Genomic DNA, 56,195 nt, shown 5'->3' on the forward strand with positions numbered 1-56,195 from the left:
CTAAAAGGGTTTCAGGCATATGGCACAAGGTGACAGCTTCTCTAGCTTTACGCCCAATGCGTCAGGTTTTGGTTGATGCTCCGCCAAAAAAGCAGCTAATCCGGGCTGAATATCCACAATGCGGGTTTTCAGCTTCCCTTTGGTGGTAGACTTCCTAAAAGTTAACGTTCCGCTTTTGATGTCCGTGGTGTTGAGTCCCAGCGCTTCGGACACTCGACAACCAGTGAATAAGCAGATGGCAAATAGAGCGCGATCGCGTGGGTTGGTCAATCCATCAGTAAATAACAGCCGTAATTCTTCCGGGGTTAAGATTTTCCCTTGTCCGTTTCCGTTGACCTTCATCGTGGGTTAGTATTACCTGATATCAAAAGCGAAATAAAAATTGGAGCAACGCCTAAACCCCCTGCTCGGGGTACAAGTATCATTGGAACAGAAAACCGGGTTAAGCTTAAAAGTCTTATTAAATGTCGGTGGAAGGATAATATTGCCGTTTGGCAGGCTTATACTTCCAATTTTTCTCGGCAATGTTATGCTTTTAATGCCTACAGTGCAAGTTAAGCCTAAATTACTGTTTGCCCTCATGTATAAAATACATCACAATTGTGACTAAAAGGTGTTAGTATTTTGGCGAACTTATGGTGCGATTTTTGGGTTTCGGCAAAGTTATCTTTCCATTTTGGAAAATTTCTTGGCGATCGCTTAACGGAAGAATGAGCATTACAGCCCAACAGGTGGCAAGATAATGGTTCCAGACGCGGCAATATTATCGTACCACCGACATTAAATAAGGATTTTGTTTAGGTTGTAGTAGCTCACTTTTGAAATCGCCAAGTAACCTCTTAACGTTTTTCTGGGAGCTTTTATTTGTATTAATAAGTAGCTCTGTGGATGTAAGTACCTGATACTTACATTGAAGGTAATCGTGTTTAGCACCCCGCTCTTAAATGCCACGTTCATACTAGCTGCTAAGGGTGGATAAGCCGATTACCCTGCTCCCGCACCATTCGTGAGAGGTTAAGGTTGAACACCATTTGTCAATAAGCAACACTACTTAAAATATTGCTGAAAATCGGGGTTGGAAACACAATTTTTGAGCAGGCGATTGCGCGGAGCGCAGTGCCCTTTGGGCAATCGCTTAATCTTGATACGCATGATTCATTATTGCCCCATAAGTTCAGTACAAGAGTTAACTTCATACCTGTGTTCCCCCTAACTTTTCAGCATAATTTCTAATTGACAAAAGTAAAATTATCTTAACCTCTCACCGATGCTGCCGCACTGCGCTGCGCGCGATCGCGGCAGCAGGGCGGCTCATAAAGGAGCATCGCATCTGCACGGGGTCTGCCCAGAAAGGGGTCAATTGGCGAGAATCCGGAAAATACAAGATAGAATTTGTAGCAAAACTGTGTTTACGGTATTCTTTCTTGCCTAGCTATGCCCCTAGACTACTCCGGTCAAAATCTCCGTGGGCGCTCCTTCAAAGGTCAAAACCTTGAGGGGGGTAATTTTAACGGTGCAGATATTAGAGGCGCTGATTTTAGCGATGCAAAACTGAGAGGGGCGAATTTTAGCCATACTAAAGCAGGATTACAAAAGCGGTGGGCGACGTTCTTAGTGCTTGTTTCGTGGTTGCTGTCAGCACTATCAGGATTTTTATCAGCTCTAGTTGGTTATTTCGCGGCGCAAATATTTGATGGCTCCAACTTAACGAATCAGATAATAGGTTTGACTGCCATCATTGCCGTTGCTATATTCTGTTTCATCACAATTCGCCAAGGAATACAAAGAGGTTTCGGAGCCTTCGCCTTCATCTTCGCCTTCGGCGGAGCTGTAGCCGGAGCCTTCGCGTTCGCCACAGCCGTAACCAGAACCGTACCCGGAGACTTCACCGGAGCCTTTATCGTAGCCGGAGGCGTAGCTGGTGCTGTAGCCGGAACTTTCGCCTTCACCGGAGCTTTCACCGTAGCCGGAACTTTCGCCTTCCTCGGAGCCGGAACTTTCGCCTTCACCGTAGTCGGAGCTTTCGTTGTAGCCGTCTTCATCGCCAAAGGCTTCGCGGGAGCCTTTGCCGTAGCCTTTGCCGTAGCCTTTGCCGTAGCTGTAACGTTACTTAGCATCTATATCAGTTGGCAAGCAACGAAGGGAGACGAAAAGCACGCTTTGATTCGGAACATCGCTGTTGCTTTTGCAGCTACTGGCGGTACAAGCTTTCACAACGCAGACTTAACTGATGCTAACTTTACAGAAGCCACGTTCAAAAGTACGGATTTTAGAAAAGCTACTCTTACTCGCACCTGCTTCTATAAAACCAAAAAACTTGACCGTGTAAGACCTGGAACAACTTACCTTCATAAAGCACTTGTGCGTCAAGTACTAGCTACAGGACAGGGACAGGACAAGAAGTTTGACCATGAAGACCTGCGCGGTGTCAACTTTAAAGGAGCTAACCTAGTAGATGCCAGTTTCGTAGGTGCAAACTTAAGTGAAGCTAACTTGCAAGATGCTGATTTATCCAGAGCAAAGCTAGTACAAACACAGTTAGACGGAACTGAGTTTACAGGTGCTACTCTCACCGGGGCATATATCGAAGATTGGGGAATCACTAGTGATACTAAATTTGATGGGGTGCGGTGCGAATACGTTTATATGCGATTACCTACAAAAGAAAACCCTGACCCCCTGCGTAAACCGGATAACAGGGAGGAGGTTTTTGTAGATGGGGAGTTTGGCGATTTTATCAAACCCATTGTTGACACACTCGACCTTTATCATAACCAAGGCGTTGACCCCCGTGCCATTGCCATTTCCTTTAAGCAGTTAGCGGAGAATCACCCAGCAGCCGGACTACGAATTGTGGGGATGGAGGTGCGAGGGGAAGATAAGTTTTTACTTCGTGCTAAAACTGCGCCAGATGCTGATAAATCTGAACTGAGTGCAGAATATTTTGAAATTTATAATCAACATAAAGCATTAGCACAGCAAGAGTTAAAAGCTCTTATAGAAGAAAAAGATAGCAGAATTTTTAGTTTAGAGAATATGGTAGTAACGGCGCTACAACGCCCCAGCTTTTATTCAAACACTCAAGTAGAAAAGGTACATAATATGCATCCGAATCAAGGTGGAATTAACCAAAACGTTAGTGATAGCCAAATTGATGGTGGATTGCAAGCAGTACAAGGTGATAACAATACACAAATTCAAAATCAAGGAGATACAACCATGACTGGCGATCGCACCATCAACACAGGTGGCGGTAACTACAACGAGCGCATTGAACGCGACTACATCCAAGGTAATTACTACGCTGCTGGACAACCACAAAGTCTTGCCCAAGCTGCTGCTGAGATTCAGCTATTACTAAAACAATTAGAGCAAACTTACCCTATTACTACAACATCACAACAAATGGTAGTAGCAGCAGAAGTCATAAACCGCATTGAAAGCAACCCAACTTTGAAAAAACGAGTAATAAGTGCTATCAAGGAAGGTGGTTTAGCTGCTTTTGAGAAAGCTATTGACAACCCAGCAGGTGCTTTCATTGTTGGTGCTATAAAAGGCTGGCAGGAAGTAGAGGCAGAAGATTAAGGGAATTAAATTAACAACCTCTAAGTGCAGAGTTTGCTAACCAGCAGGTTTAAAAATTAGTATTAGGCGAAAATATGGAAGAGCCGAACCCACCTGAGAAGCGCAATATTAATACTGGAGGAGGTAATTATAACGAACGGATTGAAGGCGACTATATTCAAGGTAATGTTTTTCAAAATATTTTTAATATTCTAGGTGGGCAGACAACAACACTTGTAGGCAACCCTGAACGACCAAAGAATGAACGGATACTACTAGCATCAGTCAAGGAAGAAGTTACAGCACGCTTAAGGCAATCTCTACACAATTCTGTACTGATTAACTTGGGAAAGGAATCACAACCTCAACAAGTGAAGCGCCTTTGGGATGCTGAAGTAAAAATTGGGTTAAAACCTCCCGAACCTATCCCTGATACTACCAGAATTATTGATGTTTTTGATTCCGAAGAAATTAAAGGCAAGTTGTTAATTTTGGGTGAGCCTGGGTCAGGCAAAACAACTACACAATTAGAACTGGCTCAAGCTTTGGTCAAACGTGCAGAAGAACAGCCTGATTATCCCGTTCCCGTTTTATTTAACTTGTCTTCATTTAACTTGTCTTCATTTAACTTGTCTTCATGGAAAGCGGAAGATGACCGCCAATCTTTAACGGATTGGTTACTGGCTGAACTCAAATCTAAATACGGTATCTCAAAAAAGCTTGGTCAAGAGTGGGTAAATAATCACCAATTACTACCATTGCTAGATGGTTTAGATGAACTTAAGCCAGAATGTCAAGAACTTTGTGTTCGTACAATTAATCAGTTTCTAGCAGGCGAAATTAGACCGCTTCATCTAGTCGTTTGTAGTCGGAGTGAAGAATATAGTAGCTGTGCTACTAAATTACAACTTAACGCTGCTATTTACCTACAGCCTTTAACCAATAACCAAATTCGTGATTATTTAACCAGTATTAAATATACAAAACTTTGGTCAACTATCAGTAAGGACTTAAATCTACTCTCTTTAGTTAAAACTCCTTTACTACTTAGCATTACTGTCTTAGCGTTTCAAGAAATATCTATTGAAGAGTGGCAGCATTTGACTTCTACAGCAGATCGTCTTCAGTATTTACTAAATGCCTATGTAGAACGGACGTTAACACGAGATATTAATAGTAGGGCATATCTTAAAAAGAAATCTCCTGATCCTGAACAAACCCGAATGTGGCTTGTTTGGTTAGCTAAACATATGCTACGAGAATCGAAAACAGAGTTTTTTCCTGAAAAGGTGGAGTCTTATTCGTTAACAACAATTATTAATTTGTTTCCTACTGAAAGTCCATCCAACAGCAATGGTCACCTTGTAGACATGATTTTTGAGATTCCATCCAGTATTGCAAGAGCGACTTTGGCTCTGTTTGGTATAGCAATTTTATGGGCGTTTTTGAGGCAGATTATAAGGCTAATTTGGTGTCTAATTTTTGTGCTAATTTTTGTGCTAATTTTTGGGCTGACTCGGGGACTGATTTTTGGACTATTGTGGGGGCTAATTTTTGAACTAATTGGTTACGATTGGCTTATAGCTTTCACCCAATTCCTCATCTTCTACTTCAACCGCCTCAGCTTCTACCTCAACGGTTACATTCCTTGGAACTACGCCCGTTTCCTCGACTACTGCACCGAACGCTTACTCCTTCAACGTGTAGGCAGCGGCTATCGCTTCATCCACAAAATGCTGCAAGACCACTTCGCTGCAACAAAAGCGTGAAAATTACACGCATCTTGCCAGAGAATAAAATGCTACTTCATATATCTAATTACAGAGGCTGAAGTAGCAATGAAATTAGGCAAGGCTTTGGCTAAAAACCCGATTACGAGCAAAGACTGCCAGACCAGTCTTGATGTCCTCGATTTGGTTGACACTTGTATTGTTCACCTACCCAGACAATTTCCCATTTATTTTGGTTGCGTTTCAATTCGATGCGATTTCGCATTCCAGCTACTGAATCATCACCCAAACCTATTATGGTATATACGATGACAGCAGTTTCTCTTGTAAGATACGCAACTGAAATGTCTTCAGACTTTCTTGCTTCTTCTTCTTCTGATTTGCTAAACAATTGTACAGCTATTGCTTTTGGAGTAGAAACTCTGATCCGGTTAGAAGAGATAAATTCTTGTACGTTAATTACTCGAAAATCGGCTCGTGGATTGCTCTGTTGGAGTGCTGCGTTTAATTTAGACCAAGTTTTCTCGCCGAAAATGCCGTCGGCTACTAATTGTTGTGATATTTGAAAATTGATGACAGCTTCCTTGGTTTTTGCCCCAAAAACACCGTCAACAATACCTGAATAAAAATTGAGTTTTTTCAAACCTTCTTGCAGCTTGGTGACTTCTGCACCTCTTGAACCTTCTTTAAGCACAACAGAAGTAGTGTTCATAATTTGTCCTTGTTTAGTTGCGTTTTATTATTTCGTCTTTGGTGTAAATACATACTTAATATCACCTTTGAATTTACCCATTCCGGACGCACAAGTATAAAAATTTCAGATTTTTCTCAAATGCTAGCTTGACAAACAAAGAGCCTTGGGTGCGATGGTACTTTTCCTCTCGTGGTAAAAGGGGTACAAGTATCATTGGAACAGAAAACCGGGTTATACCAATTTAATGTGAAGCTGCATAGAAAAGGGCTTCTAGGATAAAGTTATAAGAAGAGACAGACATCACCTGTTCAAGTGTAAGTTGGTCAAACAGTTCTTGGATGCGATCGCGTAAAGCTTGTAGCGAAGAGAAAAGTTCATTTTTGAGTGATTGTTTGAGGAACTGCCTTCATACGCTCAATTGGGTTGAGTTCAGGGGAGTGAGGTGGCGCTCGCAAGAGGAATCAAGTACTCATGCCAACGAATTGCTGAGGTCATATGAGCAGAAGCTTGGTCAATCTGTAAAATTGCATAATCCTGTCCTAACTGCTGGGATAGCCAGTCCAAGAACTGCTGAAAATAGTCCCCATTAAGTTGTGGATACTCGTGTAGGAAATGATCTCCACTCATTGGTTCAATGGCACCATAAATCCAAAAATTCTCCCGTCCCCATTTCACTTCTACTGTGGGTTTGACCCCAGGAGCGGTAATCACTTTGCCCGTCAAAGTTTTCATCCCCACTCTGGTTTCGTCTTGGCATAGGTAGCGAATGCGCTGCCCTCGTGCCAGCAGTGCCTCCAAGCTCAGTAGTACGGTACCGAGTTTTTTTTAAACCCTTGTACTGCTTCCTCATCCTGCTTGTAGCTCGTGGGACGTGGAACTAAGAGCTTCGCTCCCAATCGATATCTTACCCATCCATAGACCGTCCCATACTCTATCTTTTGTCCATGCTCCTTTTCTAACCACTCGACGATTGCACCGTAACTGCTAAACACGAGTGCCTGTTTCCAACTGCTGTTTGAGTGCCGCGATCGCCTCATCACTCATTTTCCTAATTGCCCCTGGTGCTTTTTTGATTTCTAATAAGCTTGACAGTCCTCCTAAACGGTATTTCTGCAACCATCTTGTGATCGTTGAGGTATCTCTGCCCAACCGTTTCCCTATTTCCTGTTGCTCGCTGACCTGACCACTTTTAAGCCACCATAACATCTGGAGTTTCTCCTTGTGGCTGACTGACCTGACTGTCTGTAGCCGTTTTTTCAATTCTTCTTCGCTCTGTGTGATCTCAATTTTGAATGGGCGGCTCATGGGTACTTAAACTCATCGAGGGGAGCTACTCCTCTATTCTATGCAGCTTCATATTAAATTGGTATTAAGCTTAAAAGTCTTATTAAATAAGGATTTTGTTTAGGTTGTAGTAGCTCACTTTTGAAATCGCCAAGTAACCTCTTAACGTTTTTCTGGGAGCTTTTATTTGTATTAATAAGTAGCTCTGTGGATGTAAGTACCTGATACTTACATTGAAGGTAATCGTGTTTAGCACCCCGCTCTTAAATGCCACGTTCATACTAGCTGCTAAGGGTGGATAAGCCGATTACCCTGCTCCCGCACCATTCGTGAGAGGTTAAGGTTGAACACCATTTGTCAATAAGCAACACTACTTAAAATATTGCTGAAAATCGGGGTTGGAAACACAATTTTTGAGCAGGCGATTGCGCGGAGCGCAGTGCCCTTTGGGCAATCGCTTAATCTTGATACGCATGATTCATTATTGCCCCATAAGTTCAGTACAAGAGTTAACTTCATACCTGTGTTCCCCCTAACTTTTCAGCATAATTTCTAATTGACAAAAGTAAAATTATCTTAACCTCTCACCGATGCTGCCGCACTGCGCTGCGCGCGATCGCGGCAGCAGGGCGGCTCATAAAGGAGCATCGCATCTGCACGGGGTCTGCCCAGAAAGGGGTCAATTGGCGAGAATCCGGAAAATACAAGATAGAATTTGTAGCCAACTCTGGTTACGGTCTTTTCCCTTGCCTAGCTATGCCACCAGACTACTCCGGTCAAAATCTCAGAGGGCGCTCCTTTAGAAATCAAGACTTGATAGGGGCGAAATTTAACGGTGCAGATATCCAAAGCGCTGATTTTAGCGGTGCAAAACTGAGAGGTGCAAACTTCAGTCATGCCAAAGCGGGATTGCAAAAGCGGTGGGCGGCGTTCTTAGTGGCTGTTTCTTGGATCTTGGCAGCGATGTCAGGATTCTTATCTGCTCATGTTGGTTACCAGATGGTGCTAATATTTAGAAGCTCTAGCTTAGATAATCAAATAATCAATTTAGCTAGTATAATTACAGTTATTTTCGTCTTTATTTTTACAATTTGTCAAGGAATACAGGCAGCTTTAGGAGCCGTAGCCTTCGCCGTAACCGGAACCGGAGTCTTCAGCGGAGCCTTCGCCGTAACCGGAGTCTTAGCCGGAGCCTTCGCCTTCGCTTTCGCCTTCGCCGGAGTCTTAGCCGGAGCCGGAGCCGGAGCCGTAGTCGGAGCCGTAGTCGGAGCCGTAGTATTATTAAGCATTTATATCAGTTGGTGTGCATTGAAGGGAGACCCAAAGCACGCTTTCATCCGCAACATTGCTGTTGCTTTTGCTGCTTTTAAAGGTACAAGTTTTCGCTCTTCTGATTTAACTGATGCTGATTTTACGGGAGCTACCCTTAAAAGCACAGACTTTAGAAAAGCTACTTTGACTCGTACTTGCTTCCACAAAACCAAGAAACTTGACCGTGTTCGCCCTGGTACAACTTACCTGCAAAAAGCCAAAGTGTGTCAAGTTCTGGTCACAGGTCAGGGGCAAGACAAGAATTTTGACCGTGAGGATTTGCGAGGAGTCAATTTTCAAGGAGCCAATTTGGTAGATGCAAGTTTTTTTGGTGCAGATTTAAGTGAAGCCAATTTACAAGACGCAGATTTATCCAGAGCAAAGTTAGTACAAACGCAGTTAGACAGAACCGATTTTACAGGTGCTACTCTCACCGGAGCCATCATAGAAGATTGGAATATTACAAGTCATACTAAATTCCACGGGGTGAGGTGTGAATATGTTTATATGCGCTTACCTACCAAAGATAATCTCGACCCACTTCGCAAACCCGATAACAATGAGGAGGTCTTTGCAGATGGCGAGTTTGGTGATTTTATCAAACCCATTGTTGACACCCTAGACCTTTACCACAACCAAGGTGTTGACCCAAGGGCGATCGCAATTTCATTCAAGCAATTAGCTGAGAATCATCCTGATGCTGAATTAGAAATTGTGGCTATGGAAAAACGGGGTAGAGATAAGTTTTTACTTCGTGCTAAAACTGCACCTGAGGTAGATAAATCCGAGTTAAGCGCTAGATATTTTGCTACATATAATCAGCTAAAAGGCTTGCCAGAACATGAAATTCAGTTAATTTTAGCAGAGAAAGATAATAGAATTCGCTCTTTAGAAAGTATGATAGTGACCGCGCTACAACAGCCTAGCTTTTATGCGGAAACTTATAATAACCAAGGAGATACTATGCCTAGAAAACAATCTAACTTTAATTTACAAGGCGCTCAATTCGGTGGTGGTCTTGTAGACGCTGAGACAGTAAATGCTCATCAAATAGGTGGTGATATTACCAACTACAACCAAGTTGCACGAACGGAAGATAACAATTCTCCTGTCAAAACAATTCTAATTTTGGCAGCAAATCCGAAAAATACCTCACCTTTGCGATTAGGTGAAGAGGTACGAGAAATTGATGCGGGATTGCAACGAGCCAAAAAACGGGAACTGTTTGACCTGAAACAACGCTGGGCTGTGCGTGTTCAAGAGGTTTACCAATCATTACTGGACTTCAAACCGCAAATTGTTCATTTTAGCGGTCATGGTTCAGGGGATGATGGTTTGGCACTGGAAGATGAAACCGGAAATGTGCGATTAGTGGATACCGTAGCTCTGGCTAATCTGTTTGAGTTATTTGCTTCTAACGTTGAGTGTGTTGTCCTCAATGCTTGTTACTCAGAAGTACAAGCAAATGCCATTGTTAAGCATATTCCATACGTAATTGGAATGAATAAGGAGATTGGTGATAAAGCTGCGATTAAATTTGCAACAGGCTTTTATAATGCACTGAGCGCTGGAGAATCCGTTGAATTTGCTTACAAGCTTGGATGCAGTGTTATTCAGCTAGAGGGAATTCCAGAACATTTAACTCCAGTACTGAAGAAGAAATAGTCTATTAAGAAATATAGTTTAAAGCCATCTCCTAAGTGGAGACATTTATAATACAAGACAACCAAGAACGCCCGATAGCCCTATGCCAGAGTCAGAAGACCCAAAAAAGGTTACTAACAATGACTTACGCAACGCCCAATTTGGTGGTGGGTTCATCAATGCTGACACGGTAAACGCCCAACGGATAGGGGGCGACATTTGGAATCTTTTTCTAGGGCAGCAGTTAGCACCAGTAGGGAATCCACAGCGCGAACATAACCAGCGATTACTGCTAGCAGATGTAAAACAGGAAGTTGCATCCCGATTGAAGCAGTCTCTACACAATGTTGTACTGATTAACTTGGGAAAGGAATCACAACCTCAACAAGTAAAACGACTTTGGGATGCGGAAGTAAAAATTGGGTTAAAGCCTCCCGAACCTATCCCTGATACTACCAGAATTATTGATGTTTTTGATTCCGTAGATGTTGCAGGCAAGTTGTTAATTTTGGGTGCGCCAGGGTCAGGCAAAACAACCACACAATTAGAACTGGCACAAGCTCTAGTCAAACGTGCAGAAGAACAGCCTGATTGTCCTGTTCCCGTTTTGTTCAACTTGTCCTCTTGGAAAGATGACCGACAATCTATAACTGATTGGTTGTTGGCAGAACTGAAATCTAAGTATGGTGTATCAAAAAAGCTTAGTAAAGAGTGGGTAAATAATCACCAGTTACTACCATTGCTTGACGGTTTGGATGAACTTGAGCCACAACGTCAAGAACTTTGTGTTTCTATAATTAATCAGTTTTTAGGAAGCGAGAATAGACCGCTTTATCTAGTTGTTTGTAGTCGGAGTGAGGAATATAGTAATTACTCCGCTCAACTGCAACTTAACGGAGCTATTTACTTACAGCCTTTAACTAATAATCAAATTTCTGATTATCTAACCACTATTAAATATACAAAAATTTGGTCAAGCATCAGTAGTGACTTAGACTTACTAGAGTTAGTTAAAACTCCCTTCTTGATCACTTTCCATGAAGTTATACAAGACGGAAACAACTTTTTTCACGCCTTCCAAATCCCTAGTAATAAATACTCTTTTTCTTCCTGAGTTAAGTTCTAATTGAAGCCCATAGCGTTTGGGTTGAGAACTATTTACTATAATTCCAACAATCGCTGCTAGAGCTATGAAGATTCCCCAAAATCTGAAATCAGGAATATTAGCTAGAAAAAGTCCTACTGCAAACCCTATTAAAATCAATTTAATTGGAACTACATTTCCATTCTTGGCTTCAGCTAAACCAAAACCAGTAATATTACGAAATTGATATATATTTGAACCAAATCTAACTGTCTTTTTGGTAATTTCTATAAAACTTGGTGGCTCTATAGTTGTATCACCATTATCTTGGAGTGCATTAGTTAATATGTTATTTGAAGACATATTTTTCCTATTGTCGTAATTCCTTGAGAGAAAAATAAGTACCCAGTTTTATTTATGCCTTGAGATAAAAATCAAAGTGAACTACTCACGGCACCCCCACGCTGTTAAGATACCCCAGTCGCCCGTGTAATGACATTTAGCGATATCACAACCAATCGGTAAAAATTGCCGGAACCATTTGATAACCTTTTTCACGAGCCAGGTAAATTCGATGCCTTCCATTCGTAATTCTGTATGGTTTACCAAACCGTTTATCTAAAGCAATTGGCTCTGAACTATTGAAAAGAGCTTCACTTAAACGATTTTGTAAATCATTGAGCTTTTTTTCACTCAACTTACTTCTATCTAGGTGTTCAATGTCAAGCAACACAACTGGATGTGTTTGTTCCATAGAGATATATATATGTCCTCCCAAAAACAAAATATAGGGAGATGCGGACAATTATTTACTTGACTTAAAGCCCTGATAACTTGTAGAGATAACACTATTAAGTCCTTACGCAATGCTACTATCAATGTTTTCTTTATTTAAGTGATTAATGTCACATAAATGTTTCCATATAATCACTTACAAAAAACCTCGCCCTTCCCTTCCCTACTCCTCAATCCCTCACACCACCTGTCCCCAATCCCCATAACCCCCCTCATCAAACCTGGACAAAATTGCCCAACCTTTGCGGTTTGGCGGGTTGATTAGATTGGCAAGAGATGGTTATTGTATAAAACACTGCCATGCCGCAAACCTAATTGAAGGTTTTCTAAGCGTGAACTTTGTCTAAGATTAACCCACCCCTTTTCTATACCCAATGTTCAGTATAGAAAGGGAATTTTATGCTGTCCACAGATGCCCATACTCCCAAGTGCGATCGCATTCAAGGCAATCCATTAAAAAGTGATGAAGCGATCGCCTACCACCTAACAAAACAACGAAGACATTGTATTTAAAAAATCTATGCTTCTGCTTAAAAACTAAGGGCTTTTTCTATGTAAGCGTCATGTGATTCGCGCGTGTTCAGTGTTTGGGAACTCAGATTATCAGGCTGAAGTCGCTTAACTCTCGCAAGCAATACCATCATTGTCCCGGTCGAACCTTGCCGCCCAGGGATTCTGAGCTACGCTAATATTTTGGATTCCTTGTGCTGCTAGTTCTTTGCAGCTTTTTGCATTCTGAGCAGAAGTTGCTGCCTGTGGTTTTGATGCTGGTTCGTTTTGATTGTTACGCCGGCGAATTGATTGCGCAACCTCGACAGCGGTGGACACCAGAGCAGCAATTAGAATTACTGGACACTCACCCAATCTTTACTGGTAAATGTCCTCATTGCGGCTATGAATTCCAGCGCGATTATACGGCTAGAATACACTGGGATTGTCCAGAATGCGGGTGGGCGGACGATACTGTTTCGTGCGATCGCTTAACTGATATCTTGCACCTATCCGTAGAAAACCGTACAAGCGAAAAAGATGCAAGGGTAAGCTACACGATTTTTTCTGGCTTTTCTTTCTAAATAAAGGACTTTTAGTTTCATACTGAGTAACGAAAATTTATCAAAAAATGTTGGTGCAAGATGTGAGTTAAGGCGGGTCTTCGACCACTGAATTTTTTATCTGGATCTCCCCTATTTATTGAGCTATACATCACCATTGAGTCGGAAATTATAGCAGGTAACGGTGAAGATATTAATTACTGCAATTATTTCTAGAATGTCAATGACCCCTCAAAAATACGAACAAACCCGTTCATGTGCAAAATGTGGTTATGAAGAAATGCGATTTCTCGATGAATTAACCGCAGCATTTGAACAAACACGCGCATGGAAAGAACCTTGTTCCAGATGCGGTTCCACAGATTTTAGTAGAGAAAGTAATGACCTTCCCTCACTCTCTCGCAAACAATTAGAAATTTGGGCGATTAATGATGAGCTTTCTTTCTCAGAACAAGACGAAGATTTGATTCTAGCTACTCCAACTAACTTAGAATTACTGTTAAAGTTTTTAGATTCTCCTAATAGCCATATTCGGCAAAGAAGAGTTTTAGCCTCCGCGCTCTATATACTTTGGTACGACGCTTATCCCCAAACGAGTGAAAACTATTTCCAAAAAAATGCCGAATTTGCCGAAAAAGTTGCAGAAGAAATTAGTAAACGTACCTCATTGCTTATTGAACTAGGAGCCTCAAATGCAGAAGAATTTGGCGAACCGATTTGGTATTTAAGTAACTATCTTAAAAAAGCATTTGAAAAATACAAAACCTAAACATAATAGTTATCTCAGGTTCCACCTGAGCAGGTTCGAGGTGCGATCGCTCTACCGAAACGGTTGCCCCCACCGTTCCCAGTTCTCCTTATTAAATGGCGACTTCCACTTTTGAATTAGCACTTGCTCCAACTCCTGCCAGGGTTTTCTGTCAGTGGGAGTTTCCCACCAAAAAGCGATATTAACAGCAGTAGGGATTCCATATTGGTAATGTAAGCTGTGATAGCTCTCGACGTAACCCTTACAATCGTGTATACTTTTCCACCGCTTGTTAGAGCGGCAAGTTTCTACCCTACTGACTGTCAAAAACCGCTTGCGTCCTTAGTACTTATGGCTGCACTCCATTCCAATCCGTACAAATAAGATGCCCATTTCTCAGTTCGCCTTTGATAACCCCCGTATTCGGTAAGACGTTAGCCAGTGCAAATTGACCCGATACGTTTTTGAATATTAAAGGTAGCATGGTAGATAAAATAGCACCGTGCGCTACAAATATCAGTACTTGAGGAATGCTTGAATACTGTTCGATTGTAGCTGTGACAAATGGGACGAAACGAGAGCGTAAATCGTTATAGCTTTCTCCATCTGGTGCTCTTCGGTCGTATTGTTCGTTTATCAACCAATCAGTTAATATTTGAAAGATTTCTTGAAGACCAGAAGAACTTGCTGAGGCTAATGTGCCGAAATTGACTTCAACAATTTCAGGAGCAAGTTGTATTGGAAGATTTTTAACAAATGATATCGCATCCGCAGTTTGAACCGTACGCAAGCGAGTGGAAGTAAAAATCGCCGAAACATCAATATCTTGAATTGACGAGGCAAGAGATTTTACCTGCTCAATACCTCTTAGTGTCAGAGGATAAGTAAAACCTTCATCAGGTGGTAACTCAGAGGGTAAGTCCTCTCTTGAGGATAAAACATTAACTTCACTCTCACCATGCCTAATGAACCAAACTTCAAACTTTCCTGCATCTTGAGCTTTGACTTTTGACAAAACAGCAGAAAGACCTGCAAATGCTGGTGCAGCGGCAATGGCTCTGATGATTGTACGTCGATTAATCTTCACTTTTAAAATTGCTTTTTGGTACATATTGAATAGCAATCAGACTACACCAGCATGATTAAGTACTTTTTAAAAAAATATTAACAATCAGCTTCTTCGCTAAAGATTAAATACTTTTGGGTAATTCAACCCATTTGTGGGGGAATTTTCTAATAAGCAAATACTTAGCCCTTTTCTTTTGTGAAAGGATGATACAGTGTAGAGCAATCACCATTGCCCTTATGGGTACTTTTTTACTTTCTTTAATAATTTAAGTCCCGCTAACAACCCTAGAGCGTCAGTAAATCTATGTCAGAAGCTCCTAAAAAACAATCTAACTTCAACTTACAAGGCGCTCAATTTGCTGGTGGTCTTGCTTGTACAAAAAATCTCTGAAAAAATTGCCCATTTATAAACTTTCAATTCAAAATATGGTTCAAATGCCCATGTTATGGTTCAAAACTTTTGTTTTAGTAGATATCTGAGTAAAAATAAAATATTTCATTGGACAAGCGATCGCCCAATAACAGAGCGATCGCCTACTCAAATCGTCGCTGAATAATAATGATAATCAAACTGAAAGGAGGGATACGAGCGACGCTCGTATCCCTCCTTTCATCCCCTAAATTATAATCATTATTATTAAAAAACTCGAAGATTAAAAGTGAAGCATAAACTGGAATACTCATTTCTGAAGCATATCATGAGTTAAAATCTCATTTTTTAGTTCAAATCACACATAGCCAGATGATGCAACCCGATTTAATTATCTTGACAAAAGACTTAACTAAAACCTACGGTCGAAAACCTGTTATCGACAGATTGAATTTAGCCGTACCACGCGGCTCAATTTGTGGTTTTCTCGGTCCCAATGGAGCAGGCAAAAGTACCACAATCAAGCTGTTACTGGGACTGGTAAAACCTTCAAGTGGTGACGGTACTATTCTCGGAAAAAGTATCATCACAGACAGCGTTAGTATTCGAGAACAAGTTGGCTTCCTCGCACAAGAGCCACGCTTCTATGGACATTTGAGCGCCCGCGAAACCCTACGTTTTGTTGCCTCGTTCTTTTTCAAAGGTTCCAAAGCTATAATCGAAAATCGAATTGACGAAATAATTCAGCTTGTGGGCTTAGATGGAAAAGCAGACCGTCCGGTGAGGAATTTCTCTGGAGGTGAGCGTCAGCGTCTCGGTATTGCTCAAGCTGCAATCAACTCCCCAGAGTTAATTATTCTCGATGAACCTGCGTCTGCTTTAGACCCATTGGGAAGACGCGATATGTTAAAAATTCTTGAAAGCTTTCGGGGACGAAGTACAGTTTTTTATTCGACCCATATTCTCGATGATGTACAAAGGGTGAGCGATAGCGTAGTAATTCTCAAACACGGTAGATTAATCGCTCAAGGTTCGATTCAAGAATTACTTGCAGGCGATCGCAGCCAATTCCACATCACAGTACGCGGTGACGGATCTCAGGTACGCGCGAACCTCATCAATGTACCTTGGATTAAAGCTATTACCACCGAAGAGGGATTTCCAGATATCAAGAATAATCTCACAACAAAGCTGCAAATCAATGTCACGAACCCGAATGCTGCTGAAAATGAACTTTTACGGCTCGTACTGGCAGATAGTCAAACTGTTGTCACAAGTTTTGGAAGGACATCATACGAACTTGAAGATGTCTTTGTGGATTTAATTGAGGGAGAAACTGAACATGAACCTTAAAACATCTGCAAGGAAGTCAGGATTACAACCCATAGAAAGCAGTTGGCTGCGCGGTTTTCGTCCCATTTATGAAAAAGAATTGGTGCGCTGGTTTGCAAAAAAGCGTTGGATATCTCACTTAGTCCTTTGGATTGGACTATCAGCAGTGCCAACAATTTCCCTTATTACAATGGGTGGTACAGCGTTGTCCGCAAATCAAGGTATTGGAATCTTATCATTATTTCTGTGGTTGGGTACTACACCAATGTCGATTGGAACTATTGTACTGAGTCAAGGTGCAATTATTGAAGAGAAATTAACTTCTACTTTACTTTGGATTTGTTCTAAACCCCTTTCCCGTCCAGCCTTTATCTTGGGAAAATTTGCAGCTTATGCAGTTTTTATTGCTTCAATAATGCTGGGTACACCAGCGCTCATCGTGTATGTTACTGCCGGAATCTTCGGACTACCTTCGCTGGTTTCATTGTTAAACTATCTCATCAGTGTTTTGATGATTTATTTGCTGTTGCTGTTTCTTCTGGCAGTGACTCTGATGCTGGGAACCTTCTTTAATAACATTGGCATCGTAACTGCGCTCGCGCTTTTGGTTTTTATTGGGGGAGCGAGTTTAAATACAAATCAGCAGTTAAGGCAAATTGAACCCGTAAGTTTCGCAGCCCTGCAACGCTATGCAGTTGAAGCTGTAGCAGGTCATATACCATCCCAAGCTTTGATTGCAATGGGTGTTACGTTTTTATTAACCGTCGGATGTCTGGCGCTCGCATCTTGGCAGATGGAGCGGCATGAATTCTAGTTTTCAAATATTGAAGGTGCAGAGCTTTTCTAGTTACAGCTATTTTCAGGTAAATAGACCACATTTGCCGTAGGGGCAGAGCATTGCAGTGTCCTTACAGTGACACCCCAAATCCCTAGCCGCAGCGCGAAGCAAAGCAGCCTGCTTAACGTAACACCACAGCCACCGATTAGTCATACTTGGACTACACCACGTCAACCGGTGATGCTGCTGGTATAGAAACTAGTGTAGAAACTCGTCTTGCCCAACTGGAAGCATTACTGGCAAATCGTAGTGAAGAAGGTATAGACCATAGTATAGAAACAAGACTTGGTAGCTTGGAAATCAAACTCTCAACAGTTACAGCAGCCACAACAGTAGTCACAAAGGAGCTCTTTCGGTACACAAGGGAGTTTTATCAAGTCCGGATAAATAGTGTTCGTGGCGCTGCCACTTGCTAGAACCAATGATAGCAGGCGTACGCTCGGACTCGCGCAGCAGCGAGCCTGATAAACTTTGCGTCTCTTGACGCAACCACGCTTTCTTGATGTAAGTACCCCATACTTACCGAGGCGGAGCTTTTTCCTTGGCTTTGACAATAGGGATGACCTTTGGCTGTTCGACCTGTTCAGATTCGTTGTTTCGTTCGTAGTAGACGTATGGGATAAACCCACCGACGAGCGCAAACGATCGCGCGAGCGATTCGTTAAGTGCCAGAATGCTTGAGCAGAACTTGTCAATCTACTGACAAGTAAGGAAGAGGAATGGAAGCGGCGGTGCGCCGTTCTCCGGATTCACTTCTGAACAATTGCAATATCAGAGAGACGCAAGTACAGACAATTTTGATAGCAATGTTGATATCACCCAAAATCTGAAAAAGGATTTTGCGGAACATACAGACACTGCAATTGGGCTATTTTAGTACATTTGCACGAGTTGAACTTTAGCAAACGAAAAAATTTTTCCAGGGGTAACATCGTCCATGAAAGCGATTCAGTACAACCGCTTTCATGGACAGTACATTAATCACCACACCAACTGGCATAAGCGTACCAGTTGTTCCGGTTGTTTTGTACAAAAAAATACACTTTTCACGTAGAAAGCAAAAATCTCAACCCAAGCCAATCCTTATAGTCAGTAAAATCTGTCTGTATGTTCAAAAGAAGAGGAATATGTGGTAGTAACGGTTGTCCTGTGTGTGGTAGTGTAGGACGTTAATGAAAAGCTGCATTGTCATTAACGTAGGGAGATGGATAGATTAAGTAAAAGTACTGAAAGTTCAATTGCCGATGTTGCCAGCCAGCTGCAAACCAGCAATGATTTTTTGGCGGAGTTGCAGCAGAAAGCGGCTACCACCCAGCGGGGGTATGCTGGCAATATACGGATATTTTTTGAGTATTTTTTGCAAAGGAAACCCACCGGACGGGACGTTGAGGAGTTTTGGGCGTTGGACTCTGAGGTGGCTAACGGGTTAATTATCAAGTTTAAGAATCATCTGGTGGCACAGGGTAGGAAGGGGGCAACGATTAACCGTTATTTGGCGGCGATTAAGTATTTAATTAAGGTGGGACGGAACTTGAAGCGCTGCCGATATCACTTTGATAGCGATCGCATCTCCTCTCTGAAAGTGACAAAATACAGAGATACGCGGGGTGTAGATGTCTCGGAGTACAACAAAGTTTTTGATGTCATTGATACCACCTGCGCTAAGGGGAAGCGGGATTATGCTTTATTTCTGCTGCTTTGGTCTAATGTCCTACGCAGGGGTGAGGTTGCAAAGTTAACAGTGGGAGATTTTGATTACCACGAAAATACGTTAACTGTTTATGGTAAGGGCAAGGGGAATGATGAAACTAGGATTGACTTAAACCCAGTGGTGGCGGAGGCGATTAGCGATTGGTTGGGCTGTCGTACAAATGTCAAACCAAGGGACCCGTTGTTCATTGCGCTGGACTTCCACAATTATGGTCATCAGCTGACGGGCGATGGTATCTATGCAATTGTGAGAAAAACCTGCGAACGCGCTGGCATCAAAAAGCGGATGACGCCCCATAAAATAAGGCATTCCGGTATTACGGATGCTCTTGATTTGGCGGAGGGTGATTACCGGAAGGTGCAGCACCTTAGCCGTCATGCTGACCCTAGGACAATTCTAGTTTATGAGGACAATAAAAATCAATACCAATTGGAGTTAACTAATAAATTGGCAGCTCGTGTTGGGAAAAGGCGGCAATCCTAATAATAATTAGCACTCTTTGTTTGGATTTGAGGATGAAGAGGACATAAGACAAGCGTTTTCGGTCTAAATTTCCGCTTTTGTCAGGGTTTCACCCAACCCCTGCTTGCGCACTATGCTCTGCGTCATCGCAGTCGAAGAGTGCTTAGTACGGATTTTGCAGCTTTTTTGCGTCGGTTATGCTCCCATCATCGTATAAGCAAATTTGATAATAGAGATAAGAAAAGATTCTAGAAAACCCCTTGCTTTTGTAAACGAGTGTAAAGTATTGTAAAGACAAGCAAAGGAAATTTGCTTAACATCATACATACCTAAACAACCGCAATCATAAAACCATGACAGCAACCTTACAACGTCGCGAAAGCGCCAATGTCTGGGGTCGCTTCTGCGAGTGGATCACCAGCACCGAAAACCGCTTATACATCGGTTGGTTCGGCGTCCTCATGATCCCCACCCTGCTTGCAGCAACCACCTGCTTCATCATCGCATTCGTAGCAGCACCTCCCGTTGACATCGATGGTATCCGTGAGCCTGTTGCAGGTTCATTGGTATACGGCAACAACATCATCTCTGGTGCAGTTGTTCCTTCTTCCAACGCTATTGGTTTGCACTTCTACCCCATCTGGGAAGCAGCTTCCTTAGATGAGTGGTTGTACAACGGTGGTCCATACCAGTTGGTAGTATTCCACTTCCTGATTGGCGTATTCTGCTACTTAGGTCGTGAGTGGGAACTGTCCTACCGCTTGGGTATGCGTCCTTGGATCTGCGTAGCATTCTCTGCTCCTGTAGCAGCAGCAACCGCAGTATTCTTGATTTACCCCATTGGTCAAGGTTCCTTCTCTGATGGTATGCCCTTGGGTATCTCTGGTACATTCAACTTCATGTTGGTGTTCCAAGCAGAGCACAACATCCTGATGCACCCCTTCCACCAACTTGGTGTAGCAGGTGTATTCGGTGGTAGCTTGTTCAGTGCAATGCACGGTTCTTTGGTAACCTCTTCCTTGGTTCGTGAAACAACCGAAACCGAATCTCAGAACTACGGTTACAAGTTCGGTCAAGAAGAAGAAACCTACAACATCGTTGCAGCACACGGCTACTTCGGTCGCTTGATCTTCCAATACGCTTCATTCAACAACAGCCGCAGCTTGCACTTCTTCCTGGCTGCATGGCCTGTGATTGGAATCTGGTTCACCGCACTGGGCGTAAGCACCATGGCGTTCAACCTCAACGGTTTCAACTTCAACTCCAGCGTGATTGATTCTCAAGGTCGTGTCATCGGCACTTGGGCGGACATCCTCAACCGCGCTAACCTGGGTATGGAAGTCATGCACGAGCGTAACGCTCACAACTTCCCTCTAGACTTGGCTGCAACTGAAGTTGCTCCTGTTGCTTTGAGCGCTCCTGCTATCAACGGCTAATAGCTAATATCTAACTCATCAAAAGCGCTCTCCAAAGATGGAGAGCGCTTTTTGCATGGCTCGGGGCGTGAGTAGGAGCGACCTGCAATTATAAGCGCGTTGAATTTTAGGCTAATCCCAAAGACCATCGTTGCTACTTTTGATGAGAAAGCATGGTTACAGAAGTTCGCCAGTGTAGCCAAAAGTCCAAGGAAATTGCCCAAAAATACTCTGGAAGGGTTTAACCTTTCCAGAGTATTTTTTAGCGTTATCACAGCAACTCGTCTGTACCCCACCCCACGTTAGAACACGAACTTCTGTGTTAAATTCCCTCACAAACGCTTTTGAGCATCTGTCGTAACCAACAATTTGCCAGATCCTGATCTGTAAGTTTGCTCCACAGCATTGAAATCATCCACGGTTGTGTTTGTACAGGAAGTTCAAAAATTTCTAATGTGCCTTGACATATAAACGGTGCTACCAATCGTGATGGAACAGCAGCAACCAAGTCACTCGACGAAATGATTGCTGGTAGCACTAGTAAATGAGGAGTCGTCAAAACAACTCGACGCTTTTGATTGTACTGAGCCAGCACCTTGTCGATTTCACCAAAGTCCTCGCGCCGTGGAAGCCCCTGGCTTTAGACATGGGGGTAAGGCGCAGGCGATTTCAATCGCCGTCAAAATTGCTTCAAAAAGTATAACTATATCCATCCTTTTTGTGAATTGCTGAACAATATTTGTGACTGATGCCTGAAATTCTTCCAGTCTTGGTAGCAATATCAAAACTACCTGCGGCACGACACAAAACACGCCCTAAATATTCGCCAACTTTCTTACCATTAGTGACCACAGCTTTAACAATATCTCCAGTATTAAAACCATAATGAATCTGTTTATTTGTACGGTGACGAGTAGGGAAACCGAATTTATCTGTACCAGCCATCTGTCTAGTACCATGACCATTTGCAGTTATCAACAAAAGCTTGATACCTTTAATTTTTAAAATCGGTGTTGATTTTCCAACACAAGCGGCATCTAACCAATGACTTTTCTCTAGGTTTTGATTATTGCGATTGAACTTTGTTAAACCTCCCGAACCTGTTTCTATAGGTAAGCCAGTTTCTTTTAATATGTTCAACAATGCGAATCTGGTTGTGTTTACTGCGGCTGCATCAGCTAGTGGTCTTTTTGCTTGTTTTAAGATTTTCTCTAATCTAGAAGGGTCTTTTTTTAAGAACTCTTTAATATTCTTAGTCCCTTTTTTTGTGTTGCATTTTTCGCAACTCAAGGTAAGATTTGTGATGGAATTACTGCCCCCTTTGGCTCTAGGGTGAATGTGTTCTACCTGTAGTGGCACGTCTTTGACACCACAATAAGCACATTGTCTACTCCACTTTTCTAATAGATATTCTCTGGTTTCATAACCAGCCAAAGTACCTTGTTGATACTCTTTTCCTTGAATTTCTGGATGACGCATCAACTGCATATCAAAGCGTACTAATTCCTGACTGATAGCTTCTATTGGCGCAAGTTGGCGTAATCTCTCAACCCAAGTTTTGATATTTTCAACACGACAATGCATACGCTTGGTGCTAACCATCCATCTGGACGTGTTCTATTTAAGAATCTTGGCGCACGGTAACGAGTTTTTCTAGCCCGTCTACCGCGTCGTAATTGTCGCCTAGAAGTTAAAGCATCTCTAATTGTAAAACCTCTATGTTTTAGTTCTGCTGCAAATACAACTTCCCCTGTAGTATCGTTGACTAATGCAATCCCTGTTACTTTTGCGCCAGGGTCAAGCTTTAATCGCAGTGGTGTAAGGAGTGAATCTGGACGTGATTCTTTGAGAATAATGGTGAACGGAAAGCGGCGATAGACTGCTGCTTTTTTGTTCCTTAATAATTGTCTTGCTTGTGCTGAGTGAATTGGGTCTAGTGGTCTTTTTTCGGTATCTAAAACAAATACTTTGCACATAAAGTGCCTCCGCAGCGGGTAAAGTTAGCTTCGATAATGTTAGAGATCGGTACTATGCGCTCCGACACTGGTTTAACCCTTTAAGCCTGTTTAATCGTTCGCTTCTAGAGCAGGGAACTAGCGGAAGCATTCCCTGGTAGGTCTTGAACTCTTGCCTCTAACGTAGCCATTTAAGGCTTAATCTGGTCAGATGTGGGCTTTTTTCAAGCCCCGCCCTTTAGGGCTGGGGTTTCTGACCTACTTCATCTTGTCTGATGGTGAAAAGAGCATGGAGAAGATTAGCAAAGGTTTCTGGTGTGATAGTATCCTGAGTGATGATGGGATGTCCACGGCGACAGATGCCGACAAATTGGTGCTAATATTCTCGTTAATGCCTATTCTCCAGGTTGGATGAAAACCGATATGGGAGGCGAGAATGCACCATTTACCGCAGAAGAAGGAGCTGAAACCGCTGTCTATTTAGCAACGCTTCCAGATGGGGGAGCGCAAGGACTATTTTTTGCAGAGATGCGGAAGTTTGGTGGGCCGATTCAATTACAGTGGTAGGTTTTTATGGAAAATTCAGCAATGTTACCCCCTATTTACGCGGATACGCCGATAGAATTGGCTCCTGCCAAAATCATTACCTCATTTGCTCACAATACTTTCTTAGAAAATTTAGCGATCGCTCCAGATGGCACAATATTTGTGACCAATCATGAGGTCGGCAAGATTGTTCGCATTACTCCAGATGGCAATCAGCAGATCCATGCCAGTGTTGAAGGTAAAGTCAGCGGTCTGGCTTTAACTAGCAATGGCGGTTTGGTAGCAACTGGATGGAATGCTAATTCTATATCAGTAGTCTCATTAATTACCGCAGATGGCAAAGTAGAAACGTTGCTAACACTGCCAGATGCAATATTTCTCAATGGGATTACGCCACTTTCTCACACTCAGTATTTAGCAGCGGATTCTTACCGAGGTGCAATTTGGTTGATTGATATTGCCCAACGCCATAGCTCAATTTGGCTAGAACATTCTTTACTGGCTCGTAGCAATGCGGAAAACGTCATTCCTGCTGCTAATGGTTTGAAGCGTTTTGGTAACTCACTCTACGTTTCAAATACGGAAAAGATGTTGTTGTTACGGATTCCTATTGACCTTACAAATGAACCCAGTGAGCCAGAAATCTTTGTGGAGCAAACCAATATTGATGACTTTGCATTTGACGTGGAAGGCAACCTTTACGGAGCAACGCACATTTATAACAGCGTTGTGAAGATTACACCAGATGGCAATACAACTATTATTACTCAAGCCGAACAAGGTGTAATTGGCAGTACAGCAGTTGCTTTTGGTCAAACAGAAAGCGATCGCACCGCCATCTATGTTGTGATGAATGGGGGAATGTTTTTACCGCCGCCTACGGGTATAGTTCCTGCTAACGTTGTTCGACTTGAAGTTGGGAAAGCTGGACATCCCTTAGTTTGAGAGTGATTCAACCATGTTTCCGTTACTAAAACTCAAATTGAATTTTTGATGATGACATAGATGATGCAAATGGGCGTAAATAGAAGGTTCGTGCAACCAGGGGCAATTTAGTATGATGTCACATTTCCTTAGGGTGGTCTTCTCGTGCAATCTGCATCTTTGCCATCAGCGCACTCGCTACCGGATTCGCCTCAGAGAGAGTATTTTGGTTTTTCCCCTCCACCATCTCCTTAGCACCATTGACAAACAGCACCTTCTAATGACGCTATTTACAAAAATATAAATAGTATAAATGATAAAAACTATATAAATAGTTTTAACTTTTTCTCTTATGGTACTTCATCCCTAGTATCTCCAGGACTTCGTCAGTTAAACTCTCTATTTCTGAGATAGCAGCCGAAGCCTTACTGCCGAAATTATGAACCGTCTGACCGAACACAGCTGACTGGCGATAAACTTGCCTTAGCTGTATCTGTTTCTTAGCAAGCTCAATCCCAAACTCCGGCAAGACTTCTAAACTTTCCTGTGCCAAGGTCGTTTTTGGTTGACACTGGTTCAAGACTAGCCTGGACTGCAAGGCGTCATTGAAGTCGCTAACATTTTGAATAACTTGGCGAATACCAACCGCAGCCCACATATCCAATGGAGAAGGAATGATAGGCACCAAAGCAAGGTCTGCAATTAGCAACGCACTTTGGGGAACAGGGGAATCTGCTGCTGGCGGACAGTCGATAACGATGCAATCATAATCATCAATAAATTTTTTGACTTCGCGGTGAACTTTGTTGGTGGCTGCGCTTAACCCGACAACGGAAGCAGGAAAAGGGGTTTCATCAAGAGCGGAAGCTGCCCAGCGTGTCGCTGTCCCTTGGGGGTCAGCATCAACCACCAGAACTTTGTTACCACGTCGGGCGATCGCCCCGGCAAGCTGCATACTAACAGTTGTCTTCCCTGAGCCACCTTTCTGGTTGACAACGGCAATAATTTTGGCTGTCATAGCGTTAACCGTATTTATGATTAAAACTATATAAACTGTTTGTACTGTTTATAGTTTTTATATAGTATGTCTGATAGTTGCTATTGTTGCATAAAGTTGCGGAACAAAAAAGTTGATAAACTATATATACAGTTATAATGATTTATATCGTTATAATAGTTTTGAGAGTTTATATAGTTTAAGCTGGGAATTTTTCTTTTTCACAACGAAAGGAGCTATGACGAAGAAGAGCATGAAATCAGCTTTGACAAGTTCGTTAAAAGCTGAAAATGAAGCTGTACGGAGCCGTTTTGAGAAAGCAGAAAGCTTGCTGGAAAGTAAGACGCAGCAAGCGTCTTTGAGCTTGCCAACAGACTCGGCGCAGCAGCAGTCACTCTCAGCACTGCAACCAGCCCACAAGGAGAAGGTAATTCGTGATAGTTTCACGCTACCCTCTTTTGATTATGAATTAATCGCCACAATTAGGCAGCGATGTTTGGGGTTGGCTGTCAACGCAACAAAAAGTGAGGTGATTCGAGCTGGACTGCATATACTCCAGTCGTTATCTGACGAAGAATTGGTACAAGCGATTGATAGCCTGGAAAAGGTGAAAACAGGCAGACCGTCAGGAAAGGTATAAAGGGTATAAATTTTATATACTGTTAAAACTATATAAACTGTTTTAGAGACAAAGAGCGAAACAAACAATAAACCGCTTTGGTTCACTGCTCCGCTCGCAGTCTGCGAGTGAATATACGCTCGCAGAACGTTTTGGGTGTTTTACCAACATTTGACCCATTCTTGGGAAAACACTCAAGGTTGGTGATGCCGCTCATAACTACCACGAGAAATTGATACTTTGAGCCATCAGGTCAACGTTTTGGCTCAATGCCAAAAAATCTCAACGTTACATCAATATATAATGCCATCACAAATTTGCCGAAGGGGATTTTCTTGAGTAAGATCGTTATTAGGATTTTTCAAATAATCGTGTAAATAATCGCAACTATACACTAGTAAATTATCTAGATCGAACGTCCACAAGGTTACTGTTCCATCGTAATTAGCAGAGGCAAGTGTTTTACTGTCTGGGCTAAAACTGAGACAATAGACATGCCCAGTAGTATATTCAGTTAATCTTTTTATTAACTGACCATCTAAGCTCCAAAGTTTGATTCCTGTACCAAGAGTAGCAGAAGCAATTGTTTTGCTGTCCGGGCTAAAACTAACGCTAGTGACACAACTGCCATGAGGGAGGGTGTGAAGTAGCTGACCATCCGAACTCCAGATATTGACCGTACTGTCCTCACTAGCAGAGGCAATGGTTTTGCCGTCTGGACTGAAACTAACGCTAGTGACAACAGCTTTATGCCGAGTTAATGTGTTAAGTAATTGACCATTCAACCTCCACAGTTTAATCGTGTTGTCATGACTGGCAGAAGCAATTGTTTCACCATCGGGACTGAAACTAACGCTAGTGACATTAGCTTTATGCCGAGTTAATGTGTTAAGTAATTGACCATTCAACCTCCACAGTTTAATCGTGTTGTCATGACTGGCAGAAGCAATTGTTTCACCATCGGGACTGAAACAGACACTATGCCCAGGGAGAGTATTAAGTAACTGATCATTCATTAAATTCCAAATTTTGACCAGGTTATCATTACCAGCAGAGGCAATTATATTGCTATCCTTGGGACTGAAACAGACACTATTAACCTGACCACTATGCCCAGGAAGAGTATTAAGTAACTGACCATCTCTTGTCCAGATTTTGATCGTGCCCCCTTGACTGGCATAGGCAATTATGTTACTGTTATTCGGATTAAAATTGACACTCGTGATTTTAAAACGCTGACCACTGCTATGCTTAAGGGTTTTTGGCTCACTGGTTTTCAGACTCCAAAGTTTAATGGTTGTGTCCCAACTAGCAGAGGCAATTTTGTTACCATCCGGGCTGAAACTAACACTATCAACAGTACTGCTATGCCCAGAGAGGGTAGTAAGTAACTGACCATTAGTACTCCACAGTTTAACTGTCCCGTCTTCACTACCAGCAGCAATTGTCTCGCTGTCAGGGCTGAAGCTGATGCTAGAGATAAGTGAAGTATGCCCACGCAGGATTTTTAATCTTTGACTATCACTACTCCACAGAATGACGGTCTTGTTATTCTTATCAGCAGAGGCAATTTTGCTGCCGTCAGGGCTGAAAGTGACGTACCACCCATCTATAGTACTATGACTTAGCTGGTCATCAATACTCCACAGAATGACGGAGTTTTTTATATTAGCAAAGGCAAGTGTTTTGCCATCTGGGCTGAAAGTGACGCTAATGACAGGATCTGTATTATTATGTTCAAGGTTTTGAATTAGCGAACCATCAGTACTCCACAGTTTAACTGTCCCGTCTTCACTACCAGAAGCAATTATGCTGCCGTCAGGGCTGAAACTGATGCTCCAGATATGAGTAGTGAGCTTCTTGAAGGTGTTAAGTAGCTCACCATCCGAACTCCACAGTTTTATTACATCACTAGCAGAGGCAATTTTGCTGCCGTCAGGGCTGAAAATGATGCTACTAATAATATCACTATCCCCTTCCAGGGTCTTAAGTAGCTTACCATCCTGACTCCACAATTTGATAGTTTTGTCATTGCTACCAGAGGCAATTATCTTGCCATCCGGGCTGAAACTGACAGTAGGGACATAACTATCATGTCCCATTAAGCGGTTGCACTCTTTTACTTGGTAAACTGCTTGCTGTAGAGCGACTAGCGCAGTCTGTCTCAAGAAAGTCTCTTCTGTCAAAGAGGCGTTTTGAAGTCGTTTGACTGCTTGTACACCATTAATCAAAGCTTCCAACTGTTTATTAGCTAGTAAGGAAGCTTCAGAAGCTTGAGTAAAAGCAGATATTGTTTGCTTTAGCTCTTCTCTTTTCTGGCGTTCGTGCTCTTGCTGACTTGCCTGAATAAACTCTAGAGCAAGAGACGATAGTTCCTCAGTGTTAATATCATCCTCTATCAACTTTTTAGCTTGTGCCAATTGTAACCCTTTAAAAAGGTAGTCTGTAGATTTACCTTCCTTTTCCCATTCTTCAGTAGCAGCTTGAATTTTCCTCTGGGTTTTCAATGCATCGCGGCTTTTATCTACCCATTCCCGCAAAACTGGCCAGTGGCGAATTAAAGCTTCATGAGCAATATCAACTACTGCTACTCGTCCAGATTTTCCGCTTTTTTCTGCTATCTCAGTAACAATGAGCTTTTTATCTGCCAATCGCTGAACAACTTGGTTAATAAGCTCCTCCGAATATTTTTTATTTACTAAATCCTGTTGACACACACGTCTACGAGTATCTTCCGTACCTTCTCCCAGTTGTGTTAGCGATACAAAAATATGTCGTACTGCTGACTTTTGCGTTTCATCAGAAAATGATTCGTAGACTTCAGTCGCACGTTGACGCAGCGTACCCGTTACACCACCAAGTTTGACATAATTATTGAGACGCAAGCAGTTGTCAGTGCGCTGCTTCCACATTTCGGTTAATGTGTACTCCAATAAAGGTAAATAACCAGGCGCATTTTTGACATCTTTTAGTATCTGTTCAACCAGTTCCGACTCAATCTCTAAATTTACCTGCGTTGCTGGCTGAACAACTACTTGTCTCAACTCTTCCTCTGTCATAGGTGTGACTGTCACTAGGCTTTGCTGTATTTCTTGTGCCAGTCCGCTATATTCTTGTTCTGTACATTTACCAAAGAAATCCGACCGCATTGTTAGCACCAAGCAAAGTTTATTGCTTATCTTTCGTACTGCACCTAACAAGCACTCAAAAAACTGCTGTCGTTCTTTGATGTCCTGGCACAAAGTAAAGGCTTCCTCAAATTGATCTACCACTAACACTACCTTTTCAGTGTCAGCATCTTTTATTAGGTTCTCTAAGGCAACTGCACCATTAGCAGCAATCAATTGTTTTATTTTTTCTACTTGAGCGTATCCGTCAATATATGATAATCCAGGATCGGTAAATGCCAATGCTAAACTTTGTAGGGGCTGTTCACCAGGTTTTAATATCCTGATTTGCCAATTGTTGCTACTGGATAACCGCTGTCCCAGTTTCAGCTGATAAAGTAATCCAGCCCTTACAACACTAGACTTACCGCTACCTGATGCCCCTAAAACGGCAAGAAAATTACTAGTACGTACTTTTTCTAATAATTGGTCAGTTAGCGCAGTACGTCCATAGAAATACTTTGCGTCTTCTTCCGTACAGTCAAAATAAGCTAATCCTTTGTAAGGACAAATAGCTTGTTCAGATTTAGCGGTAGAATCAAGAGTATTTAGTGTCCGCCTCCGGGTAAGATTAATTGGCTCACCTGAATAGCTATAGACTGGGCTTTGGGGGAAGCTATTCTCTTGCTGGCTGATAAAATTTATGAGGGCAGCGTTGGTCACCCATCGGTCTTGTTTAGGTTCTAGTCCTTCTAGCAAGACGTTCGTTAGAACGCTATACTTACTACCAATTCCTTCCTGTGCCACTTCATGTGCTCGTGAAGCAGCAATAAAACAGCGGTCGCGTCCTTTGCCCCTCTCTCCCGGATCTGCTTCATCAAGATTCAGTATTTCCCCACTGTAACAGCAATCTAAAATGATCATCTGCTGTCGTACTTCACTTTCTTGCAGCACTTGTCGCAACCATCGTAGTGGTAGCCCATACTTACCGTCTTCAGGGTTAACATTACTAGTCGCTAAAAAGCCTTCTACAATCCCCATGTCTTTACGTAGCCCATGTCCTGAAAAATACAACAGTGCTGTGTCGGGAATTTGGCGGCTTTTTGGCATAAAGAGTAGGGCTATTGCTTTTTCTAACACATTCAAATTGACTGGGGATTTTTTACCAACACGAGGGGTGTTATTTTCCATATCCTTGACCGCAGGTAGTCGCGTTACTTTAAATTCCCCGTATTGTTCTAGCCGTTGCGCGATCGCCTCAGCATCCTCTGCTGGTGCGTTAAGATTCATTGAGGCGAGGTTATAAGTATTAATTCCAACTACCAAAGCATCGCGACTCATTGCAGAAAGCCCTGTGAGAGTTGATCTGAGTTATTTTCTAACTTATAAAAAATTTTAATAAAATTAAATATAAAATTTTGTAGTAATCTAGGACCACCCCTTTCAAAGTGACTAAAAAATCTAGAAAATTATGCCCAATTTTCGACTTTTAACCTTCGCGCTCTTCGTGCCTTCGCGGTTAAAAAAGATTTTTTATATCACGAAAACGCGAAGAACACGAAGAAAATGCAAATCTTCGACTTGCACCTTGAAAGGGGTGGTTTTAGTCACAAGGCTCTGCTTTGTAATGCTCTTTTGGGAGGCAAAGCTTCCCGTCATCCTCTTAAGCGGAGCCTCGTTGATCGCATTCTATAGCAGAACCTGGGAATGAGGCAGTGCAAGGAAAACATTTTTCCCAAACTTGCTATGTACATAATGGTCAATTTGTAAAATGCGTAAGTTTTATAATCAATCCAATATTTTTAAGTAATTTCATTTTATGACTCAACTAACGCCAATCAGGATAGATGATGGTACTGTTATTTACATTGAATCCACCAACAATGTAACTGCACCACTAGTTAGTGAAGTTTCCGCAGAGGAAGAAGAAGCCCTGACTGATAAGGGATGGGATGCTGATGCTGCACGAAAGCAAGTAGCGCAAAATTTTCAGGCAATTGAAGGGACGATTCGAGCTTACACCATCTATTCATTAAATGCTTTTAAGAAAATTGCGATCACCAACCTCAATAAAGTCACCCTAGAGTTTGGTATAAAAATTGGTGGGGAAGCAGGCATTCCTTATGTGACAAAAGGTACGGCTGAAAGTAACCTTAAAATTACGGTAGAGTGTACATTCGCTAACCAAGTTGAAGTGGAAAAGGCAACTAAGTAGAGTCCAAAGACAATTGTGAGTATGGGTGATAGCGTATTACCCATACTTCGCATTGAGATTGCGCGGCATTGGTTTTACGCCTGACAGAAACAGCACACTTATTGAGCTTTAGCTAAAAGGCTTCCCTTGAAAGACTTTCAGCCAAGTGCTACAAAATCCCCGTTTTGGCAGGGTGCCCCTTTTTGGATTACCAATAAATAACCGAAAGCTGGGAAAACGATGAATATCTGGCATACTGGCAGTAACGCAACCCCTTATGGCGTCGAGTTTCACCGTATGTCTGCCCTGGATACCTTCTGGGATGCCCAATCATCAAAAGTTGGTAAAAGGGCTAATGTTAGGGTAGCTGCTATGAAGTGCCAACTTCCCCGAAAGTATTGTTGTAGATAACCCAAGTTGCGGGTTATCTGAGTTCGAGCGTTTCGCACTCTGAAATTGATGCGATCGCATCAATCAGACGGACTCCCTTGTTGAGCATCGCGAATGCCAATTTAGCGCTTGCGCTGAGTCCCGAAGGGGACACGCTGCGCGAACGCGCAAGCGTCACTTAGAGTTAGTTCCAATAAAGAGTTTTAACTGAAGTAAAAGTATTAAATCTAACTTATTAGAAAAATGCATGTGGTCGAGTAAAAGCAAAAATAAATGCTTCTACCTTCAGTAGAAACCCATCATAAGTGACCGCATGAATCGATTTGGGGAAAACACAAGTGATAGAACTAAACACAGTTTCTTTTGTTTTGTCGAGTACATTGTTTAATGTATTGATTCCATGCCTCATCTTTGCGTTTAGAGTTCTTCTTCCGCATCACTTTTAAAGCAATTTGACTTGTTTGTTGAAGGTCATCCTCCGTAGTATAATCAGTGTACGCAGAATCAGTATACACTTCACTCCCAGGCGGCAAATTTAATGGTAAAGCATGAGGGCGCACGTACATCAGAAGCACTACCAGGCATGAATACAAACTCACGCTCGTATACCATTTTTAGTCGTTAATAACTGAACTCGAACCCCGTAGAAATAGCGTTTTTTTGATGCTATGTAACCCCTGTAATCCTCTGATTTGACTAATTTCACATTGAAGATACGGATATTATCGCAGATTGGCACAGGTGCAGGAGTCTAAAAGATATTCCGTACAATCACTAATTTCCTTTAGTATCATTCCCATTTGATGAAACAAATCGTTCATCAGCATTGATATACCGTGCAATCGTCGATTAAAGCGTGACTTTTCCAACATACTTGGAATGAAATTATAGTCTTTCATATAGTTACAAGCAATACTCATGATTACCGTTAAAGAACATGGCAGCGATAATTACCGTTGTAATGATTTCTGCATTCACTAGCGCTCTCGACGACAATCTTCATGATGCCCAATCGCTTTCAGCAAATCGTCAATGATAGCATAGACAGCAATTGTTTCATTTAACATAATTCCCCTCCGTTTTTCTTCCTGGAGGGGATTTTATTATCTTTGCGCTCGCCTGAATCAATAACTAGCAACTTGGGTTAGATAGATTTGAGTCCTTTGAATTTCAGATCTGCTCTTAGAGTCAAAAAGTTCCGGTTTGTATTAGAGTCGGAACCTTGCGTCTAAAGAAGCTTAAGCTTCAGAGTAAAAAATCTGTTCCATTACCACAACTCGTGCGAAGTGCCGATTCTAAAAGTTGATTCGGAACTTTATTTGGGAAGTTGGCACTTGGTGACACCGACCCTAACACTACCCCTAAAACGGAAAAAAGTAAGCCTGTTGTCTCCAGGCGCAAGTCTCCGGATCAACGTAAATATGCAGAGGTATTGTCACAAAGACTCTTATCATTGGTATTTACATCAGTGCTATTTTTTTGTTCTTGCAATAGACGAATACAAGCCCGGTTAAACCAATGGTCAAGATTATTCAACTCTTCATTATTACCCCATAGCCTTACAGTTTTATCAAAACCTGTTGAAGCAATAGTTTTCTGATCTGGGCTAAAACTAACATCAGTAACGATACCATTATGTCCTTTAAGGATACTGACCAACTTTCCATCACTTTGTCGCCACAGTCTAACAGTTCCGTCAGCGCTAGCGGAGGCAATAGTATTACCATCAGAGCTAAAACTAACACCAAGAACCCTATTTTCATGACCTATAAGGGTTCTTGAATTGCCATCAAGCTTCCATAGTTTTACAGTTTTGTCAGCACTTGCAGAGGCAATAGTATTACCATCAGGGCTAAAACTGACACGAATAACTGAATCACTATGTCCACTGAAAGCAGCAATCGACTTGTTATATGGTTGCCACAACTTTACATCCTTACCACTAGCAAGGGCAATCATCTTACCGTCAGGACTAAAACTTACGTGATAAACTTCATTCGTATCTTTATAAGTAGCAATCAAACTCCCGTCAAGTCGCCGTAAGTACACACTCTTACCGCTAGCAGAGACTACGTGAGCATTGCGATTCATACTAACACCAGCAACTTCATTATCGTGCTTGATAGTTCTTATTAACTTAGCAATAGAGCGGCTCAATTGCCAAATTTTTACAGTTTTGTCAGAACTGGCAGAAGCTAGTATCTGACTGTTTTTTGGGTCAAAGCTAACACCAATAACCCAATCTTTATGATCGGTGAGGGTAGTTATTAAGCTGCCATCACGCCGCCAAAGTTTTCCAGTGTTATCCCTACCTGAAGAAGCTATTATATGATTGTTGGAACTGAAATCGACATCAATAACTTCCTTGTTATGCTTTTGATTTTGTCCCGTCTCGTTGTAACTTAAAACTATTTGTCGTAAGTTGGCTACAGTCTGAATTTTACTATCTTGCTCCGTTAAACCCAACTGTTCGGCTTTTTTTAATTGTCCTGCTGCTTTTAAACTTTTGATTAAAGCTGCTAATTGGAGGGAACGAGCATTTTTGCGATTTAAAGCAAAAGCATCTGCAGCTTCTCTATTTGCATATGCCGCTCCTTGATTTAGCGTTTGAAGTTGAGCATTTGCGTATAGTTTGTTGGCTTCTTTCCATTGAGTAAAAGCAAAAATAGCTATTCCACTTACCAAGATTGTTGCCAGCATAGCAACTCTGGTCGTCATTTGAGCAGCTTTACGTCTTCTTTCTGACGCCTCTGCTAATTTTTGTGCGGTTTCTAATTCCAGTTGTCTTCGTTCTTCCTCTTCCTTGTGCAAGCGATCGCTCAAATCAATCCCCTGTTGGATAAAGTCTTGCTCGGTTTGGGTTAAGTCATTTCGTCGTTGTTGCAGCCATTCTCGAGCCACAGCTAGTGGCGCACCTCGCAACAAAGCCCCTGGATCTTCTTTTGTCTGATTCCATTGGTGTATTGCTGCTCTAAGTTGCTCTTGCCAAGCACGAAACTGACGGTTGTCCTTCATCCATGTCTTTAAAGTTTCCCATTCTCGAATCAGCGCTTCATGGACAACTTCTACTGTTTCCTCACAAGATTGCTCGTTACGTCCCGTTACAACCAAACGAGCTTCGTATCCTGCTAAATAACTAACTAATCCCCAATTGTTTTCCCCAACTTCTGCACGAGTAGCAATTCGCCTGGTATCCTCCGTTCCTTCCCCCGGACGTACCAATTGCAGAAAAATATATTGTGCTTGCTTTTGCTGTTCTTCATTAAGTTTATGATTGTATATGTGTTCGGCATGATTCGCTAATGCCTTTTTGACTCCTCCAATCTCATCGTATGCGGAGTGAGTCAGCATACGGTTTTGCTGCAATGACCACAATCGCGTCAGAGCAAATTCCAGTAATGGTAAATTACCAGGCTCTTGACCGACATCATCTAGAATGCGTTGAGTGAGTTTTGCTTCTAGTTGCACTTCTGATTTTTGTGCTGGTTGCTCGATTGCTGTTTGTAATTCCTCCCGACTCATAGAACTTAGCAACTGAGGTGCAAACTGCTGTAAGACATCTGAGAACGGACGGTACGACAAGACGTGACCGTAAAAATCAGCCCGCAAAGTGAAAACCAGCGTAAAATTTTTGGTGGTGTTTGGCTCTGCTACAGCCGCTTTGGTAATCGCTTCTAACAACACATTAGCAAAGTGTTCCTGTTCGTGTTTATTCTGGCAAAGGGTATAGAGTTCTTCAAACTGGTCTGCTATTAATAAAAAATGTTTGTCAAAATTACGTTCTGTAATGCGAGAGATGACTTGCTCTAACGCGACCCTACCCTGTTGTATATCGCTTGCCAATCCAGCAGCTTCTCTGAGTTGCCCGGTTACACCAAGTTCTGGTTCTAATAAACGCACCAAAGCAGAGGCTAGCTGGTAAAATGGCTGATTGCCGGGACGAAAAGTTTCAATTAACCAACTTCCTTGTTCTCGTAATTTGGGAACGAGTCCGGCAAATATCACAGAAGATTTACCACTTCCACTAGGACCGATAACTGCTACTAAAGGTTGTTTGTGAACTGCCTCAAATAATCCATTAACAAAAGTCTCCCGTCCAAAAAAGAAGGGTGCATCTTCTTCTCCAAAAGCAGCCAATCCCTGGTAAGGGTTGGGAGGAATTACTTTTGTAAGGAACGCTGGCGGGACACTCAGTAAATCCTTCTTTAGTAGAACCGGAGTCTGCTCCTCCATGTAATTCTTCATTTGAGAGCAACCCAGCTTGTAGGCAGGTTCTACCTCGTATCCAGATGCGATCGCATCATAAAATGCTACAGCGAATGCTTGAGCTGCTTTATCTCCAACAGCCGTATTCATACCAATTACATAATTTACGTATTGGCGAATTGCTTGTGCTTGCTCATCTGAGTAACAAGCATTAAGCACGACGCACTCTACTCCCTTGGGGGCAAATATCTCAAACTGACTGGCGAGGACATCTGCGCTCACCAGTGCGGGCTGCCCCACTTCATCTTCTAAAACAATACCATCTTCCCCCGCACCGTGCCCGCTAAAATGAACGATTTGAGGCTGATGATCGAGTATTGCCCTGTAAAAGTCCCGTTGGCGTACTGCCCACTTCTGCTCTAGCTTAAATTGCTCTCGTTTATTAGCTCGTCTTAATCCCTCATCTATCTCCCGGACTTCCTCATCCAGTCTGAGTCGTGAAGTACTGCTGGGATTTGCTGCCAGAATCAGAATTGTTTGAACACGTGTATCGTTACTCATATAGGACTCCGATTTGATTTTTGAAAAGATACTGAGACTGAAAAGCCCGTTTTAACAACGCTTTATCTGAAATCCTGTTCAGAAATCAGACAGGATTCCTATAGCACCCTAAGAAGTTCGATGAATTGCGTGTTGACAACGAAAACAGAGTATTAAGTTACGATTTGGTTATCTCAAGAAAAGATTTTTATATTTTTTTATAAGGGAAACCAAAGTTAACTTATGCAGTCATCTACTTACTTATCGAGCTTGTCACAATAACGACATAGTATGTAACACAATGGTGGCGTTAAAAATCAATAGTTATAGGTTGCAAACTTTCACTTTTGAGCCACAACGTGGAATGGGTGGCTGAAAGTATTCATTTTTGTGTGAGTACACATTTGGCAAAATGGCATTTCAAAAATTTGAATGACCATTAAAGTGATGCAATACCATTCTGCGAGAACAGAGCTTTGCACATAGACTGTGCTAAAAGTAACCCCCAGCAATACACTGGGGGTTTTGTTTTTGAGGCGCACTCCCCTACGGCTTAATCTTCCGCTTTAAAAGCGTACTTCTGCGTGGCGTGGTACCTTCTACAAAGGAATAGCGGGACTTAAACATTTTTGAGGCATGAAAAAGCCTCGAACCCTTACAGAGCAAGGAAAATACATCAAAGGCTCAAAAATGCTTGAAACCCAGATAGATCAAGAAACTAGGCAAACCGATGTCAAAGCCTCTCTGTATATACATTTGAGTGTTTTTTCTGGTAACTTTTTGTCTAAGTCCCAATAGTCGCATCTGGAGCAATACCACTGCTGCCTACCTTTACGTGTACCATTGCGGCAAGCCAAAGTACTACAGGTTGAGCATCGTTGATTGGTCATTCGTTTTGTTTTTCCAGTTCCTTAATAAATAGGTCAATTGCCTTCGCGGCTGCGGATTGTCCCCCAAGTTTCAATTTGTTGAGGACAAGCGATCGCACTCTTCGCAGTGCCAGAATGCGATCGCACTTTCTGATAATTTGGATGTACTAGTTTTGGTTTAGGTTGCCTAGCGCGGGCTTCTAAATTAGTTAACTGTTGACGCAACTCGTCATTTTCTCTTTGCAGTCTGCTAACTTCAATTATTAGTTGGTCATGCCCAGTAGATTCTGCCTTATCTACCGGGCTTGTAATTTTCCCGGAAATTCCTCAATATAAAGTTGCTGTTGCATAACCACATCAATAAACACCAAGTCTTTTAGGTTTACTGAGCCAATTGTTGTCCAATACTCTGCTCTTAGTTTTTGTACCCGTTCTGTGTATTTTTCAGTTGTGTGCAATGTTTTTTTTGCGCGTCAGATTCAACTTTTGGATAATTCTGCCCATTGTGGAGCGGCTAACTTTGATACCTGTTTGCTCCTCTAATCGGGAGCACAACTCCACCAAAATTGCATCATTATCTTCTTGCACCAAAGCCACTATCAATGCCATCTATTCATTGTTGAGTTTAGCCGTATTAGCCCCACCGTGTGCCTTCGGCTCAACTGTCCCGCTAATTCGATATCGCTTCACTAGCTTCTGGATAAACGTTAAACTCACACGCTCATCTTTCTCCCAGATTTCTTTGAGAACCTTCTTGATTTTTATACGCATCAATCACTTTTTTGCGAAGGTCAGTGGAGTATGCTTTCATCCCATGATGTACTTGAAGATTGACTTTCACTATTTTCCCACATCTTGTATTTCACTCAAACGAGAACCGCTATATAGTTACTTGTTAAAGTTATATAAAAGACGATTTTTAGTTGACTATTGACGTTGGCTATACAGTTAATTACATTAGTTAGATAAGTTTATAACTACCATGAAATCCTTTGAAAACTTCCAAGGGCATCGACAAATATGCAAAGTGCAGCATAGGGAAAAAGCAAAACTAAATATATGTTTGAAATCATCCTAACTATCTATATCAACGTTTACAAGATGAACGATAATGGAATATCAACTTAGAAATTACCAGCAAGACTTAATCAACAAAGTGTTTGCGGCATGGGCAGAAGGTAGCCGCCGTGTCATGGCGCAGTTAAGCACAGGAGGCGGCAAGACGATTATCTTTGCACATATCGCCCGTAGCTTCTTGGAACAAGGAGAAGGTGCGCTAGTGGTGGCACACAGACAAGAGTTAATAATTCAAGCCAAGGAGAAGCTGGAGGCGATCGCTTCTTTAGAGTGTGGTGTGATCAAAGCTGGCTATCCTACTGAGTATCACAAAGACATTCAAGTTGCCAGCATTCAATCGCTCAACCGTCGAAAAAATCGTCCAAATATCGGTTTACTAATACTTGACGAGAGCCACCACGCCAGTAGTAAATCTTACGCTGACCTCATAGAATACTACCCAGATGCTTACATCTTGGGGGTAACTGCCACACCATGTCGCACTGATGGTCAGGGTTTCAAGTGGCTTTTTGACAAGCTTGTAACGGGCATTTCTACCAGAGAATTGATTGACTTGGGGCATCTGTGCAAGTTCCGCTTGTACGGAGCTAAAGCCATTTCAACCGGAGGAATAAGCAAGACAGGTGGTGATTTTAACCAGGCACAGCTAGAAGATCGAGCAATGGCGCTCATTGGCGATGTTGTACCCGTGTGGGAGAAATACGCCAAAGGCAAGCAAACTATCGTGTTCGCGGTATCTGTGGCGCACTCAAAAGAGATGGTCAAACTATTTTGTAGAGATGGGTACAAGGCAGAACATATTGATGGAACGACTCCGGACAGCGATCGCTCCTGCATCATCGAGCGCTTTAAAAACCGGGAGACAACCGTCTTGAGCAACGTAGGCGTGTTTACAGAAGGTTTTGACGTTCCAGGTATAGAGGCTGTGCAATGTGTGCGTCCCACTATGTCTCTTAGCCTGTGGTTGCAGATGGTCGGGCGTGGGTTGCGTCCGGCAGACGGTAAAGACCATTGCATCATCATTGATCACAGTGATAATTGGCACTCTCATGGGTTGCCAGATGAGTCGAGAGAATGGAGTCTTGACCCTGTGTCGTTACGCCCGACGAGATATACACAACAATGTCCTAATTGCAGTCATGTCTTCACACCGCTGTCTCACGAGCAAGCAAAGCCCATCAAGAAGTTTCTAGATGCCAAGGGAGCAATTCGTACCGTGCATCTGTCCACCTGCCCCAGCTGTCGGTTTAATTTTGAGTGGGAGCAGGGTCAAGGTGGTGAAGGGGGCGATCGCATTGCCAAACGTGACCACGGTGAAATCATTGCCATAGACCTCGATTGCACACAGGAGGGACTAGACGCCATCTACGCAGCTGTAGAGATACAAGAATCTACTGGTAAGAAAGCAGGGTGGGTATACTTCCACATTCTTAAGCAAGAGATAGCACCACATCTGAGTCTGGGTGATTGGCGGTATCTTGCCAAGCACTTAGGATACAAGGAAAGCTGGGCATATAAAGCACTGCAAGAAGCAAAAGCGGTGCACTTGAGCTTGCCTGTATAAGCGCCGAACTCCGAACATTAGCTAAAGCGCCAGTCTCCCTAGTGATGCCAACGCCTGACTCTACCTTGGCTATTCGCTCCGAATGGTTAGCCAGAACACTCTTAACCGCACCAGGGCTAACCTCACCCAAGTACTGTTCCAAAGCCTCACGGACACATCCGCTTCTTTTTTTCCAGTAGCAGATGCTATTTGCTTAATCTGCTCACATCATTCCTGAGGAACCCGACACCGGACCATAGGCGACTGTGACATCGCTGCTCACCCTGCTATCAACTGCACATCAAAGATAGCTGTCATCGGTGATATCAGCGATATCATAAGCAGGCAGGAATTATCAATATCGGCTGAAATGGCGCTTTTGCGTGGAGGGTCAAAAAGTGATTGATAAGTTGAGGATTGGGTTCACGAAAGAATGAGGAGCGTGGGAAGATTAACTGTCGGGTTTGTATCCTATAATTCCGACAGCTTAAGCTGATATTATCTACACGTATACACCTTAACGTGTATACACTCTAATATGTATTTTTCTCAACATGAAGACAGTTGCTATTGTCTCAAGAAAAGGAGGCGCTGGGAAAACGACCCTAGCTGTACACTTAGCCGTTGCTGCCTCTATTAAGGGTAAAGAGGTCGCTATTATCGACCTCGACCCACAAGCAAGCGCCGCAGGTTGGGGTGACAGTCGCACGACTGAAACTCCCGCCGTCGTCTCAGCACAAGCTGCCAGACTTCCAAAAGTGCTAGAAACTGCTGCCAACGCTGGTGCGGACCTAGCCATTATTGATACAGCACCGCATTCAGAGACAGCCGCCCTAGCTGCTATCCGTGCTGCTGACCTGATTTTGATTCCCTGTCGTCCAGCAATTCTCGACCTACGCGCTATTAGTGACACGATTGATTTAGTTAACTTGGCGAAGAAAACAGCAACGGTTGTTTTAAACGCTGTTCCTCCTCGCGGGTCTTTGGCTGATGAAGCAGTTGAGGCGATCGCCTCTTATGGCGTAACAGTTGCTCCGATAAAAGTGGGACAACGCGCTGCTTTCGTTCATTCATTAACTACAGGATTGACTGCACAGGAGTACGAACCAGAAGGGAAAGCGGCTGAAGAAATCCAACAACTTTACAAGTGGATGTGTAAACAACTTAAAATGTAGACATATAAACTTGTATACACATCAACAACTATGGCTAAAAAAACGAATCTAGCAGCGGCTTTGCAAGAAGTATCAGGCAAGCCAACAGCACCCGAACCAAAGCCACAACAGGTGCAGCAGGTCGAGACGCCAAAGCCACCACCTAGCAGGCAGGGGAAGAAGGCGATCGCAGGTCATTTTGACCCAGCAGTGTCACGACAGCTAAGACAACTAGCGCTGGAGCAAGATACAACTGTTCAAGGTCTGTTGGCTGAGGCTTTGAATGATTTGTTTGAGAAGTACGGCAAGAAGCCGATAGCTTAATCTTAGGGTTTGGCTGCGTCAGTGAGGAGGGAACTTCTTGGCTTAGGCATCCAAGTAGTCGCTGCTGCAAAATTTATACTAGAATGTCCAGAAAATACGGGAAAATCGAATGATTAAGACCAATGTGAAAGTTCTGTTCTCTAGAGAAAATTTTGCTGGAGTAGCCGACATTCTGAAATCTGCGTTTTCAAACTCTTAGCTATTTGTTGATAAGCATTCCAACGATGTAAAGCGCCTACTGCCAAGTCTTGGCGACCTTGTTCTAATACTTGTTTAGCGATTTTATGCCATACCTGCGCTTCATTTTCAGCGTGTTTGCACTGCGATTCTAAACGCTCTTTAGTTTGCTGGATACTAAGTTTTACCCTGTCAAGGGTTTCCATGTTTGAATTGTCAATCTCATTGCTATCCAATAGCCTTGACAAACCGTAGACACTTAATCCTATTACAGACCCCGCAGCTATCACATGACCCGCATAAATGCCAACTGCTGTACCGCAAGCCGCTAGCCCCATATTACCGACTGTTGCATGAACCGCTGCACCTGCTATTGCACCGAAAGTGCCTGCACCCACTGCCATAGGATCTTGATTATCTAGCCCCTTTTTGACTCCATAAGCAGCAGCCCCAACAACCGACCCCGCAGTTATCAAATGAGGCGCATAAATTCCAACTGCTGTACCGCAAGCCGCTAGCCCCATATTGCCAACCGTAGCAGAAATTCCTGCACCCGCTACACCTCCGACTGCAAGAAACATTGCTCCTTCTGTCCGGTTGAAATTGCCGGAGATGTCATTCAAGTTTGCTTTAATGACTCGGTTAATGCGATCGCCCAATCCCATAGTTTTTCGTAATCTACCTCACCTGAGGTTTTATCGCGTGTCTATTGCTTGCTTCATGTTCATATCTGATGCTTACGCAAAGCGTATGCCACTTTGTTATCTGGACTACAGCAACCTTAGTGCTATTACCGTGCAATTAGCCGCAGAAACTCAGGTACAACCGTGTGCCGTTGCAGTTGTGTGCAAATGTCGCGTCACATATGAATTGTTGTTCAGATATTCATAGTTAGGATGAAATCATCTTAACTATAAAAATTGGTTGTTTTCTGTCTATTATGACTGCAACGCTGTATAAGACCAAGTGGCATCAGATCCAAACTTAAGAAGCATCTGATTGGGAGTAATCAGTTCCCAGTACGCTAAATCAGACCTTTCCAAGTCTGGCATCAGAGTGAGGCGATATTTCAGAGAAAAAGTGAGTGAGGACTGGTGTTCAAAAGTTAGTTCGGGCTGAGGGTCAAAAGTGAATGAGAGATCAAAGGTAGAATATGGGAAATCTAAACCTATTAGATAGGTTCCTTCCAACACACGAATTTTCTCGTTAATGTTCGCTGCGTTTTCCTGTGACGTTGTTATCGTTTGATGACCAAATGCGATGAGACCTAGCGCATCCTCCTCCTCGTAAAGAGACATTGCTTGATTCATAGATTCCAGCTTCCAAGAAGTTGTTTGTGCGCTAAATATCCATTCCTCTTGTTCATTCGGTTCAGGCTCAATTGAACTTGAAACTCTGGTTCCAAGGTAAAGGCGGAGTTGATTACCATCAGTCAAGATCCTTTGGCAACAGGATTTACCCGTCATACCTTTAATGATTTCTCCAAGTGGTAGCAAGTCTTTATGTTGAGTAATTTGCGGCAAAGAAGAGCGTTTTCCTTAAAGTAACTTTCTTTTATCACTATTTTAGCCGAGAATCACAATGACCAATTTACCCACCTGATTCTTGCTGCGAAGGCGATTGGCAACGCCTGTGCCTTCGCAGCGATCGCTCTTAAAATTCTCCTGAAATTCACCCAAGTGCGATCGCCTGCAAGTTACCTTTTGACAACTGGTGAATCCAGTAGAGGTTCGCTATTTCAGTCGGGATACCAACAATCGGCTTTTGGGCGTTTTCGACAGCAAATGTCGCGGATTCAAATGGCTTACCCAGCGAAGCTTTCAACCCTTTTGAAGCCAAAAATTCGCGGATAGACCTTTCGGGTTTGCCAACAGCTTCACCTGCATTGGTCTGACTCAGCAAATACCTCCCGCGCTTCTTTTCAAACCCCGGTAATCCAAACACTTCTACCCCAACACCAAGGGGAATAACGCGACGAGGTAACGGGTGGCTCTTTGAGTATTCGGCGTCTCGCTTATACTGCTCCCAATCTATATTAATACTTATCTTCGCTCCATTAAGCAAGGGAGCTTCTGCCTTGGGTTTGATAATAGGGATGACTTTCGAGTCCGAAGCCTGTTCTAATTCGTCCAGCTCGTAGTAAATGTAGGGGATAAACCCACCATACTCTGCAAAGAAGGCGATCGCATCTTTCGCCGCTGGCTTGCGGAACTTGTTCGCTTCACCCCCAAAATAAGCTAGTAAATCGTCGATGACTTCTGCTTGCAAATACCTTTCATCAGTCTTAATGCCATCATTGGTCCTTGGTCCTTGGTCATCAACCAGGCGTGGGGTTTTAGAAACCGCATATTTACTAATGCTTGTCGGAATACGACGGTATAAAATTTTTTCAAAGAAAAACATTGATAAACCATGAAAAAACTTACCATGTATGTGTTTTTCGTTGCTTTCATCGGTTTAAGTTCTTGCCAAGAACCATTAACTGATACAAGCAAAAAATATCCAGATCAAAAAACAGCGTATCGCTACCCGCAAGTAGGTAAATGCGTGTGTCCGTACGATAGGTTACAAAACGGACAGCTTTGTGAAAATGAATCAGAATACGCCCAGAACTTAGAAAAAGAATCTGATAGACCGCTATGCTACCTTTCTGATTTAGAGTAGCTGGCTATCTGTGCATCGCCCCAGATGGTAAGGTCATCCCCAAAAACATCGGTTGAAACTTTGATTGCAACCACAGGTTTAAAAAAAAGTGTTGTTGGTGAAGAATAAATCGGGCGATTGCCCAAAGGGCAGTGCCAAAGGCAATCGCACGATTCACCCAGATGCGTCCGGGGACAGATACCCACGCTCCAAGATCTATCGCAATCTCTGGATGAACCCAAGTTGATTGCTCATCTCCAAACCCGTCTATTTCAAGGATTAGAGACGATATTGGAATCCCAATATCGGTTTCTAAGCCTTGCCAGTACTCAGTTATAGACTTTAGCTTATAATCACTCCACAGTTTCCTATTCGCCTTTTTGACCGAACGACCCCATGGACACCGCTTGCTGTCGCACTTTTAATCGGTCTAGGGCGTTGTACAAAGTGCGATTTATATGTTTCTCATAGCGAGTCAGTAGCTCAATTTGCGGTGGAATGGCTTGCGATCGCCGAATCAATTCTTCATACTCGGCGATCGCTTGCGCGTGTTCTCCTTCAGCTTGCTGTATTTCCTGGTCGATTTGCTTTAGCTCTGTGAGCCTTGTTTCGCACATCTCCTTCATTCTTGAGATACCAGAGCCAAGAGCTGACCAGTGTAGTTGGTTTTTATTTTTGGGGTACTGTCCTGAAGCGCAGTTTTGCTTGGCAACGAGTAACAACCCCTTGAAATAAAGAACTTCTCCGTAAAAAGACCGCTTTTCTTGTTCACGCTTCTCAAAATCAAGGCTTGCTTTGATGTATTCGTTTACAGTGGGGTAGTATAGGGGGTTGACAGAAATTTTTTTATATGGGTGGTTGCTTAGAAAATTGTTTACTGTTTTTTCTGTTGATTCTAACCACTCGTGCCAATCTGTTAAGAAATAGCTTTTTTTTACATTTTTGGCTATCTCATAGTAACTTTCTAGCTCAGAGAGCAACGGTAGTGTGAGATTTCGCTCAAGCACTCGATTCTCGGGATGAAATATTGTCCTACTGCTTTGATTTTCATCGCTGTCACCTTCGTAATAAAAATACTTTGCTAGTGTCGGTGGTTTTTTTGGAGGCTCTGGTGTTAGAGCACTCTGGGCTAGCGCTGATTCCGTTGCCCACAGTCGATAAAGCCGCAACCGAGCCATCGCTACCTGTTCAACCAGCATGGTGTCAGTGGTGGTCTGCGGGTCAAATTCAATAATTAGATCCTGCACAAAGCGCTGAAAAATTAAGGCGTCGTCACCCACAGTCGGTGGGTGTATTGCCCTGAGCCCGTGTTTGGTAGCGTTCAATCTTGTGATCTGTTTCCCCTTTGGTGATTTGGGACCATTGCTTTTTGCGCCATTAAACTTGGAAATATGTGCAGGAGAGATCATAGTTGGTTTCTTTTGAGTTTCTAAAAATTTTAGAAATACGCTTACTTTAATACATCTATCAAGTCTAAACGCCTTTAATACTCATCACATTGCAAAAACTTCTTGCCTCCAGAAGACAGAAGTTGAGCAGTGCCGCCTCGTAAGCATCAGCGAAGGCGATCTTATTCTGGTAGGCTTGCTTAATTACGTCCCAGTTAGTAGTAGTCGCATCCATACCCAGTACCTTCCACCATTCAATTGGCTGTAAATTGTAGTACTTGTCGCATCCGAATTCACGGCGCAACATATCGGCAATCCATCCTTTGGGGGCATTAGGGCGATTCTCCTTCAAAAACTTCTTGTAGGTTTCTTGGTCAGCCTGCCGCTGCTTCTCATGTACTGATTTCCCTCGTCTAAAAATAGCATCGCGATACCAGTGCAGTGGCGGCATATAGTTGTATTTGCGCCAGAACAACCAGCTTACACGCCCAATATCACGATTCGCTTTGAAGGCTTTTTGTAGTTGCTGCCGCAGGTAACTACACTGTTTTTTTTGGTCGTCTGTTAAAATTTCGCCAAAAATGAAATTGCTCCCACCCTCTTGCTCTGGCTCCTCGCCTTGCGAAAACTCATAACCACATTCGGGACATACTTTTGCGAACTGAGGAACAGCAGCATGGCACTCCGGACACTCTTTTGTAGGGATAAACGGCTCCTGTTTATCCGAGGGGCAGAGGGGTGTGGGGTAAGCTTTGGTCGGGACGCCTAACCGTCTAAAGTTCTCGCAAAAATCGAGCAGTAATGCGTCTTGCTTACCAGGGTGCAGCCTCAAAGCACGTCCTGCCATCTGCACCATGAGCGCTCGGCTTTTGGTGGGTCGAGCAATGATGGCTGCGTCACAACTTGTCTCGTCGAATCCTTCACAGAGGCAAGAAACACTACTGATTAACTGTGTCTCACCACTTTTGAAACGATGGTAAATAGCGTTTCTGCTATCTTCAGAAGTTGACCCGACAACGACCTCACTAACGATACCTGCATCGTTGAATTGGGCGGCTAAATCATAAGCTTGCTGGACACCAGAACAGAAGGCTATAGTTTTACGTTCAGGACATAATTCCATAAAGCGTCGCACCACAAGAGCGTTAAATTCTGGATCACAAGCTTTTTGCATTGACGCTTGGGTGTAGTCGCCGTCTGCGCCAGTATCTAATTGTGAGAAGTCAATCAAACCGTTCCATCCGAAATGTCTAGCATAAGCCAGGTGACCCATTTTTATTAGATCTTCGGGGTGCGGAGCGCGAACGGTGGCTTGAAAGAACTGGCAGTATCCTTCTTTTTTCTTTGTACGCCAAGGGGTTGCCGACAAACCAATGAAGTAGCACGGCGACAGCGGCACAACTCCACCGCTGTAAGTTGTCATCACTTTTTGAATGATTTGGTAATATGCAGTGGTGTGTGTTTCGTCAATCACTACCAAGCCGATATCGGGTGGTAAGTCTCGATTTTGGATAGTTTGCACCATAGCTATCTGTACAGGTGCGTCGGGATTGGGAGGAACATCAGCCCAGATGACCCCGCACTCAATCCCGTATACGTTTTTTAAAGTGGCGGCGGTCTGGTCAATTAATTTGGTACGGTGAACCAAGAACAAAACACGTCGTCCTCTGGCTACAGCATCTGCGATCATCCTTGAAGCGATAACCGTTTTGCCGCTACCCGTAGGACTGTAGATCAGGATTGATTTTAATCCGGACCGGAAGAACTGATAAGTATCTCTGATTGCTTGGTGCTGATAATCGCGTAACTTCATGATTAAATCAAAAAATATGTATGGCGAAACTGCCCCTATCTCGCTAGGGGTAAATTTTTATGTGGTTTTATGCTGTGGCGATCGCCTGCGAAGCCACCTGCTCTTCTAGTAGTTTTCCAAGTTTCAAAAAATCTTCTTGAAGTTCAACAGGAAGAACCGCAACCATCTGCGTCAGCAGTAGCGCTCTGTCTTCCCATCGCAATAAAGCCAAGACGCGACGGAAGCTTTCCTCTCCTAGTGTTTGGGCTGTAGAAAGTACCTCTTTGATGCCTTCCTCTGGCGTTGACGCATTTTCCTCTAGTGTTAGCGGTAGGTAGGTCTTCGCTGCGAACAACTCATCCTCAGAGAGCGTTTCTCCGTCACTCACAGGGGTGTTAGTTCTCCTATATAGTGACTTTAATAGGAAAACTAACACCCTCTGAAAAGCGGCGAACCCCCCCACTACGTCCTTGGCTATTTGGGAAATCCGACTTCGGTTGCAACCTACTATTTGAGCGATCGCCCCAGTGGTCAACTTCTGTCCTGCGTCGGTCAACTGCTTGGATGCTTGTAAAATTGTCCAATAAGTTTGTTCGCCAACACTGCCTGCTTCAGGGGTAAGTTGGAAAGCACATCGGATTTCTAATTCAGAATCTGGGAAGTATTCGCCCAAGTAAGACAAATTTTCGTCAGTAACCACGTACCAGATCAGCTGCTCACCTTCTCGCCGAGAACTTCTTAGCCGCCAGCCGCACTGAGCAACTTCACTTTGTACCCGCTCCTGAACAAAAGCTGCAAATTGGGCATTGTCTTTACTTGGGTTACGATCGCCTGTTAGCGTGGTATACTCTAGCTGCAATTGTCCAATATTTGAGAATGGAGTCCCGAATGTCAACAATGCGGTCTTATTCTGGAACGCATTAGACCCACGGTTATCGTGGAACCAGTAGCCACTTTCTGCCTCCTCAGCTGTACTGCCAATGCAGGCAGCGTGGTCGATGACCCCTACATTCTCTTCACCGTGCTGCTCAAGAATTGCATTTGTAATAGCTTTTACTCGCTGCTTCATGCTTTCGCTACGGTCACGACCAAGCAGCCCCATGCCCGTAACTTGGACAATTTTTAGATTCGCGTGACTAGAGCGCTTTTGACGGATGACCACAATCTCACTTGGATCAACGTCCAAAGCCTGTGCTAATGATTCGCGTGTTAATGTGCCGTCAAGAATCAGTGTAAAATCTGCTTGCTTAAGTTGATTGCGGTGGCGGTCGTCGCGAGTGAAGATAGTTAAGTCTTTGTATGCAATCCGGAAGCTCCCTTGCTTCTCGCCAAGCAAAATTTCTAGTAACGGAACTATGCAGTTGCTGGGCATATTGGCTAGAGCTTCTCTGTTCTCCTTATTCACTTCCCGCTGCATCAGCTTACGGGTAGCTTTCAGTATAGGAGCGCAGCCCTTGCGGTCTTCAGTAGACATCCCATCTAAAGTTACAGAATCCGATTCCTTTAACAATGCCGCTAATTTTGGGTTGAATGCCCGGATAACAGCCAGGTGTTGCTCTAACCCTGTTAAATCACCCAATAAGCCACGTACAGCCGCCTCATTCCATCCGTAGCGTGTTTCTGAGGTGATATCATGTTCCCCGTTTAAGATGGAGCGTAAAGCGAATATAACTGGTTCTAATGCAGCGATCGCACCAGGTAATAACTCGGTGTTCTTCTTAACTGCGTCTATCTCTTCTGAAATCTGGAGAACGTTTTGTATTAACTCGCCAGCTTCAGCATCCAACCGCGCGATCTCACTTTCCAATTGTTGCACCAATTCGGTGTTATTGTTAGCGGTGAGTCGTCCCAAGTCTAAATGCTGTTGTGTGGTGATAGCTTCGAGTTGTGTCTCAAGTTTCTCACTTTGCGCCAGTTTGATGTCGATTTGTGCTTGAAGGTGTTTTTGCTGGTCTGTCAGCTGCTTTATCCTGGTTTCAGCTTGATGTACTTGCGATTTGAAGTACATCCAAGCGTTATCGAAATCCGATAAATTCGCTTGAGTTTCACTGTACCCACGAAATTGTGTAAACTCGTCTACAACGACAGCAACCCGATTTGGCTCCTGGTTCTCGTCTTCGGGATTGCCTTGCATTTTAGCGATATCGGGCAACGAATCCAAGTTGCAGCGGATTCTGTCGCTAGCCAGTGCGTTTCTGCGGTCTTGGCGGAAGGTATGCCGTGGCATCGTTGGCAGGTATGCCGCACCCGCGCAGTTTGATTTCCATTTGCACATCACGTTGCAGATGGAGTTGTGAGCAGCTTCTGCGGAAACTTCTTCTTTGTATCCCTTTTCCCCGAACGTCTGGAACTGATGAGCTTTTGAGCAATTGCCCTGTACATTGGGTTCTTCGCCTGGCTTCGCCCAACGTACATAGGGATTCCCCAATGGGGTTAATTGCGTGTCATCGCTGACCAGACCGTCGTGTCTAACTGGCAAATCCGTATAATTTTGCTCAATAGAAGCAACTGTGGGGTTACGGTGGCTTGGTGAGGTGTAAAATATTTTGTTAACTCCCAGCGCTTGCGGAGTGAGTTCACCTGCCAGATGGGATTTACCCGTGCCACCTTCAGAAGAATCCAAAACAATCAGCCGTTTGTTTTCAGATGCGGCTTGTTGTGCGAGCGCTTGAATTGTGGCAAGGTGATCGCTTTTAGTGAATTCAATAATTCCAGACCCAGGTTTATTTTGTGCAACTCGCTGTTGCACAAAGCCCTTAAAGGGTCGTGTACGATTTAAAAATTTCTTCAGCTTTTCCAATCGGTTGGTGAAGAAGGATTTAAAAGATTCCTCCTGCTGCAACTCGATGTGGCGATTGGGCTTTAGCCCACTGCCCTCCGGGCAATCGCAGTTCTCCTCCCACTGCTCCAACTCTTCTACACGTTTGGCGTAGAATTCAGCGAATTCATCTCGCTGTTGCACTGTTTGCCGTGCGCTTAACTTAAAGCCGTGCTGTCTTGCAATTGCCAAAAACTCATCAACGCTAATGTATCGAATGCCGTCAAGCGTTGGCAGTTCGTCAATGTCGCGTTGCTCTTTGGTAATTTGATTCCACCACCCAATCTTGACGGATAACCCCAGTGAGCGGTAAAACTCGTATTTGGCAACACGACGATGCATTACCTGATTGTTGCATACGTCGCCAGCGTCGGGGAAGTCGCGAATCTCAGTCACTCCCAGTGATGCGATCGCCTGCTTGAATTGCTCCGGCGATGCGGTAATATTTCCACCAGCTGCGCCAATACAAACTGCACCCAACTTTTGAGCAGTGATGTAAGGCTTGAGAATGCCCTCAGCCTCAGCCAACCATTGATGCTTCAGTTCAGATGGTCGAACTACAGTAATCGGTAATTCACCATTAGCCAAATGAGATGATACATTACCTTTAGCCCATCTGTACTTGTTATCTGTGGCATCATCTAGCCGCAGTTGCCATCCAATAACCTCACCATTAACGGACCAGGCAGGGCAAGCAAAGCCAGTACCAGCTACTGATAATTTGCCGTTTTTTGCACCTGGGTAGTTGGCAGGAATACCAAAGGGGAGATCATCACCAGGAGCTACAGAAAAGAAGTATCCAGCATCAATAGTAGCGTCATTCAGACCACGGTTTTGCAACTCCTGACGGTGCTTAGTGCTTAAACCTAGGTGCTTGTGTAACGTTCTGGTTGCCTGATCACGCTCAGAGAGCGATAATGCAGTTTTAGCCCGTGCTTCTTGCTCTGCCTTTTTAGTTGCTTCCCGTTGCCGTCTGCGTTCTGAGCGTTCCTCAAAAGAAATTTCCTGCTTATTACGGACAACGAATTTTCCCCAAAGCGAGTTTTTTGTCAGTCCTAAAAATTTAAATTCAGAAGGGGCGCTGTATGCATCCGTAATGTTCATGCAAAGCAGCAAGTCCCCAGCCTCTCGGCATTTACCTTTAATGTCACCACAAATTTGGCAAGGATTGTGGCGACGGGTGGGAATTGGTCGTGATGAGGTGGTATGCATTATGCTGCACCTCCATCGCTCTTGTTTTTGGCGATTGTCCAAGGGGCAGTAGCGGAGCCAATCGCCTTAAATGATGCTAAAAGCCTTTGATAATCCTTGTTTAGAGCCGGATTATAGAATATAATGGTGTTAGATATTTTCTTGACAGACTTCCTTCGAGTAGTACCGAGGGGAGTCTTGCTGTTTCGTGACATAATTGCTCCCAATAATATTTATTGGGTAGCCCGTTGCTTATTTACCTTTTTTGAAAAGCTTTGTTAATGTGAGAATAGTTATTTTAGAATTCTTGGTGGTTCTGGTTTCCGCAGGGGGAAAGGGAGAAACAAAGCTTTCCAACAGGATGCAAGGGACTACCGAGTTTTTTCTTTTTTCGCGATTTGAGCCGCCATCCGATCAATGGGGCGTAAAAATAATTCCTTGATAATTTCATTCCAAGGGATAGGAATAAGTACAATTACTTGTTCTGATGATGATTCTATAGAAATTGCTTGACCTAATTTTCTTGATATAGTCATAGTAAAAATTGCTAAAAAGTTAAATAACTAATAAAGAAAACTCACGTATGTAGCCAATTAAAGCGCGCACGACATCAGCACGGCTTCTGTTCTGCTCCGCAGCAATTTTGTCTAGGAACTCAGCATCGGATTTTGACATCCGAATTGGTACGTATTTATCAAAATATTCTTTTTTGTTGCCCATAGTTTTTTTACCTTGTGTTCGTTACATCATAAAACTCAATCAAAGGTTTGATCACGGCATTCGGAGTATCACCGAATGCGTGCATACATTTCAAGAAGTTGCTGAATTATCCCAAAGGGACAACATTTTCTTTTTGATCCTGCGACTCTGATCCGGAGATCTTGAAAATGCCAGTATTTCCAGATCCGCATAGAGCATTCAGGGGTGTATACTTCATTTGCGGCAATAATGATGCCAAAGCGGCGTTGCCAAAATTAAAAAATATCTGTTGTATTAACTGTGGATCGCCCTCCTAGTTACGTTGCAGCAGCTGCCTCTGCCTTGGGCTTGCGCTCAAAAACTTGGATGTTCGGCTCAAGTAGCACAAAGCCATTTTCTGTTGTATCGCCGATCTTCCCCGTAATGGCAGCTACCCACTGGGTGTAATCCGCCTGAGCGTCGGTAAGTTTCTTCCAGACTTTTGGTTTAACCGTGATGCGAATAATGCGTCCATCGCAGTCAATTTGGAATTGCTGCCACCCGTTTTCTACGGTCTTGCCTTGGGGTAGTTCGTTGATTTTTATTGTTACTTCTAACTTTCCTTGTGTCATTTTCATTCCCTCCCATTCGGTCTTTCTCGAAACAGATACTCAAGAATCTGCTCAATTCGCTGGCTATTTTGAGCAGTCGCAGATGTTAATGCGTCTATGCGGCTCGTAAGTTGCTCTAGCGCTCCCTCAATGCGGTTGAGGGCTTCATCATGAGCCAGCACCAATTCTGCTGTATCAGAAAGAATTGCTTCTAGTCGGTTGAGTCTGCTACTAGGTGGTTCTGCGTTGGTCATTTGTCCTCCTTGCGTTTAGTCGAGGGGTTTTTCTTTTTTGGATATGATGGCTCATCCAGCGGCAGTGACGGCAATGTAAGCGGGTCAACTTGAGCAATGTTCATGCAGCCCCCTTAGATGAGGAACTCCCACCGTGTTCAACATATTGCTGGACAAATTCAATAATCGCTTCATTCATATTTTTTCCGTTTAAGGCGCAAGTAGCTTTGAACTTGTCCCTTAGCTCTCTGCTAGGAAAAGTGACTTTCAACGTTGCGACTGGTTCATCTTTCTTTTCTGGTTTACTCACTGCGGTATTTAATGCCAATGCAATACTTATCCCAGATTACCCATTTTCAGCCCCAGTTGTAAAAAATGGGATACTTAGGATTAACGGATTATTTGCATTAAATATCCCATATGGGGTATCTTATTACCATAACCGCAAAAGTTCACCACTGCTAGTTCTGGCATTCCTCGCTAATGGGGAATATTTCTGCTGCCAACATTTCAGTAGTGGCTTAAAGAACGCATTTTCAAACCTTTCAGGAGAAAAATTGAATGATTGTAATACCGCCAGCAACTGCCAGTTCTGGCAACATTGAGCAGCTCACACCATTGGGGTTTGATGGAGGTAATAGATTCAGCAAACTCACTCATACAGACGGAGTGATTTGGAAAGTATGCTAAAACCTCTTTGTCACGAAACCAATGAACAATTAGGCTATCTACAAGCCTTGGATGATTTTAGTATTACTGAATTATTGGCAAAACTCAGTAATTATTGTCAAGAGCAAGAACAAGAAAGTTTAGCTGCATTGTTGATTTCCCAATTAACCGAGAGCATCGATGCTGAAGTGATTGCTAATTATCTAAGTGCGATTGCCGGAGGCACTGCGCAGAGCGCAATCAACCAAAAATTTTCTCCTGCGTCTGTTGATTTACCCGTCGATTTTCCTGATACAGCGAAGATACCTCGTTTTCTGTACGGTGACAAGCTGCGTTGGGTTGGTTCTGATAGCGACTGGGGAACTGTATACGGTAGATTTTACAGCTTTGCTCCCCAGCGTTGTTCCTGGACATGGTGCTATCTCATTTGGTTGAGCCAAGACAGCCCCAGTGCTGCTTGGACACTTGCAGATATCGCCTGGGAAGAGGATTTAGAACCACTGGAAATGGAGCCAGTGTTATGACCAAACCTCGTCCTTTGCAAACAAGAGAGCAAGACTTAATCGCTTTTTACAGCCACTGTCAACTAGGAATGACTCCCAAGAATTTTTATGCCAAATGGGACGTTAATCAAGAGGCTCTAGCCCAAATTTGCTCTCGTTCACTTTCTACTGTTCGGCGGTGGTTTTCAAAAGGTCGCCACTACCGCTCTCCCATGCCCTCTGATTTACGCCATCTTGCGCTTATGGACTTTCTGCTAGAACACTTCGATGACATTCCTCAAGAACTCTTGAAGCAACTCTGTTTCTTTGAGCGGGGTAAGTAGAAAGTCAAAAGTCAGCAAATTGCAATATCATTTTGACATTTTTTTGCTACCCACTTTCACAGTAAGGTGGTTTTTATCTAAAAAATGTTGATTCAAGACCAAATAACTAAACCACAAGCAATAGAAGGAGGAATTTGTGACCTACGTTGAGAAGCTAAATCCTTGGTGTGTGATTCGTCATTTCCCTAATATGCAGCACCAAATTATTACTCGTTTCCGCCGCCGCAATGATGCTCTAGCTCACTTGCAAACCCTGCGGCGACTCATGCCAAGTGTAACTTTAACAATGGTTTTCAATGCGGTAGTTTCGCCGCAAGACGAACTTGCTGAAAAGTAACCCAATAGACCAATGTGGAAGTCACCTGAACCGCCCGCTATCTGAATATGGCAAATATCCTCCAAGCAAAAATTACGGTTGTGGGAACCCGAACACTTGCCATTCACCATTTTGGAATCGACGCACTGCCGTTAGAGCCGAAGGAGAAAGATGGTGTTCCTGGTAACAATCCTTCTGAGTGGGAAAGGACAGCTTTAATGGACGAAGAGCGTCAGTTATTTCTGCTACCTACCTACTTTTTTGGTTGCATTAAATATGGGGGCAAAACTGTTAAGCGGGGGAAGGGGAACTTACTCGCAGACATTGCCAGCACCTTACAAGTTATGGATGACCAAATTTACATCTGCAATAAGAATGGACAAATTAAGTTGCCAAATCCTCCTCAAGTTATTGAGGCAGGAACCATCAAAACCGAGAAGCTACCTGATAGCTACGTCGAGGTGATTGGGGTGCGTAATCCGTCAACCAAGGCTAGGAATATCCGCTACCGTGTTGCTGTCAAGCCAGGGTGGTGCTGCAAGTTTACGATTCTTTGGGATTCTGTAGTTGTTGATAGGAAATCGTTAGAGACGGCTATTATCAATGCTGGAACCTTAGTCGGTGTAGGCGATGGAAGACAAAGCATTGGTTACGGAAGGTTTGAAGTAAAAGAGTTCAGTATTGTTTAACAGTTACCAGTTATCAGTTATCAGTTTCATCCGCGTATGTTTAAGTCCCCCACCAAGAGCGTGGAAAGCGTTGGTGGCGGGTTTAAATCCCTACCACCGCGCTGGCGTCACTGCGGCTGGTACTGTTCACTGTTTTAAATATTTGTTTCGTCAAGTCTCGTTAAGTCGAGTTCCGTCACCTTCCGTTTCGTTACCTCATGTTGTGTTAAGTCAAGTTTCGTCACGTCATGTCAACTGAGTTATTATATCTACAAATCAAGCAACGTCGTCAGCATCCCAACCTTCCGGTTTTTTGGTGGAAACGCCAGCCGCCAGAACAATGGCAACTCACCCGCGATCGCATTTACAAGCGCTCTAGCGGTATCTGTACTAGCCCAAGGGATGCACCTCCAAAAAAGAACGGGTTGTGCATGGGTGAAATTGAACTTAAAGTTGCTCATATAGATCATATAAAACCTTTGTCATCTGGTGGCAGCAACCATGCGTCAAATCTAAGAACTCTTTGCCCTGTGTGCCATGCTCTTAGGTTAGATAGGAAACATAATGGCATGAGAAGTAGGTTAGTCAGAAACCCCACGCCTAAAGGCGGGGGCTTGAAAAAAGCCTTAATCTGACCA

At 43.2% G+C, this 56,195-nt stretch carries 54 protein-coding genes and 4 pseudogenes; 25 read left to right on the forward strand and 33 right to left on the reverse strand.

Annotated elements, in window-relative coordinates; all coding sequences use genetic code 11:
* Positions 1–342, reverse strand: a complete 342-nt coding sequence (locus tag ACM0OZ_RS32615) for a hypothetical protein (RefSeq protein ID WP_414586985.1) — start codon at positions 340–342, stop codon at positions 1–3.
* Between the two features lie 1,092 nt (positions 343–1,434).
* Between ACM0OZ_RS32615 and ACM0OZ_RS32620 the strand changes: the two genes are divergently transcribed.
* Both ACM0OZ_RS32620 and ACM0OZ_RS32625 read left to right on the forward strand, forming a co-directional pair.
* Positions 1,435–3,585 (forward strand): pentapeptide repeat-containing protein, encoded by a 2,151-nt coding sequence (locus tag ACM0OZ_RS32620; protein WP_414586986.1) that lies wholly within the window; start codon positions 1,435–1,437, stop codon positions 3,583–3,585.
* Between the two features lie 74 nt (positions 3,586–3,659).
* The gene (locus ACM0OZ_RS32625; RefSeq protein WP_414586987.1) at positions 3,660–5,333 is read left to right on the forward strand and encodes an NACHT domain-containing protein; all 1,674 of its coding nucleotides are present in this window, start codon (positions 3,660–3,662) and stop codon (positions 5,331–5,333) included.
* Between the two features lie 103 nt (positions 5,334–5,436).
* Here ACM0OZ_RS32625 and ACM0OZ_RS32630 read toward each other — a convergent pair whose 3' ends face one another.
* The 4 genes from ACM0OZ_RS32630 to ACM0OZ_RS32645 all read right to left on the reverse strand — a co-directional run bounded on the left by ACM0OZ_RS32630 (position 5,437) and on the right by ACM0OZ_RS32645 (position 7,293).
* Entirely contained in the window at positions 5,437–6,006 is a 570-nt protein-coding gene (locus tag ACM0OZ_RS32630; protein WP_414586988.1) for a peptidoglycan-binding domain-containing protein, read from the reverse strand.
* Positions 6,007–6,417: 411 nt separating this feature from the next.
* On the reverse strand, positions 6,418–6,720 hold the full coding sequence (locus ACM0OZ_RS32635; RefSeq protein WP_414586989.1) for a hypothetical protein: 303 nt from the start codon (positions 6,718–6,720) through the stop codon (positions 6,418–6,420).
* 68 nt (positions 6,721–6,788) lie between these two features.
* A complete protein-coding gene (locus ACM0OZ_RS32640) occupies positions 6,789–6,980 on the reverse strand; it encodes a helix-turn-helix domain-containing protein (RefSeq protein WP_414586990.1) in 192 nt (63 codons plus the stop codon).
* Complete coding sequence (locus ACM0OZ_RS32645) at positions 6,973–7,293, reverse strand: helix-turn-helix domain-containing protein (RefSeq protein ID WP_414586991.1); 321 nt, start codon at positions 7,291–7,293, stop codon at positions 6,973–6,975. The genes ACM0OZ_RS32640 and ACM0OZ_RS32645 overlap by 8 nt, the downstream gene beginning before the upstream one ends.
* A 735-nt stretch (positions 7,294–8,028) precedes the next feature.
* Here ACM0OZ_RS32645 and ACM0OZ_RS32650 point away from each other — a divergent pair.
* Positions 8,029–10,248: a pentapeptide repeat-containing protein gene (locus ACM0OZ_RS32650; RefSeq protein WP_414586992.1), complete on the forward strand. Its 2,220-nt coding sequence runs from the start codon at positions 8,029–8,031 to the stop codon at positions 10,246–10,248.
* A gap of 82 nt (positions 10,249–10,330) precedes the next feature.
* The gene (locus ACM0OZ_RS32655) at positions 10,331–11,341 is read left to right on the forward strand and encodes an NACHT domain-containing protein (RefSeq protein WP_414586993.1); all 1,011 of its coding nucleotides are present in this window, start codon (positions 10,331–10,333) and stop codon (positions 11,339–11,341) included.
* On the opposite strand, the gene ACM0OZ_RS32660 is transcribed toward ACM0OZ_RS32655, so the two are convergent.
* The 3 genes from ACM0OZ_RS32660 to ACM0OZ_RS32670 form a co-directional block, all read right to left on the reverse strand.
* Positions 11,234–11,674: a DUF6232 family protein gene (locus ACM0OZ_RS32660; RefSeq protein WP_414586994.1), complete on the reverse strand. Its 441-nt coding sequence runs from the start codon at positions 11,672–11,674 to the stop codon at positions 11,234–11,236. The genes ACM0OZ_RS32655 and ACM0OZ_RS32660 overlap by 108 nt on opposite strands.
* A gap of 145 nt (positions 11,675–11,819) precedes the next feature.
* The gene (locus ACM0OZ_RS32665; protein ID WP_414586995.1) at positions 11,820–12,065 is read right to left on the reverse strand and encodes a hypothetical protein; all 246 of its coding nucleotides are present in this window, start codon (positions 12,063–12,065) and stop codon (positions 11,820–11,822) included.
* Between the two features lie 659 nt (positions 12,066–12,724).
* Positions 12,725–12,805 carry an excalibur calcium-binding domain-containing protein gene (locus ACM0OZ_RS32670; protein WP_414587043.1) on the reverse strand — a complete coding sequence of 27 codons (81 nt, stop codon included), beginning with the start codon at positions 12,803–12,805 and terminating at the stop codon, positions 12,725–12,727.
* A gap of 5 nt (positions 12,806–12,810) precedes the next feature.
* Between ACM0OZ_RS32670 and ACM0OZ_RS32675 the strand changes: the two genes are divergently transcribed.
* Positions 12,811–13,179 carry a hypothetical protein gene (locus tag ACM0OZ_RS32675; protein ID WP_414587045.1) on the forward strand — a complete coding sequence of 123 codons (369 nt, stop codon included), beginning with the start codon at positions 12,811–12,813 and terminating at the stop codon, positions 13,177–13,179.
* A gap of 163 nt (positions 13,180–13,342) precedes the next feature.
* On the forward strand, positions 13,343–13,927 hold the full coding sequence (locus ACM0OZ_RS32680; protein ID WP_414586996.1) for a hypothetical protein: 585 nt from the start codon (positions 13,343–13,345) through the stop codon (positions 13,925–13,927).
* A gap of 328 nt (positions 13,928–14,255) precedes the next feature.
* Here the strand turns inward: ACM0OZ_RS32680 and ACM0OZ_RS32685 are convergent, their stop codons facing one another.
* Positions 14,256–14,993, reverse strand: coding sequence for a histidine phosphatase family protein (locus tag ACM0OZ_RS32685; RefSeq protein WP_414586997.1), 738 nt, complete (start codon positions 14,991–14,993; stop codon positions 14,256–14,258).
* A gap of 723 nt (positions 14,994–15,716) precedes the next feature.
* Here ACM0OZ_RS32685 and ACM0OZ_RS32690 point away from each other — a divergent pair.
* The 5 genes from ACM0OZ_RS32690 to psbA all read left to right on the forward strand — a co-directional run bounded on the left by ACM0OZ_RS32690 (position 15,717) and on the right by psbA (position 21,123).
* A complete protein-coding gene (locus tag ACM0OZ_RS32690) occupies positions 15,717–16,697 on the forward strand; it encodes an ABC transporter ATP-binding protein (RefSeq protein WP_414586998.1) in 981 nt (326 codons plus the stop codon).
* Positions 16,687–17,490: a hypothetical protein gene (locus tag ACM0OZ_RS32695; RefSeq protein WP_414586999.1), complete on the forward strand. Its 804-nt coding sequence runs from the start codon at positions 16,687–16,689 to the stop codon at positions 17,488–17,490. The genes ACM0OZ_RS32690 and ACM0OZ_RS32695 overlap by 11 nt, the downstream gene beginning before the upstream one ends.
* A 179-nt stretch (positions 17,491–17,669) precedes the next feature.
* The gene (locus ACM0OZ_RS32700) at positions 17,670–17,930 is read left to right on the forward strand and encodes a hypothetical protein (RefSeq protein WP_414587000.1); all 261 of its coding nucleotides are present in this window, start codon (positions 17,670–17,672) and stop codon (positions 17,928–17,930) included.
* A 788-nt stretch (positions 17,931–18,718) separates the two neighbouring features.
* Positions 18,719–19,708, forward strand: coding sequence for a tyrosine-type recombinase/integrase (locus ACM0OZ_RS32705; RefSeq protein WP_414587001.1), 990 nt, complete (start codon positions 18,719–18,721; stop codon positions 19,706–19,708).
* Between the two features lie 332 nt (positions 19,709–20,040).
* Positions 20,041–21,123, forward strand: a complete 1,083-nt coding sequence (gene psbA, locus ACM0OZ_RS32710; protein ID WP_414587004.1) for a photosystem II q(b) protein — start codon at positions 20,041–20,043, stop codon at positions 21,121–21,123.
* A 301-nt stretch (positions 21,124–21,424) separates the two neighbouring features.
* Here psbA and ACM0OZ_RS32715 read toward each other — a convergent pair.
* From ACM0OZ_RS32715 to ACM0OZ_RS32725, 3 pseudogenes are all read right to left on the reverse strand, one after another.
* Positions 21,425–21,727: pseudogene (locus ACM0OZ_RS32715) on the reverse strand (LysR substrate-binding domain-containing protein); the annotation flags it as partial.
* Positions 21,728–21,792: 65 nt separating this feature from the next.
* Positions 21,793–23,078 (reverse strand): annotated as a pseudogene (iscB, locus tag ACM0OZ_RS32720) (RNA-guided endonuclease IscB).
* Between the two features lie 232 nt (positions 23,079–23,310).
* A pseudogene (locus tag ACM0OZ_RS32725) lies at positions 23,311–23,427 on the reverse strand (LysR family transcriptional regulator); the annotation flags it as partial.
* Positions 23,428–23,429: 2 nt separating this feature from the next.
* Between ACM0OZ_RS32725 and ACM0OZ_RS32730 the strand changes: the two are divergent.
* Together ACM0OZ_RS32730 and ACM0OZ_RS32735 are read left to right on the forward strand one after the other, a co-directional pair.
* Positions 23,430–23,624, forward strand: a pseudogene (locus ACM0OZ_RS32730) (short-chain dehydrogenase); the annotation flags it as partial.
* A gap of 6 nt (positions 23,625–23,630) precedes the next feature.
* Complete coding sequence (locus ACM0OZ_RS32735; protein ID WP_414587005.1) at positions 23,631–24,548, forward strand: SMP-30/gluconolactonase/LRE family protein; 918 nt, start codon at positions 23,631–23,633, stop codon at positions 24,546–24,548.
* 118 nt (positions 24,549–24,666) lie between these two features.
* On the opposite strand, the gene ACM0OZ_RS32740 is transcribed toward ACM0OZ_RS32735, so the two are convergent.
* Both ACM0OZ_RS32740 and parA (ACM0OZ_RS32745) read right to left on the reverse strand, forming a co-directional pair.
* Positions 24,667–24,801, reverse strand: a complete 135-nt coding sequence (locus ACM0OZ_RS32740) for a hypothetical protein (RefSeq protein ID WP_414587006.1) — start codon at positions 24,799–24,801, stop codon at positions 24,667–24,669.
* 63 nt (positions 24,802–24,864) lie between these two features.
* Entirely contained in the window at positions 24,865–25,545 is a 681-nt protein-coding gene (gene parA, locus ACM0OZ_RS32745; protein WP_414587007.1) for a ParA family partition ATPase, read from the reverse strand.
* A gap of 217 nt (positions 25,546–25,762) precedes the next feature.
* On the opposite strand from parA (ACM0OZ_RS32745), the gene ACM0OZ_RS32750 reads away from it, so the two are divergent.
* A complete protein-coding gene (locus ACM0OZ_RS32750) occupies positions 25,763–26,164 on the forward strand; it encodes a hypothetical protein (protein ID WP_414587008.1) in 402 nt (133 codons plus the stop codon).
* Between the two features lie 272 nt (positions 26,165–26,436).
* Here ACM0OZ_RS32750 and ACM0OZ_RS32755 read toward each other — a convergent pair whose 3' ends face one another.
* Positions 26,437–30,591, reverse strand: a complete 4,155-nt coding sequence (locus tag ACM0OZ_RS32755; RefSeq protein WP_414587009.1) for an eIF2A-related protein — start codon at positions 30,589–30,591, stop codon at positions 26,437–26,439.
* A 478-nt stretch (positions 30,592–31,069) separates the two neighbouring features.
* Between ACM0OZ_RS32755 and ACM0OZ_RS32760 the strand changes: the two genes are divergently transcribed.
* Positions 31,070–31,465 carry a CU044_2847 family protein gene (locus ACM0OZ_RS32760; RefSeq protein WP_414587010.1) on the forward strand — a complete coding sequence of 132 codons (396 nt, stop codon included), beginning with the start codon at positions 31,070–31,072 and terminating at the stop codon, positions 31,463–31,465.
* 1,779 nt (positions 31,466–33,244) lie between these two features.
* Here ACM0OZ_RS32760 and ACM0OZ_RS32765 read toward each other — a convergent pair.
* The 5 genes from ACM0OZ_RS32765 to ACM0OZ_RS32785 all read right to left on the reverse strand — a co-directional run bounded on the left by ACM0OZ_RS32765 (position 33,245) and on the right by ACM0OZ_RS32785 (position 38,220).
* Positions 33,245–36,601, reverse strand: a complete 3,357-nt coding sequence (locus ACM0OZ_RS32765) for a CHAT domain-containing protein (RefSeq protein WP_414587011.1) — start codon at positions 36,599–36,601, stop codon at positions 33,245–33,247.
* Between the two features lie 902 nt (positions 36,602–37,503).
* Positions 37,504–37,674 carry a hypothetical protein gene (locus ACM0OZ_RS32770; RefSeq protein WP_414587012.1) on the reverse strand — a complete coding sequence of 57 codons (171 nt, stop codon included), beginning with the start codon at positions 37,672–37,674 and terminating at the stop codon, positions 37,504–37,506.
* A gap of 71 nt (positions 37,675–37,745) precedes the next feature.
* Positions 37,746–37,907, reverse strand: a complete 162-nt coding sequence (locus tag ACM0OZ_RS32775; RefSeq protein WP_414587013.1) for a hypothetical protein — start codon at positions 37,905–37,907, stop codon at positions 37,746–37,748.
* The gene (locus ACM0OZ_RS32780; RefSeq protein ID WP_414587014.1) at positions 37,894–38,058 is read right to left on the reverse strand and encodes a hypothetical protein; all 165 of its coding nucleotides are present in this window, start codon (positions 38,056–38,058) and stop codon (positions 37,894–37,896) included. Before ACM0OZ_RS32780 ends, ACM0OZ_RS32775 begins: the two co-directional genes overlap by 14 nt.
* Positions 38,059–38,220 (reverse strand): hypothetical protein, encoded by a 162-nt coding sequence (locus ACM0OZ_RS32785; RefSeq protein ID WP_414587015.1) that lies wholly within the window; start codon positions 38,218–38,220, stop codon positions 38,059–38,061.
* A gap of 340 nt (positions 38,221–38,560) precedes the next feature.
* Here ACM0OZ_RS32785 and ACM0OZ_RS32790 point away from each other — a divergent pair, with 340 nt between their 5' ends.
* The 3 genes from ACM0OZ_RS32790 (at position 38,561) to ACM0OZ_RS32800 (ending at position 41,547) form a co-directional block, all read left to right on the forward strand.
* Entirely contained in the window at positions 38,561–40,090 is a 1,530-nt protein-coding gene (locus ACM0OZ_RS32790) for a DEAD/DEAH box helicase (protein WP_414587017.1), read from the forward strand.
* Between the two features lie 533 nt (positions 40,091–40,623).
* A complete protein-coding gene (parA, locus tag ACM0OZ_RS32795; protein WP_414587018.1) occupies positions 40,624–41,244 on the forward strand; it encodes a ParA family partition ATPase in 621 nt (206 codons plus the stop codon).
* Between the two features lie 30 nt (positions 41,245–41,274).
* Entirely contained in the window at positions 41,275–41,547 is a 273-nt protein-coding gene (locus ACM0OZ_RS32800) for a ribbon-helix-helix domain-containing protein (protein WP_414587019.1), read from the forward strand.
* A 140-nt stretch (positions 41,548–41,687) separates the two neighbouring features.
* Here ACM0OZ_RS32800 and ACM0OZ_RS32805 read toward each other — a convergent pair whose 3' ends face one another.
* The 3 genes from ACM0OZ_RS32805 to ACM0OZ_RS32815 all read right to left on the reverse strand — a co-directional run bounded on the left by ACM0OZ_RS32805 (position 41,688) and on the right by ACM0OZ_RS32815 (position 44,127).
* Positions 41,688–42,389: a PspA/IM30 family protein gene (locus ACM0OZ_RS32805; RefSeq protein ID WP_414587020.1), complete on the reverse strand. Its 702-nt coding sequence runs from the start codon at positions 42,387–42,389 to the stop codon at positions 41,688–41,690.
* A gap of 273 nt (positions 42,390–42,662) precedes the next feature.
* Positions 42,663–43,247 (reverse strand): hypothetical protein, encoded by a 585-nt coding sequence (locus tag ACM0OZ_RS32810; RefSeq protein WP_414587021.1) that lies wholly within the window; start codon positions 43,245–43,247, stop codon positions 42,663–42,665.
* Between the two features lie 148 nt (positions 43,248–43,395).
* Positions 43,396–44,127, reverse strand: a complete 732-nt coding sequence (locus tag ACM0OZ_RS32815; protein ID WP_414587022.1) for a hypothetical protein — start codon at positions 44,125–44,127, stop codon at positions 43,396–43,398.
* A gap of 9 nt (positions 44,128–44,136) precedes the next feature.
* Between ACM0OZ_RS32815 and ACM0OZ_RS32820 the strand changes: the two genes are divergently transcribed.
* A complete protein-coding gene (locus ACM0OZ_RS32820) occupies positions 44,137–44,388 on the forward strand; it encodes a hypothetical protein (RefSeq protein WP_414587024.1) in 252 nt (83 codons plus the stop codon).
* 4 nt (positions 44,389–44,392) lie between these two features.
* Here ACM0OZ_RS32820 and ACM0OZ_RS32825 read toward each other — a convergent pair whose 3' ends face one another.
* From ACM0OZ_RS32825 to ACM0OZ_RS32870, 10 genes are all read right to left on the reverse strand, one after another.
* A complete protein-coding gene (locus tag ACM0OZ_RS32825) occupies positions 44,393–44,731 on the reverse strand; it encodes a KilA-N domain-containing protein (protein ID WP_414587044.1) in 339 nt (112 codons plus the stop codon).
* A gap of 4 nt (positions 44,732–44,735) precedes the next feature.
* Complete coding sequence (locus tag ACM0OZ_RS32830) at positions 44,736–45,776, reverse strand: hypothetical protein (RefSeq protein ID WP_414587025.1); 1,041 nt, start codon at positions 45,774–45,776, stop codon at positions 44,736–44,738.
* A gap of 64 nt (positions 45,777–45,840) precedes the next feature.
* Entirely contained in the window at positions 45,841–47,568 is a 1,728-nt protein-coding gene (locus tag ACM0OZ_RS32835) for a DEAD/DEAH box helicase (protein WP_414587026.1), read from the reverse strand.
* A gap of 67 nt (positions 47,569–47,635) precedes the next feature.
* A complete protein-coding gene (locus ACM0OZ_RS32840) occupies positions 47,636–51,577 on the reverse strand; it encodes a hypothetical protein (protein ID WP_414587027.1) in 3,942 nt (1,313 codons plus the stop codon).
* Entirely contained in the window at positions 51,577–51,771 is a 195-nt protein-coding gene (locus ACM0OZ_RS32845) for a hypothetical protein (protein ID WP_414587028.1), read from the reverse strand. The genes ACM0OZ_RS32840 and ACM0OZ_RS32845 overlap by 1 nt, the downstream gene beginning before the upstream one ends.
* Before the next feature lie 156 nt (positions 51,772–51,927).
* On the reverse strand, positions 51,928–52,092 hold the full coding sequence (locus ACM0OZ_RS32850; protein WP_414587029.1) for a hypothetical protein: 165 nt from the start codon (positions 52,090–52,092) through the stop codon (positions 51,928–51,930).
* Between the two features lie 19 nt (positions 52,093–52,111).
* Entirely contained in the window at positions 52,112–52,276 is a 165-nt protein-coding gene (locus ACM0OZ_RS32855; RefSeq protein ID WP_414587030.1) for a ribbon-helix-helix protein, CopG family, read from the reverse strand.
* Positions 52,277–52,572: 296 nt separating this feature from the next.
* Complete coding sequence (locus ACM0OZ_RS32860) at positions 52,573–52,866, reverse strand: fertility inhibition FinO-like protein (RefSeq protein WP_414587031.1); 294 nt, start codon at positions 52,864–52,866, stop codon at positions 52,573–52,575.
* Positions 52,867–52,868: 2 nt separating this feature from the next.
* Positions 52,869–53,099: a hypothetical protein gene (locus ACM0OZ_RS32865; protein ID WP_414587032.1), complete on the reverse strand. Its 231-nt coding sequence runs from the start codon at positions 53,097–53,099 to the stop codon at positions 52,869–52,871.
* 100 nt (positions 53,100–53,199) lie between these two features.
* A complete protein-coding gene (locus ACM0OZ_RS32870) occupies positions 53,200–53,388 on the reverse strand; it encodes a copy number control protein (RefSeq protein WP_414587033.1) in 189 nt (62 codons plus the stop codon).
* 251 nt (positions 53,389–53,639) lie between these two features.
* Here ACM0OZ_RS32870 and ACM0OZ_RS32875 point away from each other — a divergent pair, with 251 nt between their 5' ends.
* From ACM0OZ_RS32875 to ACM0OZ_RS32900, 6 genes are all read left to right on the forward strand, one after another.
* The gene (locus tag ACM0OZ_RS32875; protein WP_414587034.1) at positions 53,640–53,768 is read left to right on the forward strand and encodes a hypothetical protein; all 129 of its coding nucleotides are present in this window, start codon (positions 53,640–53,642) and stop codon (positions 53,766–53,768) included.
* Entirely contained in the window at positions 53,762–54,271 is a 510-nt protein-coding gene (locus ACM0OZ_RS32880) for a hypothetical protein (protein ID WP_414587035.1), read from the forward strand. The genes ACM0OZ_RS32875 and ACM0OZ_RS32880 overlap by 7 nt, the downstream gene beginning before the upstream one ends.
* Positions 54,268–54,573, forward strand: coding sequence for a helix-turn-helix domain-containing protein (locus ACM0OZ_RS32885; protein ID WP_414587036.1), 306 nt, complete (start codon positions 54,268–54,270; stop codon positions 54,571–54,573). The genes ACM0OZ_RS32880 and ACM0OZ_RS32885 overlap by 4 nt, the downstream gene beginning before the upstream one ends.
* Positions 54,574–54,709: 136 nt before the next feature.
* The gene (locus ACM0OZ_RS32890) at positions 54,710–54,910 is read left to right on the forward strand and encodes a hypothetical protein (RefSeq protein ID WP_414587038.1); all 201 of its coding nucleotides are present in this window, start codon (positions 54,710–54,712) and stop codon (positions 54,908–54,910) included.
* Positions 54,911–54,957: 47 nt separating this feature from the next.
* Positions 54,958–55,578 carry a hypothetical protein gene (locus ACM0OZ_RS32895; RefSeq protein ID WP_414587040.1) on the forward strand — a complete coding sequence of 207 codons (621 nt, stop codon included), beginning with the start codon at positions 54,958–54,960 and terminating at the stop codon, positions 55,576–55,578.
* 227 nt (positions 55,579–55,805) lie between these two features.
* Entirely contained in the window at positions 55,806–56,192 is a 387-nt protein-coding gene (locus ACM0OZ_RS32900; protein WP_414587041.1) for an HNH endonuclease, read from the forward strand.
* The last annotated feature ends 3 nt before the right edge of the window (positions 56,193–56,195 follow it).

This window comes from Scytonema sp. PCC 10023 (assembly GCF_963920835.1).
GTDB lineage: Bacteria > Cyanobacteriota > Cyanobacteriia > Cyanobacteriales > Nostocaceae > Kalymmatonema.

What these genes read in the sequence shown, in the direction of transcription:
- ACM0OZ_RS32855 (WP_414587030.1), bottom strand. Translation starts at nt 52,276, where the DNA reads ATGGGCAACAAAAAAGAATATTTTGATAAATACGTACCAATTCGGATG.
- ACM0OZ_RS32835 (WP_414587026.1), bottom strand. Translation starts at nt 47,568, where the DNA reads ATGAAGTTACGCGATTATCAGCACCAAGCAATCAGAGATACTTATCAG.
- ACM0OZ_RS32790 (WP_414587017.1), top strand. Translation starts at nt 38,561, where the DNA reads ATGGAATATCAACTTAGAAATTACCAGCAAGACTTAATCAACAAAGTG.
- ACM0OZ_RS32865 (WP_414587032.1), bottom strand. Translation starts at nt 53,099, where the DNA reads ATGACCAACGCAGAACCACCTAGTAGCAGACTCAACCGACTAGAAGCA.
- ACM0OZ_RS32630 (WP_414586988.1), bottom strand. Translation starts at nt 6,006, where the DNA reads ATGAACACTACTTCTGTTGTGCTTAAAGAAGGTTCAAGAGGTGCAGAA.
- ACM0OZ_RS32755 (WP_414587009.1), bottom strand. Translation starts at nt 30,591, where the DNA reads ATGAGTCGCGATGCTTTGGTAGTTGGAATTAATACTTATAACCTCGCC.
- ACM0OZ_RS32620 (WP_414586986.1), top strand. Translation starts at nt 1,435, where the DNA reads ATGCCCCTAGACTACTCCGGTCAAAATCTCCGTGGGCGCTCCTTCAAA.
- ACM0OZ_RS32820 (WP_414587024.1), top strand. Translation starts at nt 44,137, where the DNA reads ATGAAAAAACTTACCATGTATGTGTTTTTCGTTGCTTTCATCGGTTTA.
- ACM0OZ_RS32880 (WP_414587035.1), top strand. Translation starts at nt 53,762, where the DNA reads ATGCTAAAACCTCTTTGTCACGAAACCAATGAACAATTAGGCTATCTA.
- ACM0OZ_RS32900 (WP_414587041.1), top strand. Translation starts at nt 55,806, where the DNA reads ATGTCAACTGAGTTATTATATCTACAAATCAAGCAACGTCGTCAGCAT.
- parA (WP_414587007.1), bottom strand. Translation starts at nt 25,545, where the DNA reads ATGACAGCCAAAATTATTGCCGTTGTCAACCAGAAAGGTGGCTCAGGG.
- ACM0OZ_RS32635 (WP_414586989.1), bottom strand. Translation starts at nt 6,720, where the DNA reads ATGAAAACTTTGACGGGCAAAGTGATTACCGCTCCTGGGGTCAAACCC.
- ACM0OZ_RS32785 (WP_414587015.1), bottom strand. Translation starts at nt 38,220, where the DNA reads ATGCGTATAAAAATCAAGAAGGTTCTCAAAGAAATCTGGGAGAAAGAT.
- ACM0OZ_RS32735 (WP_414587005.1), top strand. Translation starts at nt 23,631, where the DNA reads ATGGAAAATTCAGCAATGTTACCCCCTATTTACGCGGATACGCCGATA.
- ACM0OZ_RS32655 (WP_414586993.1), top strand. Translation starts at nt 10,331, where the DNA reads ATGCCAGAGTCAGAAGACCCAAAAAAGGTTACTAACAATGACTTACGC.
- ACM0OZ_RS32815 (WP_414587022.1), bottom strand. Translation starts at nt 44,127, where the DNA reads ATGTTTTTCTTTGAAAAAATTTTATACCGTCGTATTCCGACAAGCATT.
- ACM0OZ_RS32875 (WP_414587034.1), top strand. Translation starts at nt 53,640, where the DNA reads ATGATTGTAATACCGCCAGCAACTGCCAGTTCTGGCAACATTGAGCAG.
- ACM0OZ_RS32860 (WP_414587031.1), bottom strand. Translation starts at nt 52,866, where the DNA reads ATGACACAAGGAAAGTTAGAAGTAACAATAAAAATCAACGAACTACCC.
- ACM0OZ_RS32830 (WP_414587025.1), bottom strand. Translation starts at nt 45,776, where the DNA reads ATGATCTCTCCTGCACATATTTCCAAGTTTAATGGCGCAAAAAGCAAT.
- psbA (WP_414587004.1), top strand. Translation starts at nt 20,041, where the DNA reads ATGACAGCAACCTTACAACGTCGCGAAAGCGCCAATGTCTGGGGTCGC.
- ACM0OZ_RS32765 (WP_414587011.1), bottom strand. Translation starts at nt 36,601, where the DNA reads ATGAGTAACGATACACGTGTTCAAACAATTCTGATTCTGGCAGCAAAT.
- parA (WP_414587018.1), top strand. Translation starts at nt 40,624, where the DNA reads ATGAAGACAGTTGCTATTGTCTCAAGAAAAGGAGGCGCTGGGAAAACG.
- ACM0OZ_RS32690 (WP_414586998.1), top strand. Translation starts at nt 15,717, where the DNA reads ATGATGCAACCCGATTTAATTATCTTGACAAAAGACTTAACTAAAACC.
- ACM0OZ_RS32895 (WP_414587040.1), top strand. Translation starts at nt 54,958, where the DNA reads ATGGCAAATATCCTCCAAGCAAAAATTACGGTTGTGGGAACCCGAACA.
- ACM0OZ_RS32705 (WP_414587001.1), top strand. Translation starts at nt 18,719, where the DNA reads ATGGATAGATTAAGTAAAAGTACTGAAAGTTCAATTGCCGATGTTGCC.
- ACM0OZ_RS32615 (WP_414586985.1), bottom strand. Translation starts at nt 342, where the DNA reads ATGAAGGTCAACGGAAACGGACAAGGGAAAATCTTAACCCCGGAAGAA.
- ACM0OZ_RS32750 (WP_414587008.1), top strand. Translation starts at nt 25,763, where the DNA reads ATGACGAAGAAGAGCATGAAATCAGCTTTGACAAGTTCGTTAAAAGCT.
- ACM0OZ_RS32845 (WP_414587028.1), bottom strand. Translation starts at nt 51,771, where the DNA reads ATGTCACGAAACAGCAAGACTCCCCTCGGTACTACTCGAAGGAAGTCT.
- ACM0OZ_RS32625 (WP_414586987.1), top strand. Translation starts at nt 3,660, where the DNA reads ATGGAAGAGCCGAACCCACCTGAGAAGCGCAATATTAATACTGGAGGA.
- ACM0OZ_RS32650 (WP_414586992.1), top strand. Translation starts at nt 8,029, where the DNA reads ATGCCACCAGACTACTCCGGTCAAAATCTCAGAGGGCGCTCCTTTAGA.
- ACM0OZ_RS32645 (WP_414586991.1), bottom strand. Translation starts at nt 7,293, where the DNA reads ATGAGCCGCCCATTCAAAATTGAGATCACACAGAGCGAAGAAGAATTG.
- ACM0OZ_RS32780 (WP_414587014.1), bottom strand. Translation starts at nt 38,058, where the DNA reads ATGGCATTGATAGTGGCTTTGGTGCAAGAAGATAATGATGCAATTTTG.
- ACM0OZ_RS32800 (WP_414587019.1), top strand. Translation starts at nt 41,275, where the DNA reads ATGGCTAAAAAAACGAATCTAGCAGCGGCTTTGCAAGAAGTATCAGGC.
- ACM0OZ_RS32840 (WP_414587027.1), bottom strand. Translation starts at nt 51,577, where the DNA reads ATGCATACCACCTCATCACGACCAATTCCCACCCGTCGCCACAATCCT.
- ACM0OZ_RS32850 (WP_414587029.1), bottom strand. Translation starts at nt 52,092, where the DNA reads ATGACTATATCAAGAAAATTAGGTCAAGCAATTTCTATAGAATCATCA.
- ACM0OZ_RS32760 (WP_414587010.1), top strand. Translation starts at nt 31,070, where the DNA reads ATGACTCAACTAACGCCAATCAGGATAGATGATGGTACTGTTATTTAC.
- ACM0OZ_RS32660 (WP_414586994.1), bottom strand. Translation starts at nt 11,674, where the DNA reads ATGTCTTCAAATAACATATTAACTAATGCACTCCAAGATAATGGTGAT.
- ACM0OZ_RS32805 (WP_414587020.1), bottom strand. Translation starts at nt 42,389, where the DNA reads ATGGGATTGGGCGATCGCATTAACCGAGTCATTAAAGCAAACTTGAAT.
- ACM0OZ_RS32665 (WP_414586995.1), bottom strand. Translation starts at nt 12,065, where the DNA reads ATGGAACAAACACATCCAGTTGTGTTGCTTGACATTGAACACCTAGAT.
- ACM0OZ_RS32885 (WP_414587036.1), top strand. Translation starts at nt 54,268, where the DNA reads ATGACCAAACCTCGTCCTTTGCAAACAAGAGAGCAAGACTTAATCGCT.
- ACM0OZ_RS32695 (WP_414586999.1), top strand. Translation starts at nt 16,687, where the DNA reads ATGAACCTTAAAACATCTGCAAGGAAGTCAGGATTACAACCCATAGAA.